This is a genomic window from Dyadobacter sp. HNCC25DJ183, from assembly GCF_056895175.1.
This window is the reverse complement of sequence record NZ_JBXHAP010000004.1, coordinates 173,014-230,684: the sequence shown is the minus strand read 5'-3', so window position 1 is coordinate 230,684 and position 57,671 is coordinate 173,014. Positions and strand designations below refer to the sequence as shown.

General features: G+C 50.2%; 40 protein-coding genes (2 of these 40 only partly in view). 25 read left to right on the top strand and 15 right to left on the bottom strand.

Annotated features, from left to right (window positions below; translation table 11 throughout):
- Window positions 1-1,208 carry the 5' portion of a hypothetical protein gene (locus tag AC1XTG_RS11495; protein WP_484842099.1) on the bottom strand. 133 nt of this gene lie to the left of the window's left edge, so the window shows 1,208 of its 1,341 coding nt (coding positions 1-1,208); its start codon is at window positions 1,206-1,208; its stop codon lies off the left edge, out of view.
- A gap of 177 nt (window positions 1,209-1,385) precedes the next feature.
- On the opposite strand from AC1XTG_RS11495, the gene AC1XTG_RS11490 reads away from it, so the two are divergent.
- The 10 genes from AC1XTG_RS11490 to AC1XTG_RS11445 all read left to right on the top strand — a co-directional run bounded on the left by AC1XTG_RS11490 (window position 1,386) and on the right by AC1XTG_RS11445 (window position 17,498).
- Window positions 1,386-4,445 (top strand): SusC/RagA family TonB-linked outer membrane protein, encoded by a 3,060-nt coding sequence (locus AC1XTG_RS11490; protein ID WP_484842098.1) that lies wholly within the window; start codon window positions 1,386-1,388, stop codon window positions 4,443-4,445.
- A 21-nt stretch (window positions 4,446-4,466) separates the two neighbouring features.
- Window positions 4,467-6,143 (top strand): RagB/SusD family nutrient uptake outer membrane protein, encoded by a 1,677-nt coding sequence (locus AC1XTG_RS11485; protein WP_484842097.1) that lies wholly within the window; start codon window positions 4,467-4,469, stop codon window positions 6,141-6,143.
- Between the two features lie 41 nt (window positions 6,144-6,184).
- A complete protein-coding gene (locus AC1XTG_RS11480) occupies window positions 6,185-8,662 on the top strand; it encodes a hypothetical protein (RefSeq protein WP_484842096.1) in 2,478 nt (825 codons plus the stop codon).
- Window positions 8,663-8,975: 313 nt separating this feature from the next.
- The gene (locus AC1XTG_RS11475) at window positions 8,976-11,993 is read left to right on the top strand and encodes a SusC/RagA family TonB-linked outer membrane protein (protein ID WP_484842095.1); all 3,018 of its coding nucleotides are present in this window, start codon (window positions 8,976-8,978) and stop codon (window positions 11,991-11,993) included.
- Between the two features lie 12 nt (window positions 11,994-12,005).
- Complete coding sequence (locus tag AC1XTG_RS11470; protein ID WP_056282540.1) at window positions 12,006-13,505, top strand: RagB/SusD family nutrient uptake outer membrane protein; 1,500 nt, start codon at window positions 12,006-12,008, stop codon at window positions 13,503-13,505.
- A gap of 139 nt (window positions 13,506-13,644) precedes the next feature.
- Window positions 13,645-14,097, top strand: a complete 453-nt coding sequence (locus tag AC1XTG_RS11465) for a carboxymuconolactone decarboxylase family protein (RefSeq protein ID WP_056282543.1) — start codon at window positions 13,645-13,647, stop codon at window positions 14,095-14,097.
- Window positions 14,098-14,163: 66 nt separating this feature from the next.
- Window positions 14,164-14,505, top strand: coding sequence for a YciI family protein (locus tag AC1XTG_RS11460; RefSeq protein ID WP_056282546.1), 342 nt, complete (start codon window positions 14,164-14,166; stop codon window positions 14,503-14,505).
- Window positions 14,506-14,705: 200 nt separating this feature from the next.
- Entirely contained in the window at window positions 14,706-15,929 is a 1,224-nt protein-coding gene (locus AC1XTG_RS11455; protein ID WP_484842094.1) for an RNA polymerase sigma factor, read from the top strand.
- Window position 15,930: 1 nt separating this feature from the next.
- Window positions 15,931-16,428: a GNAT family N-acetyltransferase gene (locus tag AC1XTG_RS11450; RefSeq protein ID WP_484842093.1), complete on the top strand. Its 498-nt coding sequence runs from the start codon at window positions 15,931-15,933 to the stop codon at window positions 16,426-16,428.
- A gap of 398 nt (window positions 16,429-16,826) precedes the next feature.
- The gene (locus tag AC1XTG_RS11445; protein ID WP_484842092.1) at window positions 16,827-17,498 is read left to right on the top strand and encodes a LuxR C-terminal-related transcriptional regulator; all 672 of its coding nucleotides are present in this window, start codon (window positions 16,827-16,829) and stop codon (window positions 17,496-17,498) included.
- Between the two features lie 8 nt (window positions 17,499-17,506).
- Here AC1XTG_RS11445 and AC1XTG_RS11440 read toward each other — a convergent pair whose 3' ends face one another.
- The 3 genes from AC1XTG_RS11440 to AC1XTG_RS11430 form a co-directional block, all read right to left on the bottom strand.
- On the bottom strand, window positions 17,507-17,773 hold the full coding sequence (locus tag AC1XTG_RS11440; RefSeq protein WP_484842091.1) for a SemiSWEET family sugar transporter: 267 nt from the start codon (window positions 17,771-17,773) through the stop codon (window positions 17,507-17,509).
- An 84-nt stretch (window positions 17,774-17,857) separates the two neighbouring features.
- A complete protein-coding gene (locus AC1XTG_RS11435) occupies window positions 17,858-19,132 on the bottom strand; it encodes a chloride channel protein (RefSeq protein ID WP_484842090.1) in 1,275 nt (424 codons plus the stop codon).
- Window positions 19,133-19,143: 11 nt separating this feature from the next.
- A complete protein-coding gene (locus tag AC1XTG_RS11430; protein ID WP_310589183.1) occupies window positions 19,144-19,725 on the bottom strand; it encodes an HPP family protein in 582 nt (193 codons plus the stop codon).
- A 209-nt stretch (window positions 19,726-19,934) separates the two neighbouring features.
- Here AC1XTG_RS11430 and AC1XTG_RS11425 point away from each other — a divergent pair, with 209 nt between their 5' ends.
- From AC1XTG_RS11425 to AC1XTG_RS11400, 6 genes are read left to right on the top strand one after another with little or no spacing between them, the layout of a single operon-like run.
- The gene (locus AC1XTG_RS11425; protein WP_484842089.1) at window positions 19,935-21,629 is read left to right on the top strand and encodes a hypothetical protein; all 1,695 of its coding nucleotides are present in this window, start codon (window positions 19,935-19,937) and stop codon (window positions 21,627-21,629) included.
- Entirely contained in the window at window positions 21,589-27,465 is a 5,877-nt protein-coding gene (locus AC1XTG_RS11420; protein WP_484842088.1) for a hypothetical protein, read from the top strand. Before AC1XTG_RS11425 ends, AC1XTG_RS11420 begins: the two co-directional genes overlap by 41 nt.
- A 22-nt stretch (window positions 27,466-27,487) precedes the next feature.
- Window positions 27,488-28,492: a hypothetical protein gene (locus AC1XTG_RS11415; protein WP_484842087.1), complete on the top strand. Its 1,005-nt coding sequence runs from the start codon at window positions 27,488-27,490 to the stop codon at window positions 28,490-28,492.
- Window positions 28,493-28,496: 4 nt separating this feature from the next.
- Window positions 28,497-30,620, top strand: a complete 2,124-nt coding sequence (locus tag AC1XTG_RS11410; protein WP_484842086.1) for a fibronectin type III domain-containing protein — start codon at window positions 28,497-28,499, stop codon at window positions 30,618-30,620.
- A complete protein-coding gene (locus AC1XTG_RS11405) occupies window positions 30,617-32,638 on the top strand; it encodes a fibronectin type III domain-containing protein (protein WP_484842085.1) in 2,022 nt (673 codons plus the stop codon). Before AC1XTG_RS11410 ends, AC1XTG_RS11405 begins: the two co-directional genes overlap by 4 nt.
- Window positions 32,639-32,649: 11 nt before the next feature.
- A complete protein-coding gene (locus tag AC1XTG_RS11400; protein WP_484842084.1) occupies window positions 32,650-33,090 on the top strand; it encodes a hypothetical protein in 441 nt (146 codons plus the stop codon).
- Between the two features lie 6 nt (window positions 33,091-33,096).
- Here AC1XTG_RS11400 and AC1XTG_RS11395 read toward each other — a convergent pair whose 3' ends face one another.
- The 5 genes from AC1XTG_RS11395 to AC1XTG_RS11375 all read right to left on the bottom strand — a co-directional run bounded on the left by AC1XTG_RS11395 (window position 33,097) and on the right by AC1XTG_RS11375 (window position 37,824).
- Window positions 33,097-33,492, bottom strand: coding sequence for a hypothetical protein (locus AC1XTG_RS11395; RefSeq protein ID WP_484842083.1), 396 nt, complete (start codon window positions 33,490-33,492; stop codon window positions 33,097-33,099).
- A gap of 1 nt (window position 33,493) precedes the next feature.
- The gene (locus AC1XTG_RS11390; RefSeq protein ID WP_484842082.1) at window positions 33,494-33,676 is read right to left on the bottom strand and encodes a hypothetical protein; all 183 of its coding nucleotides are present in this window, start codon (window positions 33,674-33,676) and stop codon (window positions 33,494-33,496) included.
- Window positions 33,677-33,784: 108 nt separating this feature from the next.
- Window positions 33,785-35,881, bottom strand: coding sequence for a tetratricopeptide repeat-containing sensor histidine kinase (locus AC1XTG_RS11385; RefSeq protein WP_484842081.1), 2,097 nt, complete (start codon window positions 35,879-35,881; stop codon window positions 33,785-33,787).
- Between the two features lie 3 nt (window positions 35,882-35,884).
- Window positions 35,885-36,604: a LytR/AlgR family response regulator transcription factor gene (locus AC1XTG_RS11380; RefSeq protein WP_484842080.1), complete on the bottom strand. Its 720-nt coding sequence runs from the start codon at window positions 36,602-36,604 to the stop codon at window positions 35,885-35,887.
- 101 nt (window positions 36,605-36,705) lie between these two features.
- On the bottom strand, window positions 36,706-37,824 hold the full coding sequence (locus AC1XTG_RS11375) for a transglutaminase domain-containing protein (RefSeq protein WP_484842079.1): 1,119 nt from the start codon (window positions 37,822-37,824) through the stop codon (window positions 36,706-36,708).
- A 165-nt stretch (window positions 37,825-37,989) separates the two neighbouring features.
- Between AC1XTG_RS11375 and AC1XTG_RS11370 the strand changes: the two genes are divergently transcribed.
- From AC1XTG_RS11370 to AC1XTG_RS11355, 4 genes are all read left to right on the top strand, one after another.
- On the top strand, window positions 37,990-38,631 hold the full coding sequence (locus tag AC1XTG_RS11370; RefSeq protein WP_484842078.1) for a (2Fe-2S)-binding protein: 642 nt from the start codon (window positions 37,990-37,992) through the stop codon (window positions 38,629-38,631).
- The gene (locus AC1XTG_RS11365) at window positions 38,628-39,626 is read left to right on the top strand and encodes an FAD binding domain-containing protein (RefSeq protein ID WP_484842077.1); all 999 of its coding nucleotides are present in this window, start codon (window positions 38,628-38,630) and stop codon (window positions 39,624-39,626) included. The genes AC1XTG_RS11370 and AC1XTG_RS11365 overlap by 4 nt, the downstream gene beginning before the upstream one ends.
- Window positions 39,627-39,637: 11 nt before the next feature.
- Window positions 39,638-41,863 carry a xanthine dehydrogenase family protein molybdopterin-binding subunit gene (locus tag AC1XTG_RS11360; RefSeq protein WP_484842076.1) on the top strand — a complete coding sequence of 742 codons (2,226 nt, stop codon included), beginning with the start codon at window positions 39,638-39,640 and terminating at the stop codon, window positions 41,861-41,863.
- Window positions 41,864-41,966: 103 nt separating this feature from the next.
- A complete protein-coding gene (locus AC1XTG_RS11355; protein ID WP_484842075.1) occupies window positions 41,967-44,954 on the top strand; it encodes an ATP-binding protein in 2,988 nt (995 codons plus the stop codon).
- Between the two features lie 36 nt (window positions 44,955-44,990).
- On the opposite strand, the gene AC1XTG_RS11350 is transcribed toward AC1XTG_RS11355, so the two are convergent.
- From AC1XTG_RS11350 to AC1XTG_RS11330, 5 genes are all read right to left on the bottom strand, one after another.
- Window positions 44,991-46,142, bottom strand: coding sequence for an efflux RND transporter periplasmic adaptor subunit (locus AC1XTG_RS11350; RefSeq protein ID WP_484842074.1), 1,152 nt, complete (start codon window positions 46,140-46,142; stop codon window positions 44,991-44,993).
- Window positions 46,143-46,151: 9 nt separating this feature from the next.
- Window positions 46,152-50,510, bottom strand: a complete 4,359-nt coding sequence (locus AC1XTG_RS11345; protein ID WP_484842073.1) for a CusA/CzcA family heavy metal efflux RND transporter — start codon at window positions 50,508-50,510, stop codon at window positions 46,152-46,154.
- 100 nt (window positions 50,511-50,610) lie between these two features.
- The gene (locus tag AC1XTG_RS11340; protein WP_056282617.1) at window positions 50,611-50,988 is read right to left on the bottom strand and encodes a hypothetical protein; all 378 of its coding nucleotides are present in this window, start codon (window positions 50,986-50,988) and stop codon (window positions 50,611-50,613) included.
- Between the two features lie 76 nt (window positions 50,989-51,064).
- Entirely contained in the window at window positions 51,065-52,489 is a 1,425-nt protein-coding gene (locus AC1XTG_RS11335; RefSeq protein WP_484842072.1) for a TlpA family protein disulfide reductase, read from the bottom strand.
- A 110-nt stretch (window positions 52,490-52,599) separates the two neighbouring features.
- Window positions 52,600-53,481, bottom strand: a complete 882-nt coding sequence (locus AC1XTG_RS11330) for a response regulator (protein WP_484842071.1) — start codon at window positions 53,479-53,481, stop codon at window positions 52,600-52,602.
- Between the two features lie 222 nt (window positions 53,482-53,703).
- On the opposite strand from AC1XTG_RS11330, the gene AC1XTG_RS11325 reads away from it, so the two are divergent.
- Window positions 53,704-54,105, top strand: a complete 402-nt coding sequence (locus tag AC1XTG_RS11325; RefSeq protein ID WP_484842070.1) for a VOC family protein — start codon at window positions 53,704-53,706, stop codon at window positions 54,103-54,105.
- A 13-nt stretch (window positions 54,106-54,118) separates the two neighbouring features.
- On the opposite strand, the gene AC1XTG_RS11320 is transcribed toward AC1XTG_RS11325, so the two are convergent.
- Window positions 54,119-54,586 carry a nuclear transport factor 2 family protein gene (locus AC1XTG_RS11320; RefSeq protein WP_484842069.1) on the bottom strand — a complete coding sequence of 156 codons (468 nt, stop codon included), beginning with the start codon at window positions 54,584-54,586 and terminating at the stop codon, window positions 54,119-54,121.
- A gap of 118 nt (window positions 54,587-54,704) precedes the next feature.
- On the opposite strand from AC1XTG_RS11320, the gene AC1XTG_RS11315 reads away from it, so the two are divergent.
- The 4 genes from AC1XTG_RS11315 to AC1XTG_RS11300 form a co-directional block, all read left to right on the top strand.
- The gene (locus AC1XTG_RS11315; RefSeq protein ID WP_484842068.1) at window positions 54,705-55,508 is read left to right on the top strand and encodes a hypothetical protein; all 804 of its coding nucleotides are present in this window, start codon (window positions 54,705-54,707) and stop codon (window positions 55,506-55,508) included.
- A 27-nt stretch (window positions 55,509-55,535) separates the two neighbouring features.
- Window positions 55,536-57,059: an alkaline phosphatase family protein gene (locus AC1XTG_RS11310; RefSeq protein WP_484842067.1), complete on the top strand. Its 1,524-nt coding sequence runs from the start codon at window positions 55,536-55,538 to the stop codon at window positions 57,057-57,059.
- 24 nt (window positions 57,060-57,083) lie between these two features.
- Window positions 57,084-57,434, top strand: a complete 351-nt coding sequence (locus AC1XTG_RS11305; RefSeq protein ID WP_484842066.1) for an iron chaperone — start codon at window positions 57,084-57,086, stop codon at window positions 57,432-57,434.
- Between the two features lie 99 nt (window positions 57,435-57,533).
- Window positions 57,534-57,671, top strand: partial view of a PVC-type heme-binding CxxCH protein gene (locus AC1XTG_RS11300; RefSeq protein WP_484842065.1) — the beginning only. It continues 2,754 nt past the right edge of the window; only the first 138 of its 2,892 coding nucleotides appear in the window; the start codon lies at window positions 57,534-57,536; its stop codon lies beyond the right edge, outside the window.

Sequence of the window (57,671 nt, the reverse complement as noted above, 5' to 3'; positions counted from 1 at the left end):
ACAAGTTTATCGTTGATGTACAGTCTGGCGCGCTTATTTTCGATCCGCAGCTGCAACTTCCCGCCTGCACGAAAATCTGCGCCGAGGAAGTCCAGTCCGTTCTGCTTGCCATCTTTGGTAATCTCCGAAAGTTGCAGTTTGGTCCAATGCAGGCAGCCTGGCTTCATCACATCCACCACGTGCCGCGCAGACTCTCCGAAAATCGTCAGCTGTACCTGTGAGCAACGCACGCCGGCGCGATCGGCTGAGGTTTGTATGCTGGTTACAAGATTGAAATTGTCGCCATCGATCTCCGTGGGCTGGCTGTTGATGAAATCGACAAAGAAAGTACGGTTTGTATCTACACCAGCCCGCGCCACTTCTCCGGCGCTCACAAAATTCTTCCCGCCTTTAAACAGCCCGGGTATCTCAACAGGATATACGCGCGTGGTATCATGCATCATATCTGCCGTAGCGGTCCACCCATTTGAGTGCAGATACACGACCGAGGAGTCAAGTACCTGTTTGTTGAGTTTGAGAAATGCATAGTACCTGCCCGGACGTTCGTAGTAATGCGTTACAACGCTATCGGCCTGCGACAATGCAGCTTTCCTTCCGTCGCCGAATTCCAGGTAGATCCGGTCGGACGAATCTTCATACTGGCTGGCCCCGGCAATGGAAAATACGGCCGAATGCGGGTTGCCTCCCACGGGATTGCGGCAGGTCAGGCGGGCTGCATCCGCGGGTGTGCCATAATGCGCGGCGTAATATTCCGCTGCGCCGATCAGCACGATCAGCAGGATCAGACCGGAAAGCAGTTTTAGTGCGTACCTCTTGGAAACAGGCTTTTTTGGTTGCCGGACAGGCTCTTCATCAGCATTTGATTTTACCTCTGTCATAAGATTCGCGGGAATGGAAACGGGCTGCGCTAAAAGCGGTTTTGCTTGCGTAAAACTCTCCCAGTCGCGGTAGCCGATGTAGCTGGCCAATGCGTCGCGCGTTGCCTTTTGCGGATAGTAGCGGTCTCCGGTTTTGATTTTGCCAAAAATGCGTTTCAGCGTATTGGGACTGATCTGTACGTGCGTCTTCTTGTAAAGGATGCTGCTCAGCCGAATGTAGTCGCTGTTTGTCCATTCCGGGATATCAGGCTTGCCATAGATCTCGCTGATCAGCTGACACCCGTAGTCGAGGTGGTCTAACTGGCTGGTCTGACCTTGTCCATTCTCCATAATGCTTTTACTCTAAACTCCTGATATGTAAAGGTTTGTCTTGTCCATAATTTTGTACACGCAGCTGGTCAAGCGCTTTTTCGGATCACCGTATTATGCAAAATTATATTTGCTAACTCAAATTTCTCATTATTACCAGGTTTGCGGATCTGGCCTAAACCTAAATATCAGAAAAATATGCGACAAAAAACTCTACTAGGTTTTGTCATGTTGCTCTTTGGAATTACACCATTAATGGCGCAAACCAGGGAGATAACCGGCAAAGTTACAGACGAGGCTGCAAAGGAGTTACCCGGTGTGAGCATCGTTATTAAAGGAGCCCAGCGTGGTACTGCTACCGACGCCAACGGGTTATACAAGCTGACTATTCCTGACCAGGGCCCGGTCACGATCACCTTTTCATTTGTAGGCTACCAGAGCCAGGACGTTTCACCAGCCGGACAATCCGCGCTGGACATTACTATGAAGCCGGAAGATAATGCTTTATCGGAAGTAGTAGTGGTAGGTTATGGTACGCAAAGGAAGAAGGACCTGACCGGCGCCATTTCATCCATCGGCTCCAAAGAGGTAGCCGGCCGGCAGACTATTCAGGTTTCCGAAGCATTGCAGGGAAGCATAGCCGGTGTGTCGGTAACACGCAGCAGCGGTGCGCCGGGAGCGAGTTCGAATATTCTGATCCGGGGTATTACCACCATTGGTACCAATAATCCGCTTGTGATCGTCGACGGTGTGCCGGTAAGCAGCATTGATAATGTAAACCCTGGCGACGTGGAGAACATTACCGTTTTGAAGGACGCGGCTTCTGCGGCTATTTACGGCTCGAGGGGTGCCGCGGGGGTTATTCTTGTAACAACGAAACGCGCCAAAAACGGACAGGGTAGTCTGGAATACACTTACGAATATGGCGTGCAGCGTGCTACTGCGATGCCAGAGTATGTAGGCGTGCAGGATTATATGCGGTATTTCAATGAACAAACCACCAATGACGGCGCAAGTACGGGACCGTTTGCGCAGGCTTTTATCGATTCATACCTGGATAACAACCGGGCAAATCCCGACGAGTTCCCCAATACAGACTGGCAGCGTGCATTGATCACCCGTAAGAATGCGCCCCGCCAGCGTCACGATCTTGTGTTTACAATGGGAACCGCCAAGATCAAAACCAAAGCTTCGCTGGGCTATTCCAGCTCGGGCGCATTCTACGACAACCGTTCTTACGATCGCTATCTGTTCCGGGTTAACAACGACCTGCAGGTCAATGATAAGATTGGCGTAAACCTGGATGTTTTTTACAAAAGGACAAACAACAAGGGTAATGCCAATGAACTGCCTAACAGTGACTTCAATCCGATTTACGAAGGCCGGATCATGCCGCCGATCTACGACGATGTGTATTCGGACGGAAGACTGGCATTTGGAAAAGACGGAAGGAACCCGCTGGCCAAGCTTCGGGATGGCGGATTCACGCGCGCGCTTTCCAACCAGATAGGAGGGCGGATCTCATTCAACTACAAGCCGGTTGACGGGCTGACAGTCACCGCGTTGGTAGCGCCCGTTTTTGATCTTGATAAAAACAAATACTTTTCCAAGCAGATCCGCTACACCAATCCCGACGGAACGCCGAGTACGATTGTGAACCAGGCGCGTACCGTACTAACGGAAGGCCGCTCGGAGGCGATGAGTATCAATGGACAGCTGCTTGCGAACTACGTGAAGGAGATCAATGGCGCACATACCATCGATATCCTGGCAGGTTTTGAAGAAAATTACCGCTCACTGGAAGAGCTCACCGCGTCGAGAAGCGGGTTTGCATTGACCAGTTTTCCTTACCTGAATTCAGGTTCCACGGAGCTGCGCGACAACTCGGGCAGGGCCAATGAATCAGGATTACATTCGTTTTTCGGAAGAGTGCAGTACAATTATAAAAGCAAGTATTTCCTGCAAGGGAACCTGCGTTCCGATCTTTCATCGAGGTTTGCAGCTGCTTACCGTAAAGCGGTTTACCCGTCAGTATCAGCAGGGTGGACAATTTCCGAAGAGAATTTCATGAAGGGCAGCAACTGGCTTTCATTCCTGAAACTGAGAGGCTCCTGGGGAGAAGCGGGCAATGAGCGGCTGCTCGACAAAGACAATAATCCGGCTTACTATCCTTACCTCGCCACTATTGATTTCAGTACCGCACTTTTTTACCAGAATGGCAGCGTAGTGCCGCTGACGGGCGGCGGGCAGCAAGTTTATGCGGTTGAAAATATCTCCTGGGAAACCAGCCGTACCCTTGATTTCGGTCTGGATGCAGCGTTCCTGAACGACAGGCTGACCATTGCCGCAGACTATTACAGGAAAACAACCACCGACATTCTGCTGCCGCTCGATATTCCATTGTACCTCGGTTTCGACAAACCCAACCAGAATGCAGGTACATTAAAGGTACAAGGCTGGGAACTGGAAGCAGCCTGGCGCGACCGCATTGGTAAGATCGGCTATTCGGTAGCAGCTAATTTATCAGATGCGAAATCGACCGTCGGAGACCTGAAAGGCACGGAGTTCCGCGGTGACCAGATTATCCGTAATGGAAGCGAATACAACGAATGGTTTGGGTATTTGTCCAACGGACTTTTCCAGACGCCGGATGAAATTACCGGAGCGCCGGTACTGAATGTAACCACCAAGCCTGGCGACGTCCGGTATGTGGATGTGAACAAGGACGGAAAGATCACCACCGACGACAAAGTGCTCCTCGGCGGCGCATTGCCCCGCTATTTGTATGGAGGTAACCTGCGCGCGGACTATAGCGGATTTGATTTCGGGGTGAGTTTTCAGGGAGTTGCTAAAAAGCTGTCGCGCCTGAACAGTGACGCGGTGCAGCCTTTTGCAGAAGCCTTCGGCAATATGCCGGCGGAGATGGTGGGCAAGTTCTGGAGTGCAACCAATTCGCCTGAACAGAACCTGCGGGCGACTTACCCGAGACTTTCGCGTACTTCCAATGCGGCCAATTATACCCTTTCGGATTACTGGCTGATCAATGGCGGCTATTTCCGGGTGAAGAACATCACGCTGGGCTACACTTTGCCGCAGAACCTGATCAAAAAAGCAGGTGTGCAGAGCTTACGGTTGTATATGTCGGCGAATGATGTTTTCTCGCTAAGCAAATTTCCAAAGTACCTCGATCCGGAATCGGCCAGCTACTCTTACCCGATCGTCACCACGCTCATGGCAGGCGCAACCATTCGTTTCTAAACCCAACCCGGCATTTACCTCATGAAAAAAATAGCATTTACTTTTCTCGTGGCGACGGCACTATCGGGCTGTCACACACTCGATCTCAATCCTTTATCGGAAGCTTCAACCGGGACATTTTACGCCAACCAGACGGAGCTTGAACTGGCAGTGAACGACCTGTACCGCACTGCATTCTGGTCGAATGACAATGAGCTTTTCAGCGACAATGAGTGGCACCGCGGCCAGCTGACCAATGCAGTAATCGGCGGCACGATGAATGCCGATGATGCGGCTGTGCAGACATTCTGGCTTAATGCATACAAGGCGATTGCACGCGCCAACTCGTTTATTGCCAACAAGGAACGCGCCGCTGCCAACACACCGGCTTCCATCCTGGTTCGCCTTGAAGCTGAAATGCGCCTGATCCGCGCTTACCAGTACTCGCGCCTGATCACGCATTTCGGCGATGTGCCTTTGCTCACCGAGCCGCTCCTGCTGGAAGAATCGTATACGGTAGCGCGGACGAACAAAGATGAGATCCTTGCATTTGTTTTCTCCGAGCTTGATTTTGCAGCCGAAAACCTGCCAGTAACCTATGCGACAGCGGAGACAAAAAGGCTGACAAAAGGGGCAGCGCTCGCTATTAAGTCGCGTACTGCCTTGTATATGGGCAAATGGGCGATTGCACGCGATGCGGCGAAAGCAATTATGGACTTAGAAGCGGGTTACGAGCTGCATCCGAGCTACGCGCCGCTCTTTACCCGGGCCGGTGAAACAAGCCGCGAGCTGATCATCAGTATTCCGCGGGATGAAAAACAGCAGGTTTTCAGTCCGGCAATTTATGTCCAGGATAATATTTCAAGAAATGCAGGCGGCTTCGGCGCGCAGCTTCCTACAAGGGATATAGTGGACGCCTATGAATGTATTGACGGCAAGCCGATAGATGAATCGCCGCTTTACGACCCGAAAGCCCCGTTTAAAAACCGCGATCCACGCCTCACAGCCACGGTAGTTGAGTTCAATACCCAGTGGCTGGGCTACAATTACACGCCGCACCCGGACTCTTTGCAGGTTTTCAGTTCGAAGGAAAACAGGAAGGTACCTAACAAAGACACACGTGCAGTGGCTGCATTTGCAAGTTTCACCGGGTTTTTATGGAAAAAAGGCATTGACCAAACCTGGGCGGACAGGCTCGTTGAAGACAATGACGCAATCATTATCCGCTATGCCGAAATACTGCTGACATACGCCGAGGCGAAGATCGAGCTTGGGGAAATTGATGCGACCGTTTTGACGGCAATCAACCAGGTAAGGGCGCGCGCTTACGGGGCGGGCGTGGAAGAAACCAAATCGTATCCTGCTGTGGCAGCTGCCAATGCGAATGTATTGAGGCAGCTGGTACGCCGGGAGCGTCGGGTAGAGTTCCCGCGTGAGGGCTTGCGCTACATGGACCTGATCCGCTGGAAGCTCGCCGAAAAAGTACTTACCCGTCCGGTAATCGGTCTGCCTGATCCCGCCACACAAAACCGCGCCAAATGGCCATTCCCCGGCGTGACGCCACTTGATGACGATGGTATTGCCGATTATTCAGGATTTGGTACCGACGTAAAAGTGCTCGCGCAGCGGAGTTTTGACAAAAGCCGCCAGTACCTGTGGCCGATCCCGGCTGTGGAACGCAGGGTGAATACCAATATCACGCAAAACCCTGGTTACTAGTTTTCATTTTCCCATTTATAATAAGCTTAACGATTGTTTTAATGAAAAGATATTCACTCCTGACCCTGTTGCTGGGTTGGCTGGTACTCTGCGGGCATGCTGCCAAGGCGCAGCTCAAAGGCAAACCATCGTTTAGCGGGATATACCCGCACCTGGCGATGTACAACAATGAAGGCGAATGTGGCACCGGGGCGGTGGTACCCTGGGCAGGCAAGCTTTGGGTGATCACTTACGGCCCGCATTTGCCTTTTGGCTCTTCTGATAAATTGTACGAGATCAGCGCGGACCTGAAACAGACTGTTTTCCCGGGCAGCATCGGCGGTACTCCTGCTAACCGCATGATCCATCATGAAAGTAAACAGCTTTTTATAGGACCTTATGCGATTGATGAAAAGGCCAATGTGCGTGTGATACCTTACAAGGAAATGCCCGGCAGGCACACAGGCAATGCAAGGCATTTGACCGATCCTAAGAACAAAATCCTGTACGGGACTATGGAAGAGGGGGTTTATGAAGTTGATGTTGCTACGCTGAAACCGACCATGCTTTATGAAGACGGGAATGTAGACCGCGCCAAAGCGGCCGATAAAGCGACTTACCAGTTTAAGGGATTGCTGCCTGGAACGCATGGAAAGGGTTTTTACTCGGGCCAGGGTGTGGTGGTTTATTCCAATAACGGCGAACCTGGAAAACGTGCCGAGATCGACTTTGATATCGAATCGGGTGTGCTGGCGGAATGGGATGGGAAAGACTGGAAAGTGGTGCGCCGCAACCAGTTTGTGGAAGTAACAGGCCCCGGAGGCATTTACGGAAACAAAAATGCAGCAACAGACCCGATCTGGGCGACCGGCTGGGACCATAAGTCGGTGTTGCTGGGTGTACGCGACAATGGGAAATGGAGCTTTTACAGGTTGCCAAAAGCAAGTCACGCTTACGATGGCGCCCACGGCTGGAACACCGAGTGGCCGCGTATCCGGGACGTGGGAACGGCCGCAAAGCCCGACTATCTGATGACCATGCACGGTATGTTCTGGCAGTTTCCAGGTGCTTTCACTTCGGGAAATGCTGCCGGAATACGTCCGCGCTCGGCTTATCTGAAAGTGATCGGCGACTATACCCGCTGGAATGATCAGCTTGTATTCGGCTGCGATGATTCGGCACAACGGGAGTTTTTGAACAAAAGAAAAGCGAAAGGCGGCATTGAAGGTCCGGGACAATCCAACTCCAACCTGTGGTTTACCCCGCTTGACCAGCCCGATAAACTCGGCCCGAACACCGCAGAAGGTTCGGTTTGGTTGAAGGAGAATGTCAAAGCAGGGGAAACTTCCGAGCCGTTTTTATTTGCGGGCTGGCCTCAAAGGTCTGTTTGGGTGCAGAATAACGGAGATAGTGAAGTGAGCTTTGCCATGGAAGTAGATAAGAACGGAAAAGGAAGCTGGTCTGCATTGCAATCCATTTCGGTACCCGCAAAAGGCGCCAAACGCATTGATTTTACAAATGCAGAAACAGGCGAGTGGATCAGGCTGAAAGCGGCAACTGCCACGAACGTGACGGCGCACTTTTACTACTCGGACACTGACCAGCGTACTGCTACGCACGATGCCATTTTCAATGGCCTGACCCTGGCCTCCAATGCCACAACCAGAGGAGGATTGATCTACGGCCTGGGCGAAAACCGTCGCACCATGGCATTGGCCGGCATGGATTACAGCGGAAGCGCACCGAAAGAAACGGGCTACTATGAGCTGGATGCCGATATGAAACTGACGCGAAAAGACGATGCGAAAACGCTGGATTTTGTAAAAACCAAATTTGCGATCCCGCAGAAAGTGGTAACTGTGGATGCAGCTTCGGTGCTGGTCGTGGATGATAAGGGAAGGCGCTGGCGGCTGCCACTGGGGAACGACGCTTTTACCGGCCTGACAAACGATGGCGCATTGCGGATTTGTCGCGAGGTAGCCACCGAGCGCGACCTTTTCAACTGCCACGGGACGTTTTACGAGCTGCCTGCCGAGAATGCAGACGGTTACGCGAAGATCCGCCCGGTTGCTTCGCACAACTTCCGGATCAACGACTACGCTTCGTACCGCGGCTTGCTGGTGATGACCGGTCTTGATGCCGACGAAGCCGCTAAAAACAACCATATCATCGTTTCGAATGACAAAAAAGCGGCTGTGTGGGCAGGTGCGATCGACGACCTTTGGAAGCTGGGCAAACCAACCGGCCACGGCGGCCCGTGGAAAGACACGAAAGTGAAAGCAGGCGAATCTTCCGATCCTTACCTGATCAGTTTTTATGACAAAAAGAAACTGTCGCTCTCACATCATGCAACGGCGGCTGTTACATTCACCCTTGAAGCGGATCCGGTTGGAAACGGTCCCTGGATGGAGTACAAAACCTTCACAGTAAAGCCGGGCGAGACACTCCATTTCGATTTTCCAAAAGAGTTTGCATCCCGCTGGATCCGGTTCCGGACCAACGCCGACTGCCAGGCAACTACATGGCTCGACTATAAGTAGGACAACCTTTATACGGTCTTTATACAAAAAGTGTGCACGTGCACACTTTTTGTATTTACGGCATGTTCAATAGTAATTTAAATGGAAGTTTTTCGGAGAATGTCAAAATAATATTCTTCAAAAATGAGAATACTTAAAATTTAATTACATTTCCGCCGGTTACTTAATTATAAATGCAAAATTAAACTGTTTGCCTATGCCGCAATAAAAACTACTCAATGGAAGTTCGCCTCACCTGTGCCCGTTCCGGGATAATGCACCTGTTATTTAGCTAAACTCTTAAAATCTTCACACTCACCAACCCATTTCGGTTATGAAAGATCGATACAAAAATTTATTCAGGATCCCTGTCATTGCAGCATTGTCGCTGTACATGGGACTGGAACCTGCCGAAGCTGCCAATCCTGGCCTGCGCACCGGCAAGCTGGCAGCTACAGCATCAAAACGCGCCGAGTATACGGTGACCGGAAAAGTAACTTCTGCCGAAGGCGAGGCACTGCCCGGTGTAAGCATCGTTGAAAAAGGTACTACCAAAGGTACCACCACCGATATCGATGGCGCATTTAGCATTAATCTCACCAATCCTGGAACTACGCTTACATTCAGCTTCATCGGCTATACCACGAGGGAAGTGGTGGTAGAAGGCGCTACAAACCTTGATGTCGTTCTCGAATCAGACGCAAAAGGGCTGGACGAAGTGGTGGTTGTGGGTTATTCAGCCAAAAAAGTAAGGTACCTGTCGAGCTCGGTATCTACCATCAGCAGTCAGAAGCTGCGCGACGTAACTTCCAACGAACTGCCGAACCTGTTGCAGGGAAAGGCGCCGGGTGTGGTCGTTTCCACCAACTCAGGTGACCCGACCAGTCCTGCGAGGGTGGTAATCCGCGGGTCGGGAACAATCTCGGCCAGCAGCTCGCCGCTTTACGTGGTCGACGGGAACATTGACGGTAGCTATAACCCGGTGGACGTGGAGAATGTAACCGTTTTGAAAGACGTGGCGGCTACCGGTTTGTACGGTTCACGTGCTGCAAACGGGGTTATTATCGTCAATACGAAAATGGGTAAGGCAGGGAAAACTGAGATCAACTTCAATAATACATTCGGCTGGTCAGAGGCGACAACAGGGAATTTCCGCCTGATGGACGCACAGGAACTGTACGATTTCCAGAGTACTTTCAACCCGCGTGACCCGTCAGTTCTGAAAAACAACACGAACTGGTGGAATGAAGCATTCCGCACTGCTTTTGTGAACAACCACAATGTCTCGCTTTCGGGAGGTTCGGATAAAACAACTTTCTATGTGTCTGGTAACTACTACAAAGAGCAGGGCACAGTGATTGAAAATGATAAAACGGGCTATAACTTCCGTACAAACCTCCGCTCGCAGCTCACGAACAAGCTGACTGCCGCGGTGCTATTCAATGCACAGTACACCAGGGACAACTATCAGAACAGCAATACCTTGTACGATGCGTACACCAACCTGCCGTTTGACCCAGCGTACGAAAGCGGCGCTCCGACAGACGGACGCTCGTATCCGAACTGGCTGGGCCGCGACCGTGAGAACTTCCTGCATTCGATCCAGTACAACTTTGCAAAAGCAAAGAGCCTGAGAACGAGTCTTGATGTTAACCTCGATTACGATCTGACTGACAAAATCACATTGTCCAGCTACAACCGAGCGAACTTCGGAAACGGCTCCGGCGCCACTTATTACGACCGCCGTACCAAGCAGGGAGGCGCCAATGGAGGTGAGCTTTACAACAATAACAACAACAACTACCGCCTGCTGACGTCTAACCGCATTCGTTACTCAGAGGAATTCGGGAAGCACAATCTCACTTTGCTGGGAGTAGCCGAAGCGGAAACTTCTTTTGCAGAATACAATACGGTATCGGGCAAGGGTTTGCCGGCAGGGCAGGATGTACTTTCGGTAGCGACGGACATTCTCGTTTCGCCGACCAGCTACAATGAACAGGTTGCATTCCGCAAGTTCCTGGGTCAGGCCGATTACAACTACGATAATCGCTACTTCCTGGTTGGATCGCTGGTGAATGAGTTTTCTTCTTTGTTTGGTAAAAACAATTCATCTGCCAACTTCTTCCAGCTGGGCGCTTCGTGGGTTTTGAGCAATGAGAATTTCCTCAAAAACAACAAGGTGCTTTCTTTCGCAAAACTTCGTCTGAGCCACGGAACAGTAGGTAATGCAGCTATCCCGAACTTTGCATCTTTGGGACTTTACACCATTTCCCAATCTGCCAGCTATGCCGGTGTGCCAGGCGCACAGCCTTTTCAAAAGGGTAATCCCGACCTGACCTGGGAGAAAATCCGTGCGTCCAACCTCGGTTTTGACATTAGTCTGTTCAACCGCATTGACCTGACGGTTGATCTCTATAACAAAAAATCCGAAGACCTGCTTTACCAAAAGCCACTGACTGCTACGACGGGTTACAGCTATGTTTGGGTCAATGCAGGTTCTGTACGCAACAGGGGAGTTGAATTCAGCCTGACTTCCAATAACCTGAGCGGCAAGGAGCTTACGTGGGAAACGAACTTCAATATGGCATTGAACCGCAACAAGATCCTTGAACTGAGCGGTGGTGCAGCGACTTTCCGTCCGGGTAACCGTTTACCACTGGCAGCAGGCCACGATATGGGAGAGTTTAATCTGCCGGTTTGGGCAGGTGTGAACCCTGAAAACGGCGATCCGCAATGGGAGAAAATTGTAACGGATGCAAATGGTAATGTGACGAAAGAACTTACCAATTCATACAGTTCCGTGCAAACAGCGCAGTCGCGCCAGTTTACAGGTAAGTCTACAAACCCGAAATTTACCGGCGGTTTGACCAACACATTGGGTTACAAAGGATTTACATTCTCTGCATTCTTCAACTTCGTGTATGGTAACTGGGTGTATAATGAAAGCCGCGCCTACTTTGACAACGATGGTTTGTATGAAAGCTACAACCAGATGATCCTGGCGAAAGGCTGGTCACGCTGGGAGAAACCGGGGGATGTTGCCACACACCCGAAACCGATCGTAGGTGGTAACAAGGATTCCAACCAGTCTTCAACACGCTACCTGGAAGACGGAAGCTACATCCGCCTGCGGAACGTTCGTGTAGGTTACAATATCCCTGTTGACGCAATCAAGCGCATCGGATTTGCACGTGCCAACATTTTCGTGAGCGCGGATAACCTTTGGACAGGTACCAAATTCACCGGTCCGGACCCTGAGGCTTCCTTCTCTTTTGAGGATACCCCGGGTAACTCCAGCATTAAATACCCGATCAGCCGCAAGCTGCTCTTCGGTGTCAATTTCACATTGTAAAATTCAGCAGATATGAAATTTATAAAATCAAAACTGGTACTGGCACTCGGATTGGTGTCGATGCTATCCTGCGAACAATATTTTGATCCTACCACCAACATTGATGAAACAACTGCGCTGGCCAACGAGTCGGACGTGCAGACTGTGACGATTGGTACCTATGCATTTTTGAACAAATCAAACTATGTATACAGCGGCCACATTATGATGGAGTACCCGAGCGACGAAATCGCCCAGGGACAGATTTCCGGAAATGATTTTACCCGCGTGTACCGGTATACCCACATCAATACGTCGACGCACGCAACCAACTACTGGAGTCAGTGTTACAAGATCATCGCGGCTACCAACAAGGTAATCGGCTTTGTCTCAAATGACGCTTCTACCGAGCTGAAGCAGCTCAAAGGTGAAAACCTTTACCTGCGTGCGATGGCGCATTTCAATATGGTGCGGATGTTTGGACGACCTTATCCGCAGGAGAGTGGAAATAACCCGGGTATCCCCATTCTGCGCGACGGCCTGAGCGATGAGGAAGCTACCAAACTGCCGAGATCTTCGGTGAAGGAAGTATACGATTTCGTGATCAGCGATTTGCTTGCAGCGGCTGACCTGATGACGGTGAAGAAGTCGAATATTTACGCGTCAAAGGAAGTTGCTTACGCATTGCTGTCGAAGGTGTATCTGTTTAAAGGCGACAATGCAAATGCTTTAAAATACGCGAACCTGGTGATTGACAGCGGCCGGTATTCATTGCTTTCTTCGTCCAATTATCCGAGCTATTTCAAGGTTGTTCCAGAAAATAACACGGAGACGATCTTCGCAGTGCGCCATACCAGTGTTCAGATCGCGGAGATCAGCAGTATGTATATCAGTTCCGACCGGTCAGGCGCTCCGCTTGCGCAGGGTGTGAGCGGCTGGGCAGAGTTGTATGCTTCTCAGAAATACATTGACTTCCTGGCGCAGCATCCCGAGGATCTTAGAAAATCGTTTATCACCCCTTATGTATTGAACGGACAGCTGCAAACCAACAAAAAGCTGACTCCCGCCACGCCGATGTACTACATTAACAAGTACACTTTGCAGGACAATGTGATCAATGCATCGTCGCCGGTATACCTGCGTCTGGCAGATATTTACCTGGTGCGCGCAGAGGCAAATGCGAAGCTGGGTAACACTGCTGCTGCACTAGCCGATGTAAACCTGATCCGTACCCGCGCGGGGCTGTCGGGAACTTCATTGTATACCACTGCGAATGTGGCTTCTGCTGGTAAGACCATCCTGGACGTGGTTTTGGAAGAGCGTTTCCTGGAACTTGCATTTGAAGGTCACCGGATCTACGACCTGTTCCGCAACGGACGCCCGATGATACGTAACTATCCGGGTACCCACTCACAGAACAATACACCTACCACGGATGTAAGGCAGACCATCCAGCCGACAGATCCGAGGGTTGTGTTTTTCATTCCTCAGAACGAAATCGATCAGAACAAAAACCTGATCCAAAACCCATAACCCATTATATTCTGTTTAAGTAGTGCGGACAGCAGGCAGGATTTCTGTCTGCTGTTTTTTTGTGCAAAAATTTTTTTACAGACTTGTCCAATTCTGAAAAGCCGGTTGTCATTGGCTTTTAAACATTCAAACTTTACAAATGGAACCAAGACTTAATTTTCAGGAAAAAGGAAAAAATGCGGCGAAGGTGCTTTTTGGTATGGGCAGCTACTTGCATAAGTCGGCAATAGAATTGCCTTTGCGGGAACTGGTGGTGTTCCGCGTATCGCAGATCAACCAGTGCGCATACTGCCTGGATATGCATTACAAAGATGCGCGGGCCAAAGGCGAGACCGAACAGCGGCTCTACGGACTGAGCGCGTGGCGTGAAGCGCCTTACTATACTGAGCGCGAAAGAGCCGCATTCGCGTGGGCAGAGGCAGTTACCAGATGCGAAGTGCCCGATGCGCTTTATGCAGACGTGAAGCAGCAGTTCTCGGACGAGGAGCTCATCGACCTGACTATGGTGGTGACAAGCATCAACACCTGGAACCGCATTAATATTGCATTTCCGAGCACGCCCGGCAGTTACCAGGTCGGGCAGTTTGGTTGATAAATGCACTTAATTGCAGCTTTTTAAACATTCCAGATCATTCAAAATATTCAAATAGAAACCAAGATGAACGAATTTCTGATCGCAATTCACCGTGACCTGAAAAGCAAGGACGCGAGTCCGTCACCAGAGCAAATGCAAGCCGCTATCAAACCGTTTCAGGATTGGATCGGCAGCATTGCCGCCCAGAATAAGCTGGTAGCTCCTCCAAAGCGCTGGGACCTTGACGGGCGGGTAGTTACCAAAAACAGCACGGTTACAAACGGGCCTTACGCCGAGATCAAAGAATCGATCGGCGGTCTGTTCCTGATCCGTGCAGAGAATTATGAAGAAGCAGTGGAAATAGCCAAAGGCTGCCCGATCCTTGAATGGGGCGCGTCAGTGGAAGTCAGGATGGCGCTGGGGTAGTGGAAAGGAGGAAAGGGAGGAAGGAGGAAGGAGGAAGTCTTGTCACCCTGAGCGGAGTCGAAGGGAGGAGCGACACGCAATCCCTTCGACCGCCCGGCGGCTCGGTGCGCTCAGGGTGAAAAGCTTGTATCTCAGTTCCACCGCAACTCACTAACCGTTCCACGGCGGCTCATTCATTCACTCATTCACTTATTCAATCATTGACCCTTCTTCCAAACCTCTTTCGCACAGAGTACCGCAACATTGTTGGGGTACTCTGTTATTTGTTCGGGATTGAGCACGTAGAGATTGCGGAGGATATTGTGAGTGATACTTTTCTGGCGGCTACGGAGCACTGGAGTCTGCACGGCGTGCCCGATAACCCGACTGGCTGGCTTTACACCGTGGCGAAGAACAAGACCAGGAACTACCTCAAACGGAATGCATTGTTTGAGAAAAAGCTGGCACCCGAGATCAGGTATACCTCGGAAGTTTCAGAAGAGATTGACATTGATCTGTCGGGAAAGAACATTTCCGATAGCCAGCTGGCTATGATCTTCGCGGTTTGTAACCCTGCTATTTCCACCGAGTCGCAGGTATCGCTGGCGCTGAGCCTGCTGTGCGGTTTTGGTGTACAGGAAATCGCTGACGCATTTTTAACGAATAAAACAGTCGTTTACAAAAGGCTCAACCGCGCAAAAGAGAAGCTGAAAGAAGCCCGCATACGCATTGAGCAGCCTACTCTGTCGGAAATCAACAACCGCCTTGATCCCGTACTCACGACTTTGTATTTGCTTTTTTCGGAGGGTTACTATTCCGAAAGCCAGGACACGGTGCTCAGGAAAGACCTGTGCGCCGAGGCAATGCGGCTGGCCTCTCTGCTGCTTGGCAATGAGGCCACCAACAAGCCGGCTGTTAATGCGCTGCTATCGCTGATGTGCTTTCACGCGTCCCGTTTTGATGCCCGTGTCGGCGATAATGGTGAAATGGTGTTGTATGAAGATCAGGACGAGGCGCGCTGGGACCAGCAGCTGATCAGTCTGGGCAAGGATTTCCTGATCAAAGCATCCACAGGCGAGGAAGTTTCCAGGTACCATCTGGAAGCCGGCATTGCATTCTGGCATACTCAAAAGGAAGATACCAGCGAGAAGTGGGAGCGTATCCTGCAACTTTATAACAACTTGCTGATCCTCGAATATTCGCCCATTGCAGCACTAAACCGGACATTTGCGGTGTCGAAAGCAAGAGGCAAGGAGCAGGCAATTGCAGAGGCAGAAAAGCTTGGACTCACCGGCAGTCATTTCTACTATTCGTTACTCGGCCACCTATATACTGGCTTGGATAATGAAAAAGCGCTGGCCCATTTTCAAAAGGCACTTGAAATGGCTGTTTCCGCGTCGGATCAGCAAATTATTAAAAAGAATATTGAAAAACTTTTTCTATAAAATGGTACGTCTGGAATCCGAACGTTTGAGCTACGAGAAATTTACACAGGAACATTTTACCGATTATTTCCGACTGGTTTCGCAGCAGGATGTAATGCAATATATCACGGGTGCCGCGCTCAATGAAGAGCAGGCGAAAGCACGTTTTCAGGTCGCGCTGAATGCGGACCGTGGTCTGCATCACTTTGGTTTCCTGGCTGTTTTCGAGAAGGAAACCGGCACGTTCACCGGTCTGGCTAAAATTGTCCCTTTTGAAACAAACCTTAGCGAAATAGGGTACGCGCTCTTTCCTGCATTCTGGGGAAAAGGGTATGCAACGGAAATTACGCGCACAATGGTCAGCTATGCAAAGCAGCTGGGCAATGTGCCGGAATTGATCGCGCTGGTGAGCCCTGAAAACCATTCTTCCGTGAAGGTACTTACCAAACAGGGCTTCGTATTCTTCCGGGAGATTGTTGATGCCGGCGGTACCCGTCACGATTATATCCTTCGCATTTGAAGTGAAAGATAGCAAGGAGAAAAATGCCCCGGAAAGCTGATTTGCTGCTTCCGGGGCATTTTTTGATTTATAGCCAAACCACCTTTTGCTCTGAAAGCTTGGGTGAGTTTTTCAGGTGTTAAGGTCCATAGGCTATGATCCTGATCGTCGAAAGTGAGAACACGAAACAAGTTTTCAAGGCCGGAATTTGATGAGATGGTAATCCAATCTGAGCTGTTGATCGTAAATGTTGGGATAAGTATGAAAGTAGCAATGTTAAGTTTGCCACCAGGCAGCACAAAAAGCAGGTTTATGCCTTACTTTACACACGCGCAAAACCAATGAAACGCGTATTTTAACGAGCTCCTTTTACAGAACTGTTCACACAGCCCGGCACGGATGTTGCGAAGTGGTTATTTATGATTGACAAAGTGAAGATTTTGATTTTAGAAGATCACCCTGTAACTGCCAGGGGATTGAAGTTTTTTTTAGAAAAGAGCTTAGGTACAGAACAACCCGCCACCGCAGAAATATGGTACCCCGGAGAAAAGCCGGCAACGCGGCGAGAGCCTGCGGATGTATTTATCCTTTCTGTCAATCCGCGATCTGCATTTCCGGGTATTTTCGAAAAGTTGCAGCGGGAATATTCGATTGATCCCAAACAACTTGTCATTTTTTGCGACAGTTCCGAGTTTCGCACCGGTCTTGAATACCTGTACAAAGGGGCTGCGGGCTTTGTTTTCAAGGAAACGGACCTGCTGGAACTGGTACGATGCGTAGAAAGTGTTGCGAACGGGCAGCCGTATATCTGCCAGGAAGCAGTGCAGAAGATACTCTGGCATTTCATGCCGGGATCCGAAATAACCCTGAACCTGAAATCGGAAGAATTCCCGCTCACAGCCAAGGAATTCGAGATTGCGCGTGAACTGTCGCGCGGGCTGAGGGTGACCGAAATCGCACGCCGCTTCAACATTACGCCGGGGCGCGTTAGTATCTGTAAATCTTCCATTTTTCGCAAACTCAACATCAAAGACCACCGTGAACTGTCGGCCAGGCTCTTTGAACTTTCGGCAAACCGCAAGGTCGTGTAGGTAGTATTTCAACTGTTTGAATCCTTGTACCTGTATTTCAGGAACAGCATGATCACGTTCAGGATAATGGTAAATGCATTTGTAGCGATAATAGGGATATCCTTTTTGTCGACTCCATAGTAAATCCACAATGCATTACCGGTAAGCATCACAATGAACATCATTGTTGAAACTTCATTGGCTTTCTTCTTTTTGATGGTGGTGATCAGCTGCGGCAATACCGCAGAAGAGGTGCATATCCCCGCTACTAACCCGAGTATCTCGATAAAATCCATAATCCCTGTCGCTGAATGTTTGGCGCAGGTGCTGATAAAAATTGTGCCGAGAGGCGCTGAGAGCTTTACGTATGTGCCTGAAAGTTATTTAATGATTTGCATCCCCGGCTGGTAGGTATAAACAGAATAGGGGATCAAACGCGCGGCTACCCAACGGGCCACAAGGCAGGCGACGACAATCGGAAGAAACAGGACGTAGCTCTCTGAAATGGCGCAGGCGAGGAAAATGGCAGTAAATGGTGCATGAATGCTGCCGCTGAGCACCGCCGCCATTCCTATCACAACAAAATTGACCGGGATCAATCCCAATCCGAAGTAATGGTTTAATGCATTGCAGACCAGCAATCCAAGGAATGCACCTATGAACAGGCTTGGGGCAAAAACGCCACCATCGCCGCCTGCACCCAGTGTAACCGAAGTCGCAACCGGTTTGAGGAGCAGCACGATCAGAAGCGGCAGCAGCAAAGCCAGCGAATGCTGAGGGGCCGCTGCAATCGCCTGTTTTATTCCGGAGTAACCTTCTCCGTAAAGACTGGGGAACATGAAAATAAGGGCAGAAATCACCAGCGAACCCAGTACGATCCGAAGTATATCGTGCTCAATGGAAGCGAAAAGCTTCTTCGCCAGAAGCACGCATTTGGTCAGATAAGCTGCGCTGAATCCTGCGAGTACCGCCAGTAACAGCATATAAGGAATCGCTTTCAGCTGCCAGCCGGTGATTTTGAAGTCAAACAAGGGTTTGTAAAACCAGAAATGCGTCAGCAGCCAGGCGGTAAGTATCGCGGTCGCCACACTCAGGTGGTGCAGCTTGCTCCTTCGTTTGGTGAAGACTTCGTATGCAAACAAAAAACCTGCAAATGGTGCATTGAAGAGGGCAGTCAGTCCTGCTGCCAGGCCGGCGCAGATCAGGTCTGTCCGGTACTTTTTCAAAAACCTCGCTTTCCTTGAAGAGAGTGCACCGATGGCTGCTGTGGAAACAACCGTAGAGACTTCAATCCCCGTAGAGCCGCCGAAAATGACGGTGAGAAATCCATTGAAATAATGGGACGGGATCTTGTAAGAAGGCAGCATGTGCGCATCCTTGTTGATCGTGTCCATTACTTCTTTGATCCCCTTATTGGTTTTGTTGTGGAACAAAAACCGTCTCAGTATATAAATTGTCGCCAGACCTGCGAAAGGCAGGATCAGGATCAGCAATTTGTTGTGGACAATGCTTTCGAGGAAAAGCTCTTCGTAATGTTCTGTGATTACTTTCAGCGTGTCGGCTACGAGTGCGGAAAGCAGCCCGGTTACCGCAGCTGCGAGGATTACTGCCGATACGCGACGGACTTTCTTGTTTTGATATGCACTTAGTTTCATAACAGTGGTGTTCACCGGTACCTCCGTTTCCAGATCTTGTACCAATGTTTGTTTTTAGGATAGTGGCGGTTTGGCGCCATATTATTGACAAAAATCGCCACCAGCAAAAGGATCAGCACACCCGAAAGAACAGGGCTGAGCACATATTTATAGCCCAGTGACGTAATTTTTTCGGAGCCGATGTTGGCGATCAACGCAGTAGCTCCTCCGGGCGGGTGCAGCGTGCGGGTAATTTGCATAAACACAATTGAGACCGACACAGCAAATGCAGATGCCAGCCAGATGTTCCCGGGGATAAGCTTGTGCACGGTAACGCCCACCAATGCGCAGATCAGGTGGCCGCCGATCACATTCCGAGGCTGTGCGAGCGGACTGTTGACAATACCGTAGATCAAAACCGAGGATGCGCCGAAAGATCCGATGAGGAAAACGCTGTCGGAAGCGCTAAACATGTTATTGTTGAAAAAACCGATCAGCGCGATACCGCTGAATGATCCCAGAAATGTCCAGAAATGGTCTTTGAAATCGACCAGTGTCTCCTTGTAAATCACGTAGCGCGCCATGCGCATGTGCTTTCTTAAATGCTTTCTCAATGTTTGTTCCTGATTGAACTACTAAATTATAATGTTAATGTGAACTATACGGTTCCCGGCTGCCAGGAAAATCTCCGCCGGGCTGTGGAGTTTGAGTAAGCGGCTTGCAATTTACGTTCACCGATTATCAGCCTCCATTCATCGATTAGCTGTCATTTCAGGTAAGCAACAGATCTATTTTCGACATACACAAATAATTGCTGTGTGCGATGATGGAAAAACGTTACCTGCTGTTTTTATTGGTACTGTCAATTTCGACAAATGCGCTGGCGCAGACAGAGGCAAAAAAGCCCGGCCTGGTAAAGGTATCCGGCGGTCTGAATGCCTACGCGGGCTTTTACACGCCGAACGGTATCGCGGTCCGCAACCAGGCTACTCCTTTCGGCCTGAGCGGCGCTGTGACGGTTACATTGCCTGGCGGTGTCAGTCTGCCTTTTTCAGCCGTGCTGGGTAACCAGGGTGCAAGCTTCCGGCAGCCTTTCAACCAGTTTGGGGTAAGCCCCACTTACAAATGGGCCACGATCCACGCAGGATACCGGAACGTCAGCTTTTCGCCTTTTACATTAGCCGGACATACTTTTCTGGGTGGCGGCGTGGAGCTGAACCCGGGTCTGCTGCGGTTTGGGGCTGTTTACGGGAGGTTCAACCGGGCCAGCTCGACGGATATCGCCGATCCTGACGCAATTCCCTCATTCAAGAGAACCGGCTACGCTTTCAAGCTTGGCTATGGCAAGCCCACCAATTTTGTAGACCTGGTTGTGCTGCGTGCCCAGGACGACACGACTTCCATTCCGGGTATTCAAACAACACCTGAAAAACAGATCGTCCCTGCGGAGAACCTTGTGGTAGGGGTTACTTCGAGGTTGTTGCTGATCAAACACATTACCGTTGAGCTGGACGCTGCGGCAAGTTCCTACACACGGGATATGTACGCCACCGAAGTGCAGGCAGAAGGGAAGAACCCGCTCGTCCGCATCTTCGGGAAAATGATCACACCGCGGCTTTCCACCCAGCTCACGCAGGCAGCGCAGGCCGGGCTGGGGTATCAGGATAAATGGGGGTCAGTGAAGTTTCAGTACAAGCGCATTGATCCGAATTTCCAGACAATGGGCGCTTACTATTTCCAGAGTGATATCGAAAGCTATACGGTCAATGCGGCGCTCAATTTACTGAAAGGGAAGGCGCGGATCGCGGGCAGCTATGGTACGCAGTTCGATAATCTTGCCAAAAACAAGAATGCAGGTACCGGCAGGTCTGTCGGCTCATTCATGGCGTCCTTTAATCCCGACCCGGTATTTGGACTGGATATATCGCTGTCCAACTACGGGCTAAGTCAGAAAGCAGGATTGAGACCGCTGATCGACACCTTGCGGATTGCGCAGAACAACCTGTCGGCTACACTAAACACACGCTACTCCATTTTCAACAAGGACCTTTCACACGTTTTTACATTTACAGTCGCCCACCAGCAGCTTTCGGACCTGAATGAAGCCACTTCAAACCAGACCGAAAACAATAATCAGAACCTGAACCTCAGCTATTTCTTTCAACAGAATCAAAGTGGCTTTGGTGCAAACCTGATGCTCTCCTACACGCAAACCAGCCTGCCTGCCCTGTTACCCGCAGATGGAAACCAGAAGGTGAAATTCTATGGGCCGACACTAGGTACCAATTATGCTTTTTTGAAAAAGAAGCTGACTACCTCAGCCAATTTCTCTTACCTCATCAACCAGCAGCTTGGGCAAACCGGAAAGGTACTCACAGCCTCGGCGAATGCAGGTTACCAGCTCGCCAGGAAGCAAAGCCTGAGCCTGATGTTCAATTACCTGAACTCCAATACGGGCATTCAAACGGAAAAATTCAATGAATTCAGAGGAAATATCGGATATGGAATTTCATTCTAACACTGGCAGATTTCATAAAGGCGTTTCGATAATGGCCCTGAGCGTGGCTATGCTGCTGTTTACGTTCGCGGCATCCGCGCAAAATCTGGTTCGTATCACCACCAGCGTACTGCCGCCGTACAGTCCCTACATTCAGGACTACCCCGGAACCGGCAACCGCGTGCAGATCTTTATTTCCAACTTGTCGAGAACTCCGCTCAATGTGCGCCTGCTCGGTAAGCTGGAGGGCGATAACGGGGTAGTGATCCGGACTTCTGCCAACTACCGGCCCATTCGCCCGTTGCAACTCCTGCCCACGGACGTGAACCGAGCATTGACCCGCGCCGAGCTGGAAGGCTTGTTTGACCTGAACCAGATAGAGGTACAGGGAATGGACAAGAACCTGCTGTACCGCGGACTGCCTCTGCCGGAAGGGAGTTACCAGCTTTGTGTGCAGGCCTTTGACAATGCTACCACGCGCCCGTTATCCGCTGAGTTTCCGATGGGATGCAGCGGGCTTATCCCGGTCCGAGTGATCGAGCCGCCTATCCTCATTGCCCCGATGGCAGATGCGGAGGTAAACAGCAATACCCCGCAAACCCAGCTTTTTACCTGGACAGCGCCGGTGGGTATCCTGCCCAATCAGGTGGAATATACCCTGCGGATCATCGAGCTGCCCCAAACCGGCGCAGACCCTAATGTTTTCATTGATGCCGTGGTTTTACCAAAATCGGGTATTGAGGTGAAAAACCTGAAAACAACCACATTCCTGTATGGTCCGCAGCATCCGCCTTTGCAGGTGGGAAAACGGTATGCGTGGCAGGTACAGGCTGTGCCGCTCAATACGCGCTTCAATATCCTGAATGAGGGGAAAAGTCCGGTGCAGGCTTTCACGTACGGTAAACTTCCGATCGGGAGCATACCGGGCATTGAGGTAGCCCAGACTCCTTTTTCGACCATACCGGGGCTGGGCGATGCAATGGACACCACGAGCGGCAAGAAGACGATGTACGCTTACAAAATGCCCGCGAATTGTGCCTGCAAAGTGCCTGTTAATGAAAAGGATCAGGTAGATAACAGCCAGGCATTGAAATCCAGGAAGGCGACCATAGCGGGTTTCCAAATGGAGCTGCTGGCCAATGTGAAGGAACAGGATGGCAAGCTGTCGGGGACAGGCATGATACCTGTGCCGATGATCAACAACAGCTACGTCAAGCTGCGTGTCAACCTTTTTGATGTGCAATGCAATGCGGGCGGACAAGTGATCGGCGGGTTCGTGCGGGCTATTTATAAAGATGGTGCGCCCGGCTTTACACCAGATTTCGATAAGCCAGAAATGCCTGCCCTGGAAATGTCGCCTGCTACCATGCAGAACCTCAGTAACTTTTTCGCGACTGCCAAAGATCAGCTGGTATCCTCCCTCAGCAACTCTGCCAAAAGTGTAGGCTTTGAACTGCCGCTGGGCATTGATAAAAGCTTCGGACCGGTCAATACCGTGATCGCCATTACCAATATGACCTTTATGCCGCATCAGGCATTTTTTGATGCGAATACCTGGGTGAAAACGGCCAATGCGATGGTGTCGGGCATTCCGCTGAGCGGCTACAATATGTGCTTTACACCCGAGAAGCCCTGCGGAGAGGGTATCCTCTACCTTGCCGACAAGATGCAGCTTTCTCCATTCCTTGCATTAAAAGGAGCGGAAGGCGCCCCTATGCAGGGCCCGTTTGCCGGACCGGATACCATCGTAGTGACACATGTGGTTTTTGATGAAAACGGGTTTAAACAAATGCGCGTGCATGGTTTGCTGACCCCGCCGGGGCTGGTAGACGCGCAAACAAACGGACAGGCAGAGATTAGCGTCAATGCAGGATTGGTGAATTTCCAGAACTGGACTGCGCAACTTTCCTTTCCTAAATTCTACGTGGCCGGGTTATCGGACTTCAAATTTTCAATGCAGCCGGGCAAACCCGCCATTTACGACCATTCCGAAACAAATACCCCGGCCGTTTTGCCGGAAGGCTACCTGTCGCCCGCCGAGGTAAACATCTGGCAGGGATTGTATTTCCCCGAAATAGATCTTGAACTGCCCCCTTTTGTGAAGCGCGCGGACGGGCAGCAGCTTACGGTCGGCGTAAAGAATATGATCTCCGACAACAACGGGTTTTCGGGGAAAGCATTTGTCGAGAACATCCTGGACATAGGTGACGGATCGCTGGCCAGCTGGTATTACTCCATTGACGAGCTATCCCTCAGTTTTCTCAAAAGCGCATTTCAAAGCTCAACAATGAGCGGGAAACTGGTGCTGCCAATTTTCAATGATTCGGCCAAAGTCGCGTCGCAGATTCCTTATGAATGCACACTTTCCAAGGATGAGCAGGCAGGCGGGATTTCTGTTCAGTTTGTTGCAAAGCCGACTAACGAGATGAACGTGGATATCTGGCGGGCGCAGCTAAGCCTGACTAACAGCTCCGTAACTGCTACTTACACCAGCAATCAGGGTGTAGAGGCGCGGGCGCAGCTCAGCGGAAGTTTGAATATCGATGCCACTTATTTTACAATACCGGCTGCCAAGTTTGAGGGAATGGTACTGAGCACCAAAGCGCCCTATTTTGATGTAAAAGACTTTAAGCTGGGTTTTGCTTCACCTCAGAAAATGGCAGACGATTTCCCGCTCACCCTGGAATCGGCAGGGATTGCTACGGATCCCGGCGATCCGCAGCGGTTTGGCTTCAAGTTCATCGGGGGGATTGATCTTACGGGACAATCCGGTTCTCCGCTGACAGCCAGCGCAGGCGTCACGGTTTTCTTCAAAACAGGTCTTGCAAGCGGCCGCCCCAATTGGGCTTTTGACAAGGTAACAGCGGATTCTGTCTCTATCGATGCGGTACTCGGGCCGGTGGCGGTAAAGGGTAAGCTGGCTTTCTACGAAAATCAGCAAGTTTACGGCAACGGACTGGCGGGCGATGTGGAAATGACGGTTACGGGCTTGCTGGGCGGGAAAGTGGCAGCCCGCTTCGGAAAAACGCTCCCGGGTTCAGGCGGGTTCAGGTACTGGTATGTAGGCGGGAAAATCACGATCGGCGGGGCAGGTATCCCGCTTGCGCCGCCACTCCCGCTGTCGCTGCGCAGCTTTGGGGGAGGGTTGTATTCCAATGCAGCCAGGCAGGTCGCCAAAGACGGAACAGTTACCTATGTGCCTGATGATGCAACAGAGTTTGGCTTTGAAGCATTAATGGGCGTCGGCCTGACTGCGCCCGATGTACTTACCATGGAAGGTACAATCGGGTTGGAGATCACCGAAGGCGGCGGAATGGGAAGTCTTTCTTACCACGTTGATGCCTGGCTTTTGGGGCATACCAAAGAGGCTTCTTTCGCGAAAGGTACCGGTGATATGAGCTTCGATTTCCAGAACAAGGTTTTTGATGCGCAACTCAGTCTGGGTGCCAGCTATAACCTGCCCGGCGTAAGCATTTCAGCGGCGGCAGAATCTACCCGCCTGTATGTGGATGGAAATTCGGGCAACTGGTTTGTGACAATGGGCGTTCCGGGCGACAGGGTAGACCTGACGATAGATATCGCAAGTCTTGCCAAGTTTACCTTCGGCTCCTATTTCATGCTGGGTAACTACAATCCGACAGGTACCCAGCTGCCTCCTGCACCTTACGGGTTTCACAACCGGCCCGGTATCCTCTCCGAACTGGGCTACAAAGGAACAGCCAGTCAGGTTTTCAAAACCAATGCTCCTATGGTTGCATTCGGCTCGGGATACAGCATGGATGCGGACTTCGGTGTGGGGCCTTTTCACCTGCGCTATGACGGAGCGGTAGGTTATGATCTTGCATTGACCCAAACAAACGAGCAATGCAACGGCGTGACGCCTGGCTTAAACGGCTGGTACGCAATGGGACAGATTTATGCTTACATGCACTTCGCACTCGATCTCGACATTGATACCTGGGTATATGAAGGCACGTTTACGGTTGTGGAGCTGGAAGCGGCGGCATTGCTGCGGGGCGGAATGGTGAACCCGATCTGGCTCAACGGGCACGTGCTGCTGCGTTACCGGGTGCTGGGTGGTTTGGTCAAAGGTAGGGTCAACCTGGATTTCTGGTACAACAAGGGACAACGATGCGAGCCGACTTTTGCACCGCCAAACCCTTTTGCGGGGCAGCCGCTCATCGCGTCGCTCGGGCCGTCGGGAACAGATGAAGAGGTTTCTATCCTCTCGCCATACTATGCCGAGTTTAACTACCCGGTAGAAAGCGACCTGATCATTGATATCGAGATTCCGGAAGGGCAGCAAGTGGAGGCGGGAACACAGGGGACAGTAACGAAAGGCACACAAAACCAGTCTATCCTGCACCGTGAGTTCCAGCTGGTTTACCTCAACGGATTCAGCACCAAAGCCACCAAGGTCGACCCGCAATACGCGGCCTGCATGGCGGACAATTCAGGGCGGCTCAGCTACGGTCGAAATGAGGACGGCGATCCCAACTATAATGCGACTTATTACCGCTATAACGCACTGCTGCCCAATTCGACTTACGAAATATCGCTGGACCTGCAGGTACATATCAGGGACAAGGGGAAAATGGTGCCTTATGTATTCAAAAGCCAGCATGTGGAGCAAAAGGAGACAGTTACATTCAAAACAGGGCCTTGCATTTCGGTTTTATCAAAAGGCAGCGGTACCGACGACGCGATCACCACATCTTATCCATACGAGGGACAGCGCTATTTCATGAAAGGAGAGAATGCGCCCACGTTCATCAAGCTGAAAACCAATATGAGCTGCTGCATGAGCAACCTCAACTCGGACGAAAACTTTGACCTCAAAGCCCGTTTCACACCTCTGGAAGGTACCAGCTTTGCGGATAACAACACAGCAGCAGTACTGCTCACCGACGCCGTTTTCAAAGGGGACAGGGTGGATTATAATCTACCCGCAAGGATCAAAAACAGGATGCTTTACAGGTTTGAGCTCGTACGGATACCCAAGCCGAATTTTGTAAAAACACAGTTTGCCGCTGTGCAAAAGGCGAAAGAGACTGCGAAAAAGATCGTGGCTGCCAACATCTACAAAGCAGTTAATTCACAGGGTTTCAAGTCGGCTGAACAACAGCTTCTAAAAGCAAATTACAAGGCCGGAATACCGGGCGTAGGTAGTCCGGACGGTTTTGCAGTGAACTCGAAATACGACAATCATTATGATCAGTACACTGAGATATCCGAGGATGCATACGAGGCAATAGCCAACACGTACGGCACTTCTTACAAGATCAATACTGCTACCGAGAAGCTATATAATACAGGAAGTTTCAGCATCAAGGAAGATCCCAATGTGGTGAAAAAGCAAAAAGAGGAGGCTGCATTCGGGAAAAGTCTGGAAATGAAAATGTACAGATACTACTTCAAGACAAGCCAGTTTAACACGCTTGCAGAAAAGCTGGCCGCATCTAGCTTCCCGCAAAGTGAATCGTCGCCCTGGGCCAAAATGGTGGATGCATTGACCACAAAAATGGTCTCGCCGGAAGGATATGACAGCTACGAACTGTCTACGGAATACCTGGGCGGGGACAATGTGCGGCCGCCGCTGCTGCTGCTGAAAGCAGATCCGTCGAGCTTCTGGTTCAAGGATATTGCTGTGCCCGTTGCTGAGCTGATCGGATTGATGCCAGGATATTTTTATGATGAAGCAGGCAAGTCAAAACCGTTCCCGGCAGCAACTGATGCGATCAGTACATTCCAGCGATCTATGGCAAGTTTCAATAACGAGTACGAAGACATTCAGAAGCCCTATAAAAACGAAGATATCATGAAACTGATCCCTTCTGAGAAAAAGAAGAATAAATAGTCGCGCTATAACTAAGCTGATCATGAACAAATTGAACATCGTTAGAAAATTTAGCCTCATAATCTGCATAATTTATTGCCAGCAGGTATTTGCACAGGTAAAGATTGATACAAAAGCTGCAAATGCACCTGGAAAGCTTGTGGCAAAGCAGGTGAACACAAGTAATGAGGTAAATCTAACAGTGGAAGAAATGACTTCTCTCGCCAATTCACCCACTGATTTTGAACAGTCAAATTCCTTCTCTGTTGCCAACCAGAAGCCCGTTGGTAACGGAAAATCGGTGGCTCTGGACAACCATGCAGAGGAGAAACTGGACATGGAAATTTACGGAAGCGGCTCACCCCGGGAATATGGAGTAACCTATATGTCCCGCCCGGTGCGGATAGCTTACGATAACTACATCGCGCCCTACGTTCCGACCTTCCTGGAACTAAATGATGAGATTTATGAAGGAAAGGCGTTCCGCAACATCATCGCCATGCAGATCGCCAATCAGCTGGTGCTGATATCAGAGAATATGGATGCATTCAAAGCTAAGGGAGCGCGCGACATGCTCAGACTGGAAGTACTGGCCCAGCTTGCCAATGAAACATACCCGCCGGAAAGCGAAACGCAGGACTATTGGGAAGAGCACCTCGCCCAGATTGCAAAGCGGGTTGCGCCTCACCTGGATTTCGGGGATTTTCACAAATCGCTCTCCATGCTGTCCAGCTTTGCTGCCAGATGTAACTGCGCGCTGTCTGTGATCATTGCAAACAGCAAGATCAACACGATAAAAAATGAGAGCAAGCTGACCAGCCTCCTATGGAGTGCCAAAAGCAATTTCCTGTACCAGCCACTTACTGAATACAGGAATCGCGAAGCGGTTTTTCACATCTATGTGATGAAAGTGGCAGGCCTGCAAGCTGCTACCCAAGACAACAGCCTCTACAAATTTTACGACAAAGACAATCAATGCCCGTCGGGCCTTGCATACAGTTTCATTTTTGCCAACAAGCTGCGGTCTGCCTCAGTTTTTAACAAATGAATCAATGGAAAAGCATTATAAAAGTTGTTTTCAGATCCTCGCGCTGAGCCTGCTGCTTACGCTGCTTCATTTAGCAGGTTTTGCCCAAAAGAAAAATACAACCAAAGCTGTAGCGGCCAAACCAGCATCGGCGGACACGACCATGCCGCGACGCTACCGGGTGGGTTTAATGGCGAAAGCTTTCGGCGATTCGGTGGTGATCCGCTGGGCACCTAACCACGCTGCATTGTTCCGCCAGGCATTGAAAAGCGGTTATCTGCTCACAAGACGCAGTTTTAATGAGAATAAGAAGTTGCAGCTTGACTGGCAGGTGACGGTTCAGCCGTGGACTTCGGCGGAGTGGCAGCAGCATGCAGGTAAAAACGATACGCTTGCGGCCGCCTGCTCGCAGCTGGTTAATGGTACCAACACGCCTATTGGCGCAAGCGAAGTGATTACACTCGACAAAATCCTGGATCAGCAAAATCAGAATGACTTGCGGATGATGCTCTCGCTGATCCTGGCGGATGTAAATCCACGCAATGCACGCGGAATGGCGTTGGGGTGGGTTGACAAGAAAGTGGTAAAAGGTGCAAGCTACATTTACTACATCGTCCCATTAACCGACCAGCGGCTTTATCCCGTAGACCCCGCCGGTACTACGGTAATGAATGATAAAAGTAACGAGCAGGCGCGCATGCTGCCCGTCAAAACGTCGTCAGGCGAGCATATCGTGCATTTGAAGTGGAACCGGAAAATGGCTGAAAATGCATTCTCGTCCTACTTTGTTGAACGGTCTGACGATGGCGGCAAGAAATTTCGCAGGCTGACCAAACGCCCGTGGATGCAGGCGCCTACCTCTTCGCTGGACGACGCGATACAGTATTCCGATTCGGTTCCGCAGAATTACCGTCCTTACAAATACCGCATTCTGGGGATAACCCCATTTGGAGAGCTGGTACCTTCGGAAATCATCACGGCCTCTTCGCTGGACAGGACACCTCCGCCGACAGTCGCAAAGCTCCATGCGAAACATGTGCAGGGAACTCTGGTCAAAGTAAGCTGGGATTATCCGGATCAACCGAAAGACCTGGGCGGGTTTGTGGTTGCCAAGGGAATGAGTATGGACGGGCCATTTACGCCACTGACCACCAGGCCGCTGACCAGCAATGCACGCGAATTCCTCGATACAACCGCGCTGCCGCATTTACCAAATTACTACCGGGTTGTGGCGATTGACACAGCGCGCAATGCAGGGCTCGGACTGCCGGTTTACTGCCTGATCAAGGATCTGAAAGGGCCGTCGAAACCGAAAGGATTACAGGGATACATCGATACAACAGGCTTTGTACGCATTGTTTGGGATAAAAATCCTGAGCCGGACATTTATGGATACCGGGTAATTGCCGCCAATGCACCCGACCATGTTTTTACGGGAAAAACCAATGGATACCTCGCGTTGCCCGCATTTAACGACACAACTACACTGAATGCGCTCACACCGAAAAAGTACTTCCGCGTGATCGCTTACGACAAAAGCTACAATCCCAGCGAACCTTCTGAAATCCTCGAATTGAAGCGGCCCGACGTGATCAGGCCGGTTGCGCCTGTGCTGCGCAACTATGTGGTCAGCGATACAGCAGTGCTGATTTCCTGGGTGCCCAGCAGCAGCGTAGATGTTTCGGAGCAAATTGTGCTGCGCCGTGGAAAAGCTACCGAGCGATGGACGGAGGTGGCGCGGCTGGATAAAAATGCGGCTTCCTATGCGGATCAGTCAATCAAGGGCCGATCGGATTACGGCTATGCGCTGGTGGCAATTGACGACAGCGGGCTGCGATCTGATATCTCGTTTCCGCTCAATATCAAAACCCCGAAGGTAACGCCGGCTGCGGTGGACGGGCTAAAAGCTTTTGTAAATCCCGATAAGAGTGTCTCGCTCTACTGGACCTATGGCGTGCCGAACTGCCGGTTTGTGATCTACAAGGCAGGTTCAGCGGACGATATTGCGAGCTATGATTCGGTGTATGATACCCGTGAGTACCGCGACAAACGTCCGCAGAAAGGGCGAGCGCAATATATGGTGCGTGTGATTTACCAGGATGGAATGGAGTCCGGATTGTCAAAACCTGTTGAAGTTGAGATCAAATGAAAAAGCTGAGATACTTTCTGTACGTCGCGTTGACATTGCCTGGTTTGCTGCTGGACTTCACGGTTTCCAAAGCGCAGGTTCTGTTGCAGGCGCCTACCGAGCTTAAAGCTGAGGGCGTGGCTTACAACAGGGTTAATCTTTCCTGGAAAGACAATTCAGCGGATCAGGAATCAGGTTTCGAGATTTATCGCGATCCGGGTTTAGGTACCAATTTCACCTTGCTTGCGACCGTGGACAGGAATGTGACCAGCTATGAAGACAGGTCTGTTTCGCCACTTTCGACCTATAATTACCGTGTACGGGCTATTAGTCGGGGCCAGCAGTCGCGCTACTCCAACGATGCGTCGGCAAGTACGCCGGAAGCGCCGCCCCAATCACCGGGCGATTTAATTGCGCGCGTGAACGGTTTGAATGTAAACCTGACGTGGAATGGAAACAATAGCGGCGGCACCAGGTTTATACTTGAAAGAGCAAATATGACAGAGGGTACTGCATTCAGGCAAATTGCCGTCGTGGAATATAGCCGCTCGCTTGCCTATGAAGACCGCAACCTGTCGCCTGCGACTACTTACTGCTACCGGGTTATGGCGGTAAACAACAGCGGGCCTTCGGGCTATTCCAATACTGCCTGCGCGGATATTGCATCGCTGGTGCCGACTGCCCCGGCCAGGTTAAATGCGGTAGCTGTATCCGAAAGCAGCATTGAACTGACCTGGGCTGATGTTTCTGATAATGAAACCGGGTTCGAGTTACAGCGGTCTGCCGACGGATCTGCATTCAGCAAACTCACGGACATTGGCAGTGGTAAGTCGTCGTATCAGGACAATGGACTGGCAAAACGCACCAGGTATTGGTACCGGATTCGTGCATTCAATGCGAATGGAAGTTCCGGTTTTTCAAACGTGGCGGAAGCTACAACCCTGGACGTTCCGCCTGCAAAGCCTGCTGACCTCACCGCCACGACCATTTCTAGTAACCAGATCAACCTTCAATGGAAGGATCAGTCAGATAACGAAACGGGCTTTGAACTGGAACGCTCCGGCAACGGCAACGATTTTCAGAAGATCGCAGACCTGAATGAAAATGCGACAACTTTTGAAAACAGGGACTTGCAACCTGCTACCAAGTACTGGTACCGCGTCCGTTCCAGGAACAACTCGGGCATTTCAGGATTTTCCAATGTAGCCAGCGCAACAACCCCGGACGTAGTGCCCGTAACTCCGGGCCGGTTAAATGCGACTGCCGTAAGCTACCAGCAGATTGATCTGACCTGGGAGGATTTGTCGGGTAATGAAAAGGGCTTTCAGCTCGAATGGTCGGACAATGGAACCAGCTTTACCAAACTCGCCGACCTGAGTGAGAATGTAAAAAATTTCCAGCATAAGGGTTTGAAATCCCAGACGCGATACTATTACCGCATTCGTGCAGTGAATGCAGTCGGCGCTTCGGGGTACAGCAATGTGGCGGAGGCTGTAACGGGCAAAGCGCCTATCCCTGACAAACCGGAGAACCTGACTGCGGTACCGCTTGATTTTGATCTGGTGCAGCTGCGGTGGTCGCCACTGTCGGCAAACGCCACCGAGGTAATAATCGAACGTTCACAAAAACCAGGGAGCGAGTTCAGGCAGATTGGCCGGCAGGCTGCATCCAATATCCAGTTTGCCGACAGGGAAATTCTCGACGTAAAGGATTATTACTACCGCATCAAGGCGATCAATGCGGCTGGTAGCTCGGGTTATAGCAATGTGGCCAAAATTTTCGCATCGTCTATTATCACCGCAGTGGAACCGGCCAGCGAGGAGCTGATCTATGTTTTTGAAAAAACACTATTTGTACGTTCTGGGAAATCGGCGCATGCTATGGTAACAATTTATGACTTGCAGGGAAAATCGAGGGCCAGGTTTCTTGCTGCTTCCAACTCCCGGACTGATCTGAGCGGGTTTTCCACGGGCATTTATATCCTGGTGGTTGAGTTAAATGAGAAGAAGACCGTCAGGCAAAAAATTGTAATGCATTAAAAGTGAAAGTTATGAAAAAATACGCTGCATTGATCGTTTGGGCACTTTTCGTATTGTGCTGGTCTTGTCAACCCAAGAAAGTTGAGCCGGTGAATGTGGGGAAGATATGGAAAGTCCGCACTGTAAAGGAGAATGGAAGGCTGGTTTACACCGAGGGGGCTACGGGCAATGTGAGGCCGAGCTATGCACTTTTCAGGCTTGACCTGACTGCCGCTGATCAGGTGATTTTTACGGATCTCGATGGGAGAAGGCTGACTGGTACCTGGACACTTTCGACAGACAACAGCCGCCTCATTCTGGAAAATCTGACACCTCCACCAAGCGTCACAAGTGGCAATATCGAGTTTTATGTTTCAGCACCGCCAACAGATAATCAGCTGCTTTTAAAACGAACGAACGAAAGCCGCAAGACCGGAAATACTGTCAACGAATACGAATTGATACCGGAGTGATGTTAATCAGATAATCTTCTTCGTTTTAATCAGCCGCTTATAATCAGGTTTGACTGATTGCAACTTTTCAATATTACTTTCAAAACGCATTTTACGATACCGTCGCAATTCGTCTTCTATCTCTTTTTTTCTGTCAGTTTCACAGCAACATGATTTTTCATTTTCCAGCATTTTGATCTGATCTGCGAGATTTGACTCGAAGACTTTTTGCTGATTTCTTAGTTTGATGCTGTCCGACTTGTCATTGATGAGCATTGCAGCATAGAATGCAAGAGCAGGCGATACCAACAGACCGAATGACCTGAGTGGAATATCCAGCACAAAGAAATTGATTAATGTTACTAGTGCGGCTGATAATAAAACTTCCAGGTCCGGCTTGCCGCGCGACTTGGCGACTTCCATATCAGGAAACCGTCTCCATTAATTTGCGCAAATCCTCTTTGCTGCCCAAATCATTTACTTTAACCCATTTGTCACTGTTTTTCAGCTTGACAAGGTATGAGCCTGATTTGCCAAAGAATTTGTAAAAGATCGTGATCAGTGAAAGGATTGTCGGGATCAACGCTATGATAATTTCGAAAACCATAAACAGTTTAGTTTGGTGTGTTTAAAGATGACTTTCTATCAAGCGGAACGTTGTTCACAAACTTACATATTGCTCTCTGAATTTCGTCAATTTTCAACCAACCGTTTTTCAAACGGTAATAACCGCTCTTGTCAGTTCTCTTTTCGGGTTTTCGAAATGAATTTGTAAGCCGATTTTGGAGGATAGCTCGTCGATCAGGCGGAGGCCCAGCCCGTTTAAACCCTGTCCGTTTTCACTTTGCGAAATGATTGAAAGGTATGCTTCCTGGCTGAATGGAGTTCCGGAATTTTCAATCGACAGGGACTTAGATAATAGATTATCAGTCCATTCAATCCGGATCGTACTGTTTTCATCAGAAGCTTTAATGGCATTTTGCAGCAGGTTACGCAATATCGCCTGCAGGTAATATGGGTCCGTATCAAGTATCGTTTTTTCAGGAACGAGGTTTTGGACCGAGAGTTGCTTTGCTTCAATATTCAGCTGCAAGAGCCGGACACATTGCTGCGTAAGCTGTGCCAGATCAACCGGTTGAATGTCCGCTCTGAACTGGTTCATCTGCGTTTTTGACCATAACAACAGATCTTCCATGGTTTCCAGCAGCGACCCGGTGGCAGTCTGGATCTTTTCGCTCAGTTCCGCCTTCTGTGTCTCGTTCAGGAGGTTCGGATTAAGCTGCTGCAACTTCAAAAACTGGTAAACCTGACTGATCGGCGATCGCAGATCGTGGCTGATGATACTGAAAAGCTTGGCTTTTGTCCTGTTGGCTTCTTCCAGGTCTTCAATGAGTTTGTTAAGCTGTTGATTTTTAGTGTCCAGCAACTCCGCATTCTTTTTCTTGTTCCTGTAAATAATGCCCAGTAAAGCCAGCGAAAGGGCCATTAATGCAATTCCGGCTGTCAGCCAGATGCGCTGTTTTCTGGCATCATCTATCTGTATGTTTTTGATCTCGATCTGCTGCTGCTTTTCCTGGTTCTGATACTGCGCCTCGGCATCTGCAATGCTCTTTTTAGCTGATTCAATGTAAAGGGAATCGCGGAGCGGGGCGTATTTTTCGTAGGAAGTGTAAGCCTTTTGCCACTGACCGGTTGCCGCATAGCAACGGGCAAGTGCCTGCAACAATCCTGCATATACGTCGCGGCCGGATTCCTGACAAAGCGGCTCGGAGGCTTCCAGCAATGGAAGTGCTTTGGTATATTCTTTCCTGGCCAGATAGGCGGTGCCCGTGATATAATCAACCTGCGATTTGAGGAACTCAGAAGCCCATTTGGGCGCCAGCTCATTGGCTTCGCGCACATAGCGCATGGCGCTGTCGGGTTGGTTGTTGCCAAGGTAGTAATCTGCGAAAGCAAGGTCGGCTGCAATGACATTACTCCTCCTGGTGGCGACGGTGTTGCCGGCCAGCATGGAGGTAAGGCTGTCAAAATAGATTTGCGCGTTGGCCGGCTGTTTGAGCAGCAGGTACGCGTCAGTCATATCTTTGTAATAATGGTTTCGGTAGTGGTGTGTAACTGTGATGTAATTGCGTGCTTCTTTGGAATACATAACCCCTTTTTCGCCCTGCGACATACTGATGTAAAGTTCTGCCAGGTTCATCAGGTCAATTACTACCGCCTCCCTGTCTTTGATCCGTCCATTGGCGATCAGTTTTTTCTTGATCACAATGGCTTTCAGCAAGTACTTAATCTGCGTTTCGTACGCGCCTTGCATGCTGTAATAGTTGCCAATGGTCGCTGCAAGGCTGGCTTTCACAAGTTCGTCGCTGGTGGAGTCCATGACGGTCAGCATTTCTTTAAAAATCGCGTCGCTTTGTCTTTTCTTGCCTGCGGTATTGGTATAGTTGAAGAGCAGTCTTTCAAGGGAAATATTGATCCTGCGGGCGTGATTGGCCTTCCTGGCATATTCCAGTGATTTTTCGTGAAAGTAAAAGCTGGAATCGGAGTTCGACGACTCCCACGCAATACCCAGATTGAAGTTAAAGAGCGACAGGTAATACCAGTTTTTAGCCGGTACCATTTTCAATGCATAACCGGCAATGACCTTTTCCCGCTCAAACCCTTCTGTCCGGTTCAGCGAGTCGCAGATATCCGCCAGTGCTTCAAGCTTCTGCGTTGTTGTTTTGTACCTGCTCAGGTCGGGGAGGTCCTGTGCCCGGAGCGTGAAAGTGGAGAATACCAGAAAAATAACGGCGCGTAGCAGTATCTTCATAGGTTATAATTTAAGTCTGGCAACTGTCGAACGGTACGTTTTCCCCACCGGGATAATGGCGTCGCTGCACACCAGCTCGGAGTAGCGCAGCTCTTTGATCTGCCCCACGGAAACTGCGTAGCTCCGGTGTACCCGCATAAAACGGTCGGAAGGAAGCTGTTCCATGAAGTAGGAGAGGGACGAAAGCGTCATGTAATTCTTCCTGGACGTCACTATTTTGGTGTAATCCTGCATGGCTTCCAGGTAGATAATATCGTGTTGCGCCAGCCGGATCTGGTTGTAACCCTCCTTGATCGTAAGCATATCTTTTTCAAACATCACCTCGTAAGCCTGCGACTTCTGCTTCATTTCCCAATATTCCAGCACCTTCCGTGCAGTTGCAGCAAAACGCTCTTCGGTAAGTGGTTTCAGGATATAGTCCAGGGCAGAAAGTTCGAAACCTTCGAGGGCAAACTCAGGGTGGGAGGTAATGAAAACAGCCATCGTGACCTCGGAGCGAATTTTTCGCAGCATATCAATGCCTGAGAATCCCGGCATTTCAATGTCCAGGAAGATCAGGTCGGGCTTAATGTACTGCTGCGCCTCATAGCCTTCCAATACATTTGAAAAAGTCCCGCAATTGTCCAAAAACGCGTGGGTACGTGCAAACTCGGTAAGAAAAAGAAGGTCGAGCGGATTGTCATCAATGGCAATAAACTTGATTCGGGGGAGCGAAGGTACCATTAAGATGTTTACATTTTTAACCCAATATATGCAAAAGGATTATCTGCCGGTACCAAAACTTATTTACCTGCATGTTAAAGCTTTGCAGTCTGATGCAGGTTTTACTTCAATTTATAAAAATGCTGCATTCGCATCGGCTTCCACGTCGCCAGGTACTTTTTGATGAAAATGGCTTCTTTGTCGGCGGCTTCTTTAATCTCTGCAACCTGCTTTTTTAATTGCAGCTGATATTGCGCATTCCGGAAGTCACCTGGCGAAACAGCCGACAACGCACGGTTTGCAGAATCGAGATATACCTTCATTTTCCCTGAAAATGATTCCAGCATCTCGTCCGTCCAGCGCGGACTTTTAAACTGATTGTTTTTTGAAAAGATATATTCGTTATAGGCACTCGTAGCATTGCTGAGCAATTGATGCGTATTGTTCAGTACATGGTAATCGCCTGCATTACTGATGTAACGATCGCCCCCAGACAGGTACTTTTCTACAACCGCGTTAGGAACGCCCATGGATCTGGTGCGTGCAAGACTTGCCCTGATCCGTCTGAATTCGTCCATTTTAACCGATGCATTAATAGAATCCTGGTAACTGAAACTGGTGAGAGCTGTATTTTCAAAGATACCATCCCGGATTTGAGCGTGCGTGAGCGGCGGGTTAAGCAGCTGCCAGATCGGGTCAAATGGAATATGCGTTTCTATAAACCGGAGCGGCGGAACTTTATACCAATCAGGATTGAAGCTTTTTACAAAAACAGACCTCTGAAGGTAACCCGCAGCCCAGGTCGGATCGTAAAAATACCAGGTGCCGCCCGATTTAACCGCATTCCAGGCATGTCCAAACGGGTCATCGCCTGCACCCTGCCGGGTATACCCCTCCACCACGTAGCTCTCATACCCGGCCCTTCTCAGCAATGCATTGAACAAGGTGGCATAATGCTCGCAAACTCCTTTCCTGCGATTGATAGCCTCACGAACAATGTTCTGGCTGGTACTACCATAAGCAGTACTGCCGCTCACCAGGAGCAGGCGCGTGGGATCATATTCCAGCGTGCTGGTAACCCATTTGAATATCGAAAAGATGGAGTCTTTTTTGTACTCGATCTTACGCAGGATCGAATCCAGCTCGGCCTGCTGCGCGTGGCCACAGGAGGGAACCAGAAAGAAGGCGATGATCAAGCGTAATTTTCCCAAAAACACCCGCTTGTGAGCAGTACTTTTCATTTGATAACAGCAGCTTAAAGACATTGTAACCCAGATGCAATTTAATGTTTTTTGGCAGTTGAAAAGCTTCATCAGACAGGCTTTACAGAAAGATTAGCCGGCTCGTTGGAGTAACCCGGTAAGCGGCAAGCCTTTCCTTTTTCGGAAGCATGAACCCGGAATCTGATGAATAATGAGAGAATAGTGCGCGGCGAGGAGCTGGAAAATGAAGCTGATTTCAGCGAAGAGCGCCGCTTTTTTCTGAAACAATCCGTAGCAATGGCCGGACTCTCTTTCCTGCCTGTGCCTTTTGTAACAGCGGCTGGCGGAGGAGACAACTCCCCTGGAAATTCTGAACCCGTCAAAGTTACCCTTACCGTGAACGGTACCAGACACCGGCTCGCCATTGATGTGAGAACTACTTTGCTCGACCTGCTGCGCGAGCAGCTTGCCTTGACTGGAACCAAAAAAGGCTGCGACTTCGGGCAATGTGGCGCGTGCACCGTGCATGTGGACGGACAAAGGACACTTGCCTGCCTGTCTTTCGCGATCATGCAACAAAGCAAAAAGGTACATACCATTGAAAGTCTGGCCAAAAACGGCTCGCTCCATCCATTGCAGCAGGCTTTTATCAAGCACGACGGTTTTCAATGCGGCTACTGCACGCCGGGACAGATCATGTCGGGTGTGAGCTGCATTCGTGAAAAAAAGGCCGGGAGTGCAGAAGAAATACAGGAATATATGAGTGGTAACCTGTGCCGTTGCGGGGCATATCCCAACATTGTGAATGCCATTATGGAGGTTAAAAACAGCGATAGTCAGGTATGAAAGCATTCCAGTACCTGCGCCCCTCGAAAGTTCAGGACGCAATCCGTGCAGTTGGCTCCGATCCGGGTGCGCGGTTTATTGCCGGAGGTACCAATCTGATTGACCTGATGAAAAGGGTCATTGTTTCGCCAGACAAACTGGTGGATATCAATCATCTTCCCCTTAAAAAGATAAGTTACCAATCGGGCAGGCTGAAAATCGGCGCACTCGCGCTGAACAGCGAAGTGGCTGCTCATCCGGTGGTGCTGCAAAAGCAGCCGCTGCTCGCACAGGCGCTTCATTCCGGCGCTTCGGGCCAGCTCCGCAATATGGCAACCATAGGAGGCAATGCGCTGCAGCGAACCCGCTGCCCTTACTTCTACGATACTGCATTTCCCTGTAACAAACGCAAGCCCGGCAGTGGCTGCCCGGCGGTAGAGGGGATCAACAGAATGCATGCGATTTTTGGTGTTGAAAAGGCAAATGCAATCCAGTCGTGCATTGCGGTGCATCCGAGTGATATGAGCGTGGCGCTGGCGGCGCTGGACGCAGAGGTAATCATTCAGAGGCAAGGCGGCGAGCGCAGGATTGCATTTACCGACCTGCACAGGCTGCCCGGCAACCAGCCCGAGCTCGATACTACTTTGGAAAGGAATGAGCTGATTACGGGCTTTGAGATCCCGGATAACAATTTCGGAATGCACGCGCATTACCTCAAAGTACGGGACCGCGCTTCTTTCGCTTTTGCGATCGTATCGGTTGCGGCTGCACTGGATGTAAAAGAAGGCAAGATCAACGCGGCGCGACTGGCAATGGGCGGGGTGGCGCACAAGCCGTGGCGGCTCTTCGAAGCCGAAAGACATTTGCTCGGCAAACCGGTGTCAGAAGCCTTGTTCAGGCAGGCAGCAGCGCTGGGTGTGCGGGACGCGGTAAGTTTTGGACAAAATGATTACAAGCTGAGAATGGCCCCTAATGCAGTTGTTCAGGCGCTGCTCCATGCTGCCGCAATCGAATAAAAAGAAAAATCATGACCGATAAAGAGTCGCTGGATAGGGTAGACGGCCCGGAAAAAGTGGCAGGTACAGCTACTTACTCTGCTGAATACCGTTTTAAAAACCTCGCACATGCCGTCCTGGTGACGAGTACCATTGCCAAGGGAGAAATTACCAGCATGGAAACCCGCCAGGCAGAAAGAGCCCCGGGCGTACTTACTGTGCTCACACATCTAAATGCCCCCGAAATTCCGGGCAATCCAAAAGCAGTCCAGTCGGCGGGCCGCGCCGCAGTAGGTACTGCATTCCGCCTTTTTCATGATCATTACATTTACTTTGATGGTCAGCCTATCGCATTGGTAGTTGCCGAAACACCTGAAAAGGCCAGGTACGCGGCTTTATTGATTCAGGTAACCTATCAAACCGAAAAGCACGCCACCGACTTTGAGGCCAATAGCCAGCATGCGGCTTTGCCCGTGAATATCCAACGCAGCCAGAATTCACCTTTTAAGGATTACGAGCGAGGTAATCCCGGCGCGGTTGTCCATGCAGAAATAAAAATTGAAGCAACTTATACAATTCCCACACAACACCACCAGCCGCTCGAACCCCACGCTACCATTGCGGTCTGGGAAGGCGACGACAAGCTTACAGTTTATGACAAAAACCAGGGTGTCAAATCTGCACAGGGAAACCTCGCGCAGGCATTTAAACTAAAAAGGGAGCATGTAAAAGTCGTTTCAATATACATTGGAGGCGCTTTTGGTTCCGGTATCCGTGTTTGGCCGCATACAGTAGCGGCTGTCCTGGCGGCGAAGCACTTGAAGCGCCCCGTAAAGCTGGTACTTGGCCGCGAGCAGATGTTCACGTCTGTGGGGTACCGGCCTTATACCGTACAGAAACTTGCGATAGGCGCCGACAGGAACGGAAAGCTGGTGGCAATGGTGCACGAAGGTACCGGGCAGACTTCGCAGTATGAAGAGCACCTGGAACGTACCATTCTTGCAACCCGCGCGCTGTACGATTGTCCCAATGTAGCTACCAAATACCGCCTGCTGAACCTGGATGTAAATACGCCTACCTGGATGCGCGGCCCCGGCGATGCTACGGGTATGTTCGCTCTGGAGTCGGCGCTCGATGAGCTGAGTTATGCCGCTGGCATTGACCCGCTTGAACTAAGACTAAGGAACTACGCAGAACTGGATCCTGAACGCAACTTGCCGTGGTCGGCGAAGTCGCTTAGGAAGTGCTATGAAACAGCCGCAGATGCATTTGGCTGGAAAAACAGGGCCGCCCAGCCCGGTTCCATGAAGAACAAAGGCATGCTGACAGGCTACGGAATGGCGTCGAGCCTGTATGGATTTCACCGGCACCCTTCCCAGGCTAAGGCGATTTTGAGCCGCGACGGTACGCTGGTTGTACAAAGCGCTACAATGGATATTGGTCCGGGCACAGGTACCGCAATGACGCGCATTGCCGCTGAGCGACTGGGTATCAGCAGCAGTAAGGTCAGGTTTGATCTGGGCAGTTCAGACCTGCCCGATGCGCCGGGGCAGAATGGTTCTTCCACGGTCCCGAGTGTGGGCTCGGCGGTATATGCAGCTTGTGAGTCGCTGAAAACCAAGCTGCTTACGCTTGCCGGGCAAATGCCAGGCTCTCCTTTTCAGCACGTTGGTGCGGAACAGGTTTTGTTTAAAAACGGGCAAATGCTTTTGGAAAAGGAAGCTGGTACCGCCATTTCTTTCAGCAAAATTCTCGAACATCACAACTTACAGCAGGTTGAGGCGCAGGAAGAGTCTAGGTCGGGTGCGGAGCGGGACAGGCATTCGATGTATTCTTTTGGCTGCCACTTTGTGGAAGTACAGGTAAATCCGCTCACAGGCGAAGTGCGCGTCACGCGTGCAGTTACCTGTGCGGACGTGGGTAAAATTATCAACCATAAAACAGCACGCAGTCAGGCAATCGGCGGACTCGTGGGCGGCATTGGCATGGCGCTCATGGAGGCTTCGGTGATGGACCACCGTTTCGGCAGGTACGTGACCAGCGATTTTGCCACCTACCATATTCCTGTTCATGCCGATATCCCACAAATGGACGTGTTTTTTATTGACGAGGCTGATCAGTATGTAAATGCGATCGGTGCCAAAGGGCTGGGTGAAATTGCGATCGTAGGTGTGGCGGCGGCGGTTGCCAATGCGGTTTTCCATGCGACGGGCAAGCGTATCCGGGAGCTGCCAATCACACCCGACAAGCTGGTTTGATCATGTTCAGAAGACTTTAAAGCGTAAAAACAGGCAACACACAAGCTTGGCACAGATTTTCTTAGCAAATCTTAACAAGTTACAAAACGCACGACTCGCCATAATGAGCCAAACTGTTAACAAAACGCTTGAATTTCTTGTAGGAGGTGGTGAAATGGGGGAGAGGATACGGCAATTTGCCTGGGAGCAGTCACCGCTGGGACTTCCCGAAGCATGGCCGCAAAGCCTGAAAACCTGCATCCGCATTATGCTGAGCTCGAAGCAACCGATCTGGATCGGATGGGGCGAGCACCTGATCAAGTTTTATAATGACGCTTATATCGATATCGTCCGAGGGAAACACCCCGGTGCCTTAGGCCAGCCTGCATCTGTGGTTTGGAAGGATATTTGGCGGGATATCGAGCCTTTGCTCGAAAGGTCCATGCATAAGGACGAAGGTACTTATGTGGAATCACAGCTCCTGATCATGGAGCGAAGCGGTTTTCCCGAGGAAACTTACTACACGTTTTCATATACACCGGTACTGGGCGAAGATGGCCGGCCCGCTGGTATCATTTGCTACAATACTGCTGATACCGACAGGATTATCAATGAACGCTCGCTGCGTACCATGCAGCAGCTGGATACATTGGCTCAAAAGAAATCAGAAGAAGAAGTATACGCGCAGGCTGCCCGCGCGCTGGTGAGCAATGCGCTGGATTTTCCGTTTGCAGTGATCTACAAGATTTCAGATGAAGGGAAAAGGGCTGAGATTGCTGCATTGTCCGGCATTGCTCTGGAAGATTTTAATACATCTCATTACATTGACCTGAGTAGCGGCAGTGCAGATTACGAAGCGATCGCCGAAGCTGTGCATGCGCAGCGGATTGTGGAATCCGTTGTCAATACCCGTTGGAAAATGCTCCCCAAGGGTGCCTGGGATGTTTGTCCGCGCCAGTTCGTAGATGTTCCCATTAAATCAACCAACAAAAAATTTCCGATCGCCATTCTGACCGTGGGGCTAAACCCTTACCGCAAATTTGACGACGCATACCGCAACTTCATCCAGCTCATCGCCGACCAGATCTCACTGGGGATCAGCAATGCGCAGGCTTATGAGGAGGAAAGAAAGCGGGCTAAGATGCTGGAAGAGATTGACAATGCGAAAACGCTGTTTTTTACCAATATCAGTCACGAATTCCGCACGCCGCTGATGCTGATGCTTAGCCCGTTGGAAGAGCTTTTGAATAAACCGCAGATCGGGCTGGACGAAAGTGAAAAGCATCACCTGGAAGTGACCCACCGGAATGCGATAAGGCTGCTCAAACTTGTTAATACCCTGCTTGATTTCAGCCGCATCGAAAGTGGCCGGAATATGGCCAGCTTCGTGCTGACCGACATTGCTGCTTATACCAGAAACCTGGCTGCCAACTTCCGGTCCGTCATTGAAAAGGCTGATCTGCAGCTGATCATCAAAACGGAGCCTGTTGCAAATCAGGTGTTCGTGGATAAGCAAATGTGGGAAAAGATCGTTTTCAATCTCTTATCCAATGCATTCAAATTCACATTTGAAGGAACTATTACGGTAACCGTCGCACCTGGCGATCGTGGCGTGGTGCTCACGGTGGAGGATACCGGAGTGGGTATCTCGCAGCAGGAGCTTCCGCGGATGTTTGAGCGGTTTCACCGGATACAAAATAGCGGCGGACGGACCTTTGAAGGCACAGGGATCGGCTTGTCGCTGATCAGGGAACTGATCCTGCTGCACCACGGCGATATCCGGGTTGAAAGTGAACCTGGGAAGGGAAGCCGCTTTATTGTGACCATACCTTACGGAAAAGACCACCTGGACCCGACGCGTGTATTCCTGACTGATCCGGGTTTCGACGACGTGACACCCAGCCTGTACGTGGAAGAAGCTGCTACCTTGCTGCAACCTGCCGCCGGACCAAATGCAGCAGACAATGCTACTACCGCTACTGATACAATCCTGGTGGTGGACGATAATACCGATATGCGGCAGCACGTACAATCGCTTCTGGAAAAGCATTACCGGACAATTCCCGCTGAAAATGGCGTTGACGCGCTTCAAAAGATCGCCGAGGAACAGCCTTCGCTCATTCTGAGCGACATTATGATGCCCGAAATGGACGGAATTGAGTTGCTCCGTCACGTAAAAGACAATCCTGGCAGCGCGCAGATCCCCGTTGTGCTGATCACAGCGCGGGCGGGGGAGGAGTCAAAGCTGGAAGGAATTGAGACCGGAGCGGATGATTACCTTGTGAAGCCATTCTCGTCCAATGAGCTGCTGGCGCGGATCAAGTCGCAGCTGAAAATTTCGAAAACGCGCCGCCAGTTTACCGATGAGTTGGAAAGAGCAGTTAAGCTCCGGACAGAGGAACTGATCAAAGCGAACAAAGAGCTGGAATCGTTCAGCTACATTGCCAGCCACGACTTGCAGGAGCCGCTCCGCAAAATTCAGACCTTTATCCACCTGATTGACAAGAATAAGGATAATCCGGAGGCTACACAGAAGTACTATGAAAAAATCAACTCTTCTGCGCAGCGGATGAGCGAGCTGATCCAGTCGGTACTTACTTACAGCCGGCTTTCAGGAACGGGACAGGATATGGTGAAAGTTGACCTGAACAGTGTGATCAATGATATCAAGATCGATTTCGAACTGCTGATCTCGGAAAAAGAAGCAACCATTGAGACAGAAAACCTGCCGGTGATTGAGGCAAATAAATTTCAGATGAACCAGCTGTTCTCGAACCTGATCAGCAACTCTTTGAAGTTTTCCCAAAAAAATCCACGCATTACGATCCGGTCTGAATATGTGCAGGGCAGCTCCATTACAGCCTTTCCTATGTTACATCCCGAAAAGCTTTTTGCCCACATTACCTTCGCTGATAACGGAATAGGGTTTGAACAGGAGTTTAGCGAGCGTATTTTTAGCTTGTTCCAGCGCCTGCACGGAAAGCAGGAATATTCCGGAACGGGCATTGGATTAAGTATTGTAAAAAAGATCGTGGAGCAGCATAATGGATATGTTTCTGCCGAATCACAGCCGGGAGAAGGCGCGACATTCCATATCTGGCTGCCGGTGTAAGTTTACCGGCAATCCCGGAACGTCGCGCCTTTGCCATTAACCTTCCTCGTCTGTATTCTTGATCTTCATCAAAAGCGCATAAGCATTTTTGACAACCAGCCTGGTGCCGGTACTGATGCCATTTCCTTCAATCTGCTGGCGGCCTTCATGTACAAGTCCGGGCGTTATTTTCACCATTTCAAATTGCCCGCTGCCGCTGTCTGTGAATACATAAGAGTTGTTTTCCCAGCGCACGACCGCGTCTTCGGGTACGGTAAGTACCTTTTTGTTGCTGATAGCCACCTCGCCATTTACAAACATGCCCGGCACGAGCGTGGGACTGTACTTTTCAAAATGACAATGCACTTCGGCCATTCTGTCCTGATCCAGGTTCTTGCTGATCAGGATGATTTCAGCTGCGAATTTCTTATCGGGCTCGCTGTTCGTGTAGGCCGTGACGCGCTGCCCGATCGAGAGCGATTGCAGGTCTTTCTCAAAAACATTCAATGCAAGGTGGATATCTTTCGGATCCACCAGCTCGAAAAGCATGTCGGTCGGAGAAGTGTATTTACCCACATTTACATTCACCTGTGACACAAACCCATTGATAGGGGATACAATCGGTACGGACTTTGAAATATTGTCCGCCTTCAACCCGGAGGGATTAATACCGATCACTTCCAGCTTTCTGGCTAGCGCATTCATCAGGATACGCTGGGTTTCCATTTCTGCCCGCGCCTGTTGAAAAACTTTGTCACTTGCCGCCTTGGTTGCATTCAGGTCGCGCTGGCGCGCAAACTCACTTTCTGCCAATGTAAACTTCTCCCGGGCAGTCAGGTAATCCTGCTGGAGCTGGATGAACTGCATATCTTCCAGTTCAGCAAGTACCTGCCCTTTTCTGACGTGCATGCCCGGCAACATTCGGGTTGATTTCAGGTAGCCGCCGAGCGGGAAGCTGAGGCTCACGGTACTCTGCGGAGGTACGTCTATCTTGCCGTGCAGGTTGAGTGTACCACTAATATTTTCAAATTCAGGTGTCCCTACTTCAATGCCCACCCGCTGCATTTGCTGTGTACTGAAAGATACCAGCTGTTTCGAAGACGAAGTTGCAGCGGTATCTGCCGCCTGGTTGTTATCCGGCGTTTCTGTGCGGCCGCCGCAGGCTGAAAGCAGGCAGGCGAACAGGCCGGTATAAAGATATGTTTTCATGGTAAATGCCTAGTTATTAGTGAGTTTCAGTAATTGTATGACGGCCTGGTTATAGCTGTTCAGCGCCTGGATGTAATCTGTTCTGATCGTGATAGACTGGTTAACCAGGAAAGTCCATTGCATAAAATCGATCTCGCCCGCCTGGAACTGCTGGTCGGCCGTGGCGATTATCGCCCCCGCATTGCGCAGCCCCTGCTTATCGAAGTAATCGAGACTCTGACGGAATTTCACGACAGTCGCCTGTGCATTGCCCAGCTCGGTTTGCAGCTGTGCGCGCAGGTATCCGGTCTCTTTTTGTGTTCTTTCAAAATCAGTTTTGGCAGCAGCTATCTTCGCCGATTGTGCCTTGAAAAACAGAGGGATACCAATTCCTGCATTGACATAGTGAAACCTGTTTTTGCTGCGATACGTGATCTCCTGTCCATCCACGAGCTGGGAGCCATTTATACTCAGGTTATTGTAACCAATGGTCAGGTCGGGCAGGAGCCTGGCTTTTTCGTTTTTCCAACGAAACTCCGAAGCTTGTTCCTGACTTCTTGCCGCATCCAACAGCGGAAACTGACTAGCGACGGAATCCTGCATGGTCAGCAGGTTTTCAATGCGCGGGCTTTCTGCCTGCGGAACGTACCGGACACTGTCCTGCAAAAACAAATTGAAAGAACGCACCGTGATAGCAAGGTCACTGTCTAGCAGGTTGAGCTGGTTCGTAATCTGCTGGCGCTGCGATTCTGCGGCTGTTTTTTCGAGAATGTTGGCTTCTCCTTTTTCAAACCGCATATTAGATTTTGATTCAAAAAGGGTGTAAATGCTGTCTGCGTACATCAGCAGCTTCCTGCGCTCGGTGAGATGGATGTATTCGTAAAACAGCTGGCGCACCTGCGTCTTTAATTCCAGCTCGGTTAGCCTCGTCTGCGCCTGCGCGGATTGGAAATTAGCTTCCAGGACCTTTCGCTGGCTGTTATATACCGCCGGAAAGCTGAAAGTCTGGCTGATCCCGAACCGGGTATCCGTATTGACGCTGTTGAACTTGCCCACATCTGCATTGATGCTGGTTTTGTTAAGGTCAAAAGCGCTGGACTGCAATTGCCTGCTGCTTTCTTCACTGAGCCTGGCGCTTTGTACTCTGAGGTTTTTTTGTTGGGCAATGGAGATTGCGGTTTGAAGATCAACCGGTTTCAGAGACTGCGCATTTGTGTTTTTTGGAATAAAAACAAAAAGTAGCAGGACCAATGCAGCGGCAGCAGGCGGCAGTTTCTTCTTACCCTCAAACAAAAGGTACAATGCAGGTAACACGAACAACGTGAGCAGGGTAGCGGTAATCAATCCGCCGATCACGACCGTAGCGAGCGGCCGCTGTACCTCGGCTCCCGCGCCATTGCTGAGCGCCATAGGCAGGAACCCGAGCGAGGCGACAGCGGCGGTCATCAAAACAGGACGCAGCCTGTTGCGGGTACCCGTGAGTACCAGGTCTAGCGGATCGGTAATGGAACCCTCCGCTTTGATCCTGTTGAACTCCGAAATCAATACGATCCCGTTCAGAACGGCTACACCAAAGAGCGCGATAAATCCTACGCCGGCGGAGATACTAAAGGGCATATCCCGCAAAGCCAGCGCAAAAACGCCACCAATCGCGGAAAGCGGAATGGCAGTGTAAATCAATGCGCCTTCGCGTACCGACGAGAATGCAAAATACAGCATCAGGAAAATGAGGAGCAATGCGACCGGCACCGCCACGCTCAGGCGGGCTTTGGCTTGCTGCAGGTTTTCAAATGCGCCGCCGTAAGTCACACTGTAACCCGGGTCAAAGCGGATTTTAGCGTCTACTTTCTGTTGCAGCTCTTCTACGATCGACTGCACATCCCGGCCTCTCACGTTAAACCCGACGATGATCCGGCGTCTTGTATTTTCACGCTGAATCTGGTTCGGGCCTTCCACCTCCGCGATGCGGGCTACCTGGTAAAGCGGCACCTGAATGCCCGACGGCGTGGATATGGGCAGGTTTTGAACATCGGTTATATTTTTCCGGCCTTCGCTGCCGACACGTACCACGAGGTCAAACTTCTTTTCACCTTCGTAAATCTGCCCGGCGGCTGCTCCGGCGAATGCAGCGTTGATCGTGCGGTTGATATCTTCGATGTTGAGCCCGTAGCGCGCGATCTCGCTCCGGTTAAAATCGATCACGATCTGCGGCATGCCGGTTACTTTTTCGACATACCAGTCTGCGGTACCTTCCACTGTTTTGGAAATGTCGCCGAGTTGCTCCGCGTAAGTAGCCAGTTTGTTCAGGTCTTCACCGAAGATCTTGCAAACAACATCCTGCTTGGCTCCCGTCATCAACTCGTTAAAACGCATTTGAACCGGGTACTGAAAGCCGGTGGTAATGCCCGGAACTACCTCCTGTGCAGTTTTGGCCATTTTGTCTGCCAGCTCGGGGAAGGTAGCGGCGCTGGTCCATTCTGATTTGTCTTTCAAAACGATGATCATATCGCCGCCCTCTATTGGCATAGGGTCGGTAGGTATTTCTGCGCTGCCGATGCGGGAGACTATTTTCTCTACCTCGGGATAGGCATTTTTCAAACTCTCCGAAACGCGGTTGATCGCGTCGATCGTGGTACTCAGGTTCGTCCCTACCAGCAGCCGGGTTTCAGTGGCAAAATCACCTTCTTCCAGTTGGGGGATAAACTCTCCGCCCATTTGTGAAAATGTAAAAACAGCCACACCAAACAATGCGAATGCGGCAATTACAAGCGCTTTTTTGAAACCCAATGCGCGGATCAGCAGCTTCTGATAACCAGCTTCAAGTCGTGCCATGATGCGGTCCGACCAGTTAGGCTCACGGGCTATATTCCGGCTGATGAAAACCGCGCTGATCATCGGTACATAAGTAATGGAAAGTATAAATGCGCCGAGGATAGCGAATGCTACGGTTTGCGCCATGGGCTTGAACATTTTACCCTCAATACCCGAAAGGGAGAGGATAGGTAGGTAAACAATAAGGATGATAATTTGTCCGAAAACAGCGGCGTTCATCATCCGAGAGGCCGAGCCTGTTACTTCACGGTCCATTTGCTCCCGCGAAATTACCTGCACGCCTGCGTACTGGCGCGATGAATGCAGATGGTGCAATATCGCCTCCACGATAATTACTGCGCCGTCGACGATCAGACCGAAGTCCAGCGCGCCAAGGCTCATCAGGTTTCCGCTTACACCGAAAGTATTCATCATGGCGATCGCAAAAAGCATGGAAAGCGGGATCACCGAAGCGACGATAAGTCCGGCGCGCAGGTTACCGAGGAAGAGTACCAATACCAGCACCACGATCAATGCACCCTCCGACAGGTTTTTTTCGACGGTACCAATCGCATTATTCACCATTTTGGTCCGGTCGAGGAAAGATTCGATTTCCAGACCTTCGGGTAATGTTTTCTGAATTTCGGCAATGCGGTTTTTGACATTCTTGATCACATCTGACGAATTGCCGCCTTTCAGCATCATCACGATCCCGCCCGAAAGTTCACCTTTGCCCGCCATGGTCAATGCGCCGTAACGGATTGCTGATCCGAGCCTCACTTCGGCAATATCGCGCACCAGTACGGGCGTGCCGTTTGCATTGGTTTTGACCACGATTTGCTGAATATCCTCCATGGAACCTGCCAGACCCACACTCCGGATGTAAAGTACGGTAGGGCCTTTTTCAATGTAGGCGCCGCCGGTGTTCTGGTTGTTTTTTCCCAAAGCAGTGAATACGTCGCTGATGGTCAGGTTCAGAGATTTGAGCTGCACGGGATTGACGGCCACTTCGTATTGTTTCAGCTCTCCGCCGAAAGTGGATACATCGGCTACGCCTGGTGTACCCAGCAGCTGACGCTTGACAATCCAGTCCTGCGTTGTGCGCAGGTCGGCCAGCGAGTACTTTTTCTCGAAGCCAGGCTTGGGTTTGATTACATACTGATAAATCTCACCCAGGCCCGTTGTCACTGGCGCAAGTTCCGGTGTTTCTGCATTCTCATCGATCTCAACCTGGGCCAGCCGCTCGGTTACCTGCTGTCTGGCCCAGTAAATATCTGAACCGTCTTCAAAAACAATGGTAATCAGCGAAAGCCCGAAGCGCGAGAGGCTGCGGCTTTCTTTGAGGCCGGGGATGTTGCTGGTAGCCTGCTCAATGGGAAATGTAATCAGGCGTTCCACGTCTTCGGCGCCCAGCGAAGGCGCGGAAGTAATTACCTGTACCTGGTTGTTGGTGATATCGGGAACTGCATCTATAGGTAGCTGCGTCACTTCATAAATCCCGTAGGAAACCCACAGGAACATGAAGAGCGCAATCATCAGTTTGTTATGAACTGAGAATTGAATGATCTTATGAAGCATAAAGATTGGAGAATAAATACATAGCAAACATGCTATGGGCCCGACTGGAAGTGAGCGCATAGTGCCGACAGGACAGACTTATCCTGTTGTATGTAGGTATTTAAACTCGCGGCGGGCGGAAAAGCGAGCCCAGCGCAGCATTGTAATGCCCCTGCGGTTTGTCGGGGCCGTAATCTGCCTTTACAGGCCAGTAGGTATTTTTGAAAGTAAATGTGTTTGAAAAGGGAACGAAAAGGAAGCTGGTATGCTGGATCTCAAACTTCTTGAATGGAAGCTGCATATCCTTTTCGTCATCATTATCATCCATGTCGTCGCCCCAGTAATGCATGGAAAGGAAGTCTAAAAAGCTGATTTCCTGGTTCAAAGCTTTGTGCTCCACAAAGTGCCGGATCAGGGAAGGCACCTTGAAAACCTGGTACAACGAAGTGGTGTCCAGGATCAAAATGGTGAGCATCAAATGTAAAATCAGCTTTTTCACGACTCTAAAATAGACCCGGATAGTTGCTTATGCAAGCATTTGCATGAATTGCAGTCGAATATGTCTCCCATAGGGACTATAGATTCGCATATGCAGACACGAATGCGATCCAGTCAGATCCGAACGGGACAGTCAGGTATTTGCCTTGCGGTGTAATGAGGATTTTGGTCGGATAGCCTGGAACCGGATAGGTTTTCTCGATCTGCTTGTCGGACATCGCAACCGGGAACGACAGCTTCTTTTCGTCCATATAAGCGGCCACTTTGGCGTCAGTGTCGCGGCAGGCGATTGTTAGCAGGGAAATCGTATCCGGTTTTTTCAGGATGGTATTCTGGTAGAACTTCTGCATATCGGGATGTTCTTCCCGGCAAGGCCCGCACCAGGTTCCCCAGAAGTCGATCAACACCCATTTGCCTTTGGCTTTTTCGGTTGAGAAGACCGATTTGTCTCTCATTTCAAGCGCAAATGCAGGTGCATTGCTGGCCCGTTCATTGATATGATGGAGCCAGTAGGTGTTGAAATCAGTCTTGTCGCTGCTTGCAATCGCAAACAGTTCTTTCAGATCATTTTTATATCCTGGTTCATCGAGCGCCATCTGCAGTAGTACCTGCAATGCCAGCTTCTCGTTTCCTTTCTGACTTCGCAGGTATTGATAGTAATCATTCTGAAATCCATTTTTGAAACTTCCGAAAAGAAGTACGCTATCGTAAAAGTATGCGGCAGTCCGGTTTCTGTCGGCCAGATCGGGACTGAATTCGTACGCCATTTGCAGGTGTCGTTGCTTTTCCAAACCTTCTGTTCTCTCCGATGCAAGGTAATTGACTGACGCCAGCATAAACCGGTGCCACGAGCTGTAGTTACTTTGTACAGATGCGGAGCCGGTGGAAGGGGCGGCTAGCTGGCTTGTCAATTTTGTGTTGATTGCATTAAGCAGCTGGGAGGCGAGTGGCTGCAGCATTGTGTTTTGGTTAACAATCCGGTAGATCTGCAAGCCGTATCGCGCAGCCCTGTACTTGTAAACATCTCCCGAAAGTTCGATCTCTATAAATTCCTTGGTGAGCCTGCGCAAAGCGGCAGAATCTCGGCTCGCATCCTGAATCTGGCTGTATTTGTAGAGCGGTGCCATGTTGCGGCTCAGGAGCTTGCTGGTATCCTGTGCCAGCTGGGCGAGCAGCTGCTTTGTAAACGGCAGCCTCTTCCGTTGCGCATTCGCTCGCGCTGTATCTGTGTTGTCAACAGGATCAACGAGGCCCTGAGCTAAATGGTTATGGATAACGTCAGTGAGAAGGGGAATGAAAAGCGTATCTGATGCGAGTAGATTTACAAAATGCCGGGCGGAATCAATGTTGGGCTTTGCCTGCGTGAATCGCATGAACTGATTGAACGCATTGAATGCAGCCTCACCTTTTTCGACAGACTGGGCGCGCACCGGGGTCCATATCAAACCGATCAGCAATATAAGTGCCCCAAGCGGCACGGAATGAAGGTGTACTTTTCTCATGGCAACGCCGGTTAAGTTTTGATACCAAACCTAAGTACGCACTAACTTTACTGCTTGTGGCTGAGATACAGATACTTTTGTGTAAAATAAAATAGAGATAGCTGGCGGGGTTAACCCTGTTTGTCATTCTTTTCAGGAAACCAAACTGTGTTCCACCAGAAGTTATGCAGGTTCTGGAACTCGCTTTCCCATTTGGATTTGGAACTGCCTTTGATCATATATCCATTTGCCTTGTTAATGTAGCTCTCCTGTATATCCTTCGGATCGTCGGAATAGCTGAAAACGATCAGCGGAATAGCGAGCAGCCGCTGGGAGATCAGGGCTTCGCGGATATTGGTAAGCAATTCGATGCCCTTATTCCGGGTGGGGAAGTAGAGGTCCAGCAGCACTAAATGGGGTTTTTGCTGCATCGACGGCAATTCGTGCCTGAAAAAGTGCAATACCTGTTCTTCCAGTCCCAGCTCAATTACTTCCACTTCCGGCATCGTCTGCTGTATCGCCGAACGCACAAAAACCATATTGTCCAGGTCGTCTTCGATCACTACTATGCTGGTATCGCGCAGGTTAGGCTTGGAAATGGGCTCCGTCATACCGTGATATGCATGGAGAAAACAAACATCAATGGATTGTGCGAGGTGCGTGTATTCCAGCTCTGTGACCGGTTTTACGATGTAAGCGTTGATGCCGGCCTCGTAGGCCTTCGTCACGAGCGCGTCGGTGGATGTGGTGGACATCATCAGTACCGGGATATGTTGTGCCCGCACATCGGCTTTCAGCAGAGGAATGGTTTCCAATCCGTTCATACGGGGCATATTCATGTCCATCAGTATCAGGACCGGGTCGTCGAAATTTTTTCTGGAAGTGATCAGTTGCACCAGCTTTTCACCGTCGCTTACCTCGATCACATGTACATCGCTGATGACGCGTTCAATAGCGTCCCGGATCAACATCCGGTCGTCCTCATCGTCGTCAGCTAAATATATCGTTTTCAATGTACAGTCATCAATGTTCTAACCCATAATACCGTTCGTGATGGTATAAAAACAATGCCAGTCGGTCACTTTTTATGACGCTTTCACCCCCCATTTAAGCCGGAAATACACCCGCTTGCCAGGCAGCGTGTTTTTTATTTTTGTGTATTGAAAAACAAATAGTTACAAATGAGCCTAACAGGGGCCTTTTGTTGCGGAAGCGAAAACAAATGCAGGAAAAAGATGGCGGTATATCCCTACCTGACCTTTAATGGAAATTGTGGTGAGGCCATGCAATTTTATCAGGCTTGCTTCGGTGGTGTGCTGCAGTTGCGGTACCTTGGAGAATCGCCCCAGGGCAGTACAATGCCGCTTGCGATGCAGCAGCTTATTGTGCAGGCAAGTCTTATTTCCGAGCACATCCGCCTTTTTGCGTCTGACCTCGGCAATGAGGAGGGGCATTATGCAGGCAACAGCATTTCGCTGCTGATCGGTATGTCGCGCAGCGAAATGCTCGGTGAAATATTTAATAAACTGGCATGCGAAGGGGAAGTTACAGCTCCCTTGTCGCCGGGGCTCAAAAAAGGCCAGTGGGCTACACTCACAGACCGTTACGCAGTTCAATGGATTTTCGAAGTGCAGTAATTGTAATGAAGTCTCAGGGCTGGGAATTATTGTAGTAGGTAAAATCCTTGGAGATTAACCCGTTTTCTATGGTAAATATGGTACAGATCGGCAGTCGGAAAGTTGATTTATCCGGCGCCGTGCCGGTTGATACAAACTCGACAACGATGTGGTTTTCACCCGAAGGATATACATTCACCACCTCGTCTTTCAGGTCCGAGATCATTTGCGCCATTTCCGAATATTTCTTCTCGGTCTGCGCCCGGGTTTGCTTTAGGGTTTCTGTACCAAGTGAAGGATCCTTGAACTCGGCCGTTTCGGTGTACATAGCGGCCATTTTATTGAATTCATGCTTGTTGAAATGTTCGAAATACTGTCTCACGAGCTTCTCATTTGCGGTAACTGTGCCGGCGTTTTCCTGTTCGGGGGTTTCAGCCTTTTGGGGATTGTTGCAGCCGGAAATGGCGGAGATGAGGAGGGCACTGAGCAGTAAGTTCTTCATGAAACAGAAATGGTTGGGTGAGAGATTTGTTTTTGGGATAATGGCCGAAAGTAAACAATAACACCCACTTAATGAGTAAGAGGAGCAGTCGGCTACTTTTGTCAGACAATGTGATCTTATGAAAATGAACATTTACAGCCGATTTTTATTCCTGTTACCCCTGCTCGGAACGCCTGTGTTGAAGGCCCAGTCCGTTCGCGAACTTTCCAGTATTCAGGTCAAAGAAGCCAAGCAGGCAGTGGCTGTCGACGGCGGGTTTTTCTACGTAATTAATAACAGTACCATCAGTAAATACAGCAAAAAGAGCAACACGCTTGTTAAAACCTGGGACGGTGAAAAAGACGGGATCAAGCATCTGAACAGCGGCGTGGTGATCAAAGGAAAGCTATATTGTGCCAACACCAACTATCCCGAGATCCCGATGGCGAGTTCCCTTGAAATCTTCGACGTCAATTCAATGGAACACATCGGCAGTCACAGCTTCGGCATTGCACCGCACGGGTCGCTCACCTGGGTCGATCAGAAAGATGGATCATGGTACGCCGGTTTTGCGCATTATGGCGGAAAAGAAGCCAGCGAAGGGCGCGATGTACGCTGGACGTCGCTCGTCAGGTTTGATATGGAATGGCGGGAGCTCGAATCATGGGTTTTTCCTAAGAACCTGATTGCTCTTTTTACTCCTAAAAGTAACTCCGGCGGAGGCTGGGGTGCTGACGGCAACCTTTACTGTACCGGTCACGATCGCGCCGAGCTATATGTGCTGAAATTGCCGAAATCGGGATACACCCTGGAACATGTAGCGACAATCCCGGCACCGATCGAAGGGCAGGGCATCGCATTTGATCATACAGTGAAAGGTCCGGTTGTGCTCTACGGCATCAAACGGTCCGAGAATGCGGTAACAGTTTCAGAAATTAAGTGAATGAGTGAATTAATTAATGAATGAATCATGAAAAAGTTGTTTGTAATACTTACCTACTTGCTTCTTTTACCCGGGTTGACTGTACTGGCGCAGACTAAAAAGCCCGGCGCGAATCCAAAAAACAAAACCCTGATCGTGTTTCTTGACGGGCTCCGGCCGGACTATATCACGGCTGGACAAATGCCAAATCTGTTTGCATTCAAGGAAAAGGCCGCATTCGGTGCAAATCACCACAGCGTTTTTCCTACTGTAACACGCGTCAATTCGGCTTCCTATGCAACGGGTTCTTACCCGGGTACACACGGGTTGCTGGGTAACGCGATTTACATTCCGCAAGTAAACCCAAATGCGGCGATCGGGACTGGCTACGGTGATCTGAGCAAGATTCCGGCTGCTACCCGCGGCGACATCCTGACTGCGCCTTCACTGGGTGAACTGCTTGAGTCGGCAGGAGAGCGCATGATGGTTTTTAGTTCAGGTACCACCGGACAGGCTTTTTTACAAAACAATAAAGTAAGCGGAGGCGCCATTGTAAATCCCGACCTGATCCTGCCGGACGCATTTAAAGCGCAGGTTCTGGCAGAAATGGGGGAAGCGGGTAAGGAGGATTTTGACAGACATAAATGGGTCACAGATGCTTTGCTCAAATACGGACTTGCTGCAAACGGGCCGCTGGTCAGTGCGATCTGGCTGTCGGACCCTGACGGCGCGGCACATGAAAACGGAATTGGATCACCCGAAGCGGTGGAGGCGATCAAATTTGTAGACGAGCAGTTCGGACGCATAATGGATGCGGTTCAGAAGCAAGGACTTTCCGATAAGCTGAACATCATTATCTCGACAGACCACGGCTTTGTTACCCAGATCGGAAGCATCAATCTGACCGAATTCCTGATCCAGGAAGGTTTAAAAAAGGATAAGGAGTCGGATGATGTGATTGTAGCAGAGGGAAGTATTTACGTAAAAGACCAAAATCCCGAAACGATACAGAAGATAGTCACTGCATTGCAGGAGGAAGAATGGATTGGTGCCATTTTTACCAAAGCGGCACAGGAGGGAGACGTAAATGGCTGGATACCGGGCACATTCGCGTTTGACGCTGTTCACTTCAACCATCCACGGGCGGGTGATATCCTGGTTGCGCCGGCCTGGAATGATGTGAAAAATGAAAAGGGCTTTGCGGGTACCGACTACACCAAAGGGAAAGCCGGCCACGGCGGGTCCAGTCCTTACGAGATCCACATTGCACTTTTTGCAAAAGGTCCCGATTTCAGGAACGGACTGACTACCGAACTTCCAACTTCTAATATAGATATAGTACCTACGATATTACAGATTTACAACATTCCCCAGCCCGCTGGAATGGATGGGCGCCCTGTTTTGGAATTATTGAAAAAACCTTCCAAATCCACTGGGAAGGTGAAGAAGGAGTCGCTCAAAACGGAGGTTAAGCATCCGTGGGGTACTTATTTCCTGACTTTGGAAATGTCGGTATTGGGCAAGTACAGGTACTTCGACCACAGCCAAACCGAGCGGGTTTTCAGCAAGTAAGATCACCACTTACATTCATAAACCATGGCAACTGTTAAAGTACAAACAATCGACGCGTACATGGCCGGGCTTCCGGAAGAAACCGCCAGGAAGCTCGAACAGATCAGGAAAACAATCCGGGAAGTAGTGCCGGATGCGCAGGAGATGATTTCTTACCAGATACCTGCTTTCAGGTGGAATGGGCGTTACCTGATTTATTTCGCTGCCTGGAAAAAGCACATTGCATTGTATCCGATCTCGGGCGAGATGGTCCCGGGCCTGAAAGACGAGTTGGCAGGTTATAAAGGCTCCAAAGGTTCCGTTCATTTTCCATTGGACAAGGAAATGCCGCTTGATCTTGTCCGGAAGATTGTTGAATGGAAGCTGAAAAAGTGAAATTTAGCACAGCCGGTTGCAGCAGAAAGCCTATAAGTAAAATAGTAAACGGGGTTTCTTTTCTTTTATCAAAATGAAAGAAATTCTAAATACCACTATATGAAAAGGTTCGGCTTACTTCTGGCTTCTTTGCTGCTATATACTGCAATTCCTGCCAGCACTGCATTTGGTCAAAAAGGCAAAGCAGCAACCGGGAATGCAGCAGCAGCAAAAGCAGATACCGGCAAATACGACCGG

Excerpts from the sequence above, each read along its gene's own strand:
- AC1XTG_RS11335 (WP_484842072.1), bottom strand. The coding sequence starts at position 52,489 with ATGAGAAAAGTACACCTTCATTCCGTGCCGCTTGGGGCACTTATATTG.
- AC1XTG_RS11405 (WP_484842085.1), top strand. The coding sequence starts at position 30,617 with ATGAAAAAGCTGAGATACTTTCTGTACGTCGCGTTGACATTGCCTGGT.
- AC1XTG_RS11450 (WP_484842093.1), top strand. The coding sequence starts at position 15,931 with ATGGTACGTCTGGAATCCGAACGTTTGAGCTACGAGAAATTTACACAG.
- AC1XTG_RS11345 (WP_484842073.1), bottom strand. The coding sequence starts at position 50,510 with ATGCTTCATAAGATCATTCAATTCTCAGTTCATAACAAACTGATGATT.
- AC1XTG_RS11400 (WP_484842084.1), top strand. The coding sequence starts at position 32,650 with ATGAAAAAATACGCTGCATTGATCGTTTGGGCACTTTTCGTATTGTGC.
- AC1XTG_RS11385 (WP_484842081.1), bottom strand. The coding sequence starts at position 35,881 with ATGAAGATACTGCTACGCGCCGTTATTTTTCTGGTATTCTCCACTTTC.
- AC1XTG_RS11480 (WP_484842096.1), top strand. The coding sequence starts at position 6,185 with ATGAAAAGATATTCACTCCTGACCCTGTTGCTGGGTTGGCTGGTACTC.
- AC1XTG_RS11370 (WP_484842078.1), top strand. The coding sequence starts at position 37,990 with ATGAATAATGAGAGAATAGTGCGCGGCGAGGAGCTGGAAAATGAAGCT.
- AC1XTG_RS11485 (WP_484842097.1), top strand. The coding sequence starts at position 4,467 with ATGAAAAAAATAGCATTTACTTTTCTCGTGGCGACGGCACTATCGGGC.
- AC1XTG_RS11315 (WP_484842068.1), top strand. The coding sequence starts at position 54,705 with ATGAAAATGAACATTTACAGCCGATTTTTATTCCTGTTACCCCTGCTC.
- AC1XTG_RS11435 (WP_484842090.1), bottom strand. The coding sequence starts at position 19,132 with ATGAAACTAAGTGCATATCAAAACAAGAAAGTCCGTCGCGTATCGGCA.
- AC1XTG_RS11490 (WP_484842098.1), top strand. The coding sequence starts at position 1,386 with ATGCGACAAAAAACTCTACTAGGTTTTGTCATGTTGCTCTTTGGAATT.
- AC1XTG_RS11360 (WP_484842076.1), top strand. The coding sequence starts at position 39,638 with ATGACCGATAAAGAGTCGCTGGATAGGGTAGACGGCCCGGAAAAAGTG.
- AC1XTG_RS11365 (WP_484842077.1), top strand. The coding sequence starts at position 38,628 with ATGAAAGCATTCCAGTACCTGCGCCCCTCGAAAGTTCAGGACGCAATC.
- AC1XTG_RS11425 (WP_484842089.1), top strand. The coding sequence starts at position 19,935 with ATGATGGAAAAACGTTACCTGCTGTTTTTATTGGTACTGTCAATTTCG.
- AC1XTG_RS11355 (WP_484842075.1), top strand. The coding sequence starts at position 41,967 with ATGAGCCAAACTGTTAACAAAACGCTTGAATTTCTTGTAGGAGGTGGT.
- AC1XTG_RS11325 (WP_484842070.1), top strand. The coding sequence starts at position 53,704 with ATGGCGGTATATCCCTACCTGACCTTTAATGGAAATTGTGGTGAGGCC.
- AC1XTG_RS11305 (WP_484842066.1), top strand. The coding sequence starts at position 57,084 with ATGGCAACTGTTAAAGTACAAACAATCGACGCGTACATGGCCGGGCTT.
- AC1XTG_RS11445 (WP_484842092.1), top strand. The coding sequence starts at position 16,827 with ATGATTGACAAAGTGAAGATTTTGATTTTAGAAGATCACCCTGTAACT.
- AC1XTG_RS11375 (WP_484842079.1), bottom strand. The coding sequence starts at position 37,824 with ATGAAAAGTACTGCTCACAAGCGGGTGTTTTTGGGAAAATTACGCTTG.
- AC1XTG_RS11420 (WP_484842088.1), top strand. The coding sequence starts at position 21,589 with ATGAATTCAGAGGAAATATCGGATATGGAATTTCATTCTAACACTGGC.
- AC1XTG_RS11390 (WP_484842082.1), bottom strand. The coding sequence starts at position 33,676 with ATGGTTTTCGAAATTATCATAGCGTTGATCCCGACAATCCTTTCACTG.
- AC1XTG_RS11410 (WP_484842086.1), top strand. The coding sequence starts at position 28,497 with ATGGAAAAGCATTATAAAAGTTGTTTTCAGATCCTCGCGCTGAGCCTG.
- AC1XTG_RS11475 (WP_484842095.1), top strand. The coding sequence starts at position 8,976 with ATGAAAGATCGATACAAAAATTTATTCAGGATCCCTGTCATTGCAGCA.
- AC1XTG_RS11415 (WP_484842087.1), top strand. The coding sequence starts at position 27,488 with ATGAACAAATTGAACATCGTTAGAAAATTTAGCCTCATAATCTGCATA.
- AC1XTG_RS11380 (WP_484842080.1), bottom strand. The coding sequence starts at position 36,604 with ATGGTACCTTCGCTCCCCCGAATCAAGTTTATTGCCATTGATGACAAT.
- AC1XTG_RS11395 (WP_484842083.1), bottom strand. The coding sequence starts at position 33,492 with ATGGAAGTCGCCAAGTCGCGCGGCAAGCCGGACCTGGAAGTTTTATTA.
- AC1XTG_RS11470 (WP_056282540.1), top strand. The coding sequence starts at position 12,006 with ATGAAATTTATAAAATCAAAACTGGTACTGGCACTCGGATTGGTGTCG.
- AC1XTG_RS11465 (WP_056282543.1), top strand. The coding sequence starts at position 13,645 with ATGGAACCAAGACTTAATTTTCAGGAAAAAGGAAAAAATGCGGCGAAG.
- AC1XTG_RS11350 (WP_484842074.1), bottom strand. The coding sequence starts at position 46,142 with ATGAAAACATATCTTTATACCGGCCTGTTCGCCTGCCTGCTTTCAGCC.
- AC1XTG_RS11320 (WP_484842069.1), bottom strand. The coding sequence starts at position 54,586 with ATGAAGAACTTACTGCTCAGTGCCCTCCTCATCTCCGCCATTTCCGGC.
- AC1XTG_RS11310 (WP_484842067.1), top strand. The coding sequence starts at position 55,536 with ATGAAAAAGTTGTTTGTAATACTTACCTACTTGCTTCTTTTACCCGGG.
- AC1XTG_RS11440 (WP_484842091.1), bottom strand. The coding sequence starts at position 17,773 with ATGGATTTTATCGAGATACTCGGGTTAGTAGCGGGGATATGCACCTCT.
- AC1XTG_RS11460 (WP_056282546.1), top strand. The coding sequence starts at position 14,164 with ATGAACGAATTTCTGATCGCAATTCACCGTGACCTGAAAAGCAAGGAC.